Origin of the sequence: Pseudothermotoga sp. (assembly GCF_031962025.1) — a bacterium.
Taxonomy (GTDB): Bacteria; Thermotogota; Thermotogae; order Thermotogales; family DSM-5069; genus Pseudothermotoga_B.
Window position 1 is genome coordinate 130,099 of sequence record NZ_JAVRKW010000002.1, and the last position, 57,671, is coordinate 187,769.

The following is a 57,671-nucleotide window of genomic DNA, read 5'->3' on the forward strand; positions in this document are numbered from 1 at the left end:
GTTTCAATCGAATCTAAGAGGAATGGAAACCACAAACAGCAGATGGAACGGCATATATCTATACTTGTTTCAATCGAATCTAAGAGGAATGGAAACCGATGACCTCATGGTCATCAGTTTTCATTTTCATAAGTTTCAATCGAATCTAAGAGGAATGGAAACTACCTTTCGTATAAGACTACACAGTAGTACCCATGTTGGTTTCAATCGAATCTAAGAGGAATGGAAACATTGATACCACCTCTTGGACATAAATGGACTAACCTGGTTTCAATCGAATCTAAGAGGAATGGAAACAATACATTCTTCAAAGCTTTGATCATGTTTGTAAAACGTTTCAATCGAATCTAAGAGGAATGGAAACTCTTATGTCGGCATCTCATGCTGGTTTCCGCTCCTTGTTTCAATCGAATCTAAGAGGAATGGAAACAGGACGTTGCGGCTATATTCAATGAAACTGCTTTTCGTTTCAATCGAATCTAAGAGGAATGGGAACTCTTCGTTGCCATCTTCCTCACCTCCGGTTTCAATCGAATCTAATTGGATGTTTTAATACTCTAAATTGACAAAAAAGCGGGCTTTTGCCCGCTTTTTCTAAGTTAGCTTTTGATAATCATATTTACTTGTTTTTGTATGAAAAACCTTTTCTACAGAAAATGGAATGGAATCAAGTTCATAACTTCAAACAATGGATTGAAATCACTTTTCATATTTGCAGCGGTTGCAAATTTCATCTCAGCTCCTGCATTCTCAGTTGTGATTCCTTATATAATCAGAAAAGAGCTGAATTTTTCAGCGCAGTGGTTTGGAATGCTTGAAATGATGTTCATGGTTGGCGCTCTGCTTGGAAGCTTGTTGACCGGAACGGCATTAGCTACAACAAATTCCAAAAAGCTCATAACTGTAGGGATAGTTCTGGAAAGTTCCATAGGCTGTTTTATGGCTTTGACGCTCATGTATTTGAGTACTCAGAAGGGATTTGCTGTAACTCTTTCGTCGATATCTTTGTTTTTGACAGGAATTTTCAACATGTTTGTGAACGTCCCCATAGGTGCAAATCTTCAAGCTTTGATCCCTTCGCAGGTACGTTCAAGAGTTCTGTCTATCCTCACGATCTTTTCCTCGGGATTAACACCCGTTGGTTCTCTACTTGGTGGAATAATCGTCGATAGTATGAATGCGTTTGTTTTCTTTTTGATTCTGAACCTTTTAATGTTTGTCGTGTCTCTGGTATTCGTTTTGTTTGCACCAAAAGAAGCATTTCTGCAAGATACAAAAGCCAATTGAGCTATAATGAATTTAAGGATTATTTTTGAAACATTAGACCTATGCCAATTTACGGTTTAGTCCAGGATCCTGGTAGGCGCCTTCCATAATATATAATACGAAACTGTGAAAGGGCAAAAACAGCAAAAACCGTCTTTAAATCAGAGTTTGAGTAAAAAGTTGTAAATTTTATTGATCGGAAAATTAAAGCAGAACTTAGTTGGAGCTAACTTCAAAGACCATATTTTAAACGGAGGTATTGCCCATGAGAAAACTGGGAATTGTCGGTTTTGGCGCTTCTGCGATTGGTTTTATGTATGGTCTTATAGAAAGCGGCAGGGTGGATGACTACGAAATCACAGTTTTTGAGAAAGGAAAAGATCACACGCACAATACAATCTCTGGTGTGAGAATGGATGGAAAGATATTCATAAGCAGAGGAATGGGCGGAGAGCTCGATATTCCCATCGAAATACAGCAGAAAATGGTGATGTTCTACTTAACGCACTCTGGATACAAACCAACTTTGAAAGACAAAACCAATATGATTGAGTATCTCAAATCTTTCGAAAAAGACGGAAAAAGAATAGAATACGGTGAATCATTTTCAAATGAAGAAACATACAGAATTTTTTATGATCACGGTTTTGAACCTGTCAGAGCATATTTTTTTCACCTGGGGACTGATGTGCTAAAAGATACAAACAACAATCTTTTTGAGTACTTCTCTTCGTTTAAAAATATCCACTTTTCTTTCAACACGGTGGTTGAAGACATGGAGTTCGGTGACAAACACAGGGTCTTCACCAGCAATGGTGAATATCTTTTTGATGAAGTCGTGATCGCTGTTGGCAGAAGCGGGCACAAGCTCATGGATCGTCTTAAGGAAAAATATCCACATCTTGTGAAAGAAAATTATTATGTCGATATAGGTATCAGGTATGAATTGCCAAATCACATTATGGAAAGGTTTTTCGACATGTATGAAGTAAAGGTCAGATACAAGGCAAGGACGGGGTACATGTGCAGATTGTTCTGCCAGAATCCCGCCGGCAAGGTAACTTTAGAAAAATACGAAGATTTCACCACCGTGAACGGGTATTCAGACACAAATCAAAAAACTGAAAACACTAATTTTGCCGTACTTGTGACCACAAGATTCACAGAACCGTTCAAAGACCCAACAGGGTATGGGAAAAACCTTGCAAAACTTGCAAACATACTTGCGGGAGACCGCGAAAAGATAATTCTGCAGACATACGGAGATTTCAAAGAATACAGAAGAACAAAAAGATTGGGAAGGGTCTACCCTACTCTGAACAGCAGCAGTTTTATACTGGGAGACGCGAATCTGGTATTTCCATCCAAAATCAGAGAATCGCTGGTGGATTTCGTCGATAGACTTGACAATGTTATAAAAGGCGTCGCTTACTTTGACAATTTGCTTTATGCTGTTGAGGTCAAATTCTATTCCAACAAATTCAACAACGATCTTTTCAAAAATCTACATGTCATAGGCGACTGTTCTGGCTGGACAAGATCCATACAGTATGCCACTTCGATGGGATACATGAGAGCTCTTAAGGTATTATGATTTCAGGAGGTGAAGGGATGAAAACGGTGAAATTCAATCTCGTTGATCAGGATAACAGGAAAACAACGGATCTTGATCTATTTGGAAAATACACCGTACTGTATTTCTTTCCCAAGGCTGGCACAACCGGCTGTACAAAGCAGGCACAGGATCTTTCAAAAGCCATTGAATGGTTCAGGTCACACCAGATACAGGTCTACGGTGTATCCTGCGACAGTCCAGAGACTTTGAAAAATTTCAAAGAAAAATATCAGCTTGAAGTCAATTTCTTGTCTGATGAAAGATGCGAATTTGCCAGGTCTTTGAATGTGCAAAAAGACGGTAAAATCGTGCGTTCGACTTTCATTCTGGATCGGTGGAACAGAATAAGATGCAGTATGTTCAACGTCAAGGTTGATGGACATGTAGAAAAGGTGAAAGAGCAACTTTTGAAGATCATGCAGCAAGACAATTCAATCAACGAACTGATACAGATCAGAAGAGCCAGAAGGGCTTTGAGCCAGGAAAAGATCTCAGATGAACAGCTCAAAGTTCTTTTACAGGCTGCACACCTTGCACCTTCCTGTGCAAATAAACAGCCATGGAGATTCATCGCGGTCAGATCGCAAGATATTCTAACCAGGTTGCACGAGACGCTTTCGGGTGGCAATTACTGGATGAAAAAAGCACCTGCATTGATCGTTGTTCATTCAAAAAAAGAGATGGACTGCCAGCTTTCAGACAACAGGGACTATTTTCTCTTTGACCTTGGTCAGGCTGTTGCCTTTTTGCAGATTCAGGCAACTCAGATGGGACTGGTTGCTCATCCTGTAGCAGGTTTTGATCCGATCGGTGTCAAAAAAATTCTTCAAATACCACAGGAACACGTAATAATCACAATCATTGCCGTTGCATATCCAGAAAAAGACCTTTCAGGACTTTCTGAAAAGCACCAGAGCGCTGAACTGTCTGAGCGTGATAGACAGCCCATAGAAAGTGTGGTCGAATTCGCCTAAGTTCCAGTGATCAAATTTGATCAACTGGCTTGGTTGAGCTTCTTTCGATTATGTTCGCTGGCAGGATTATGTTTCTGACAATGTTTTTCTTGTAATAAGAGAATAACTTTGTTATCACCAGTTTTATTCACCGAAACTGATTATTTGTCAATCACAAATCAACAGGATTATTATCACCAAAGAGGAATATCTGTTCATTACACTCCCTCAAAGAAAGTCGCATGAAAACATTTTCACATCAAGTGTAAATTTGTACAAATGGCAGGAAAAAAATGAAAATACTACCAAAAAGCTTTTTGTTTCTTCTTAAATCTCTCAAAAGCTCAAAAATTCACAGAAGATTAACATTAGAGTGATGAAAATAAAAGTGGCTGACAAAAAGTCAGCCACTTTGTCATAGAGATACGATCAAACATTCAGGTATTTTCTTATTTCCCAGTCAGTTACAGATATACTGAAATCCCTGTACTCTCTTCTTTTGAGTTCGATAAATTTTTTGAAGATATGTTCGCCAAGAATTTCTTTGACAAGATCGGATTTTCTTGTTTCATCGAGTGCTTCTTTGAGTGAACCTGGTAGAGAATCTATCTTGAACTGAGTGCGTCTTTCTTCGGACATGGAATATATGTTTTCTTCGATGGGCAGTGGTGGCTCTATTTTGTTTTCAATTCCATCCAGACCGGCGCCAACCATTACGGCAAAAGCAAGATATGCGTTACAAGAAGGATCTGGCGCGCGATATTCAATTCTGGTTGACTTGCCACGTGCTGCAGGTACTCTTATCAAAGCAGATCTGTTTGCCTTTGACCAGGCGATGTTAACAGGTGCTTCGTAACCAGGCACGAGTCTTTTGTAGCTGTTAACAGTTGGATTTGTAATTGCCGTTATTTCACGTGCATGGAGCAAAATACCGCCAACAAAATACCTTAAAACCTTTGAAAGGTTATCAGGTGAGCTGGGATCATAGAAGGCATTTTCACCATTTAAAAACAAACTCAGATGTGTGTGCATGCCAGAACCATTTATGCCAAAAAACGGTTTGGGCATGAATGTAACATGTAAGTTGTGTTTTACCGCTATGGTTTTGAGAACCAGTTTCACAGTTTGAGTATTGTCTGCCGCCCTTAGAACGTCTGCATAACGAAAGTCCACTTCGTGCTGGGACGGTGCCGCTTCATGATGGGATGCTTCAACATCAATTCCCATGGTTCTCAGAGCCACAGCAACTTCACTTCTCAGAGACTCAACTTCATCAAGAGGCAAAAGATCAAAATAACTTCCAAAATCCAGCAACTCAGCCCTTGGAAAACCTTTCTCATCTTTTGGAAGGACAAAAAATTCGATCTCAGGACCTGCAAATGCTTCAAATCCCATTCTTTTTGCTTTTTCAACAACGAGCTTCAGCCGGTAGCGTGGATCTCCTTCAAAAGGTGTGCCGTCTGGTTTGTAAACATCGCAGATTATTCTGGCGCTTTTTGCTCCATTTGTTGACCAAGGAAGAATTGCAAAAGTAGAAAGATCCGGTTTCAGGTACATATCAGATTCTTCGATTCTGACAAAACCTTCAACGGATGATCCGTCAAACATGATACCTCTGCTGAATGCCCTTTCAAGTTCTGCGGATGGAATTTCGACGTTCTTCAGATTTCCGTTGATATCAGAGAACTGAAGGCGGATGAATTGAATTTGCTCTTTTCTCACAACCTCAAAGATCTGCTCCTGATCCATAAAATTCCCCCCTGCAAAAAAATTTATAGCAATATCATAAAGACAGATATTGAAACACTGATAATGAAAAGGTTAAGATCCAAAAAATTGAATATTTCGATTAATCTATCTATCGTGTGGTAGATAACTTTACACAATATATTGTGGGGGTGGTAGAAAACTTCAAAAATGCTCTTTAATAGCGAATAAAAAGGTGGTAGAAAACTCCAAATGCTCATCACAAAAATAAAATTTTGCGCTCATATAATACCGAGCTACTTACTCTGAAAATCATCTATCAACGTAAAGATCATACTTACACGTTTTCTACCACCTTTAAATTAGCTTGTAAAGAGCCTTTCGGAAGTTATCTACCACTTATCTACCACTTATCTACCAGGTTATCTACCACCCCCCTCACGAACAAAAACAGTGATTTAAAGCCAGTTTTCGATCGTAATGTTACAGAATCTACCACCCCTATATAATATATCTACTACTAAGGTATGATAAAAATATAATATCTATAGTAGAAAAAGGGGGCGAAAAAATATGTTTGCAAAAAACTGGATGAATACAGACTTTCCACAGGTAAAGGTGAGTGCAACTGTTCAGGAAGTTTTATCAACCATGAGAAAGTACAGAGTAGACTACTGCGTCGTAACAGACGAGGAAAACAAATTCGAAGGGCTGGTATACAAAAACACACTGGCAAATCTACAGCTTGACAATACCATAGGTGATTATGTGATCTTTCCGGATTTTTATGTGTTCGACGACAGCTACATCGAAGAAGCCGCACTGACTTTCAGAGAATCACATGAAGCGTGCTTGGCAGTTGTCGATAAAGATCTTGTCGTAAAAGGTGTAATAACTCTTACAGAGATACTCGAAGCCTTTGTTGCCATTACGGCGATGGACGAACCCGGCTCAAGGATCCTTCTGAAATTGGAGGACAAACCCGGACAGTTAAAGAAGGTTTTTGATGTCCTTGCACAGAACAAAATGAATGTCCTTTCCGTGAACACAGTTAAGGAAGATGGCTACAGAAGAGTTTCAATAAAGGTTGATGTTTTGGATCCGCAGGAAGTTGCAAAGGTTTTAGAGATGTACAGTATCAGGTATGAGAAGATAGCAAAGGAGGAAGGATTCTGAGCGGCTTATTCCTTGCGATTGTACAGGGATTGACTGAATTTTTGCCGATTTCAAGTTCTGGACACCTTGTGCTGTTTTCAAAAATACTGAATGTCAACACGGATATTGCCCTTGCGGCTTTGCTTCATCTTGGAACGCTGTTTGCCGTTTTCATATTTGCTTTAAAGCCACTGGTACGTTCATTCAGAAACTGGAGGATACTTTTTAATCTTGTCATCTCAACAGTTCCGGCAGTTGTCGTTGGATTTACTTTGAATAAAAAAATCGAGGCGACTTTCACTGATACGAGATTTTTACCTATCTTTTTTTGCACAACGAGTATCATGTTGCTTTTTGCCTCGATGAGAAATGGCAGGAAAAGTCTTGAAGAAATGTCATCTCTCGATGCTTTGATTATTGGACTTTTTCAGGCAATAGCCGTTTTTCCGGGTATATCGAGAAGCGGAGCAACCATATCTGCTGGTTTACTGCTTGGTTTTAAGAAAGAAGATTCTCTTTCTTATTCATTTCTTCTTGCCCTGCCAGTAATCGCTGGAGCTGGGATTTTGGAAGGTTCACAGATGAATTTTCACTGGTTTTATCTTGGTGTGATCTCTTTTTGTGTTGGAATTGTCGCACTGTTTTTGCTCAAAAAGGTTGTTTTGGCTAACAAATTGAAGATTTTTTCCGTTTACTGTCTTTTGGCCGGTTTTGTCTCGTTTTTTGTGAGGTGATCCCTGTTGAATATTGAAATACTGGTCATCGGTGGGGTTCTGCGCGCAATGCCTTACGTAATGGCACCGTATTCAACGGTATCTTTACTGTATGATGATGAAAAAAGGATAATCGTAGATGCCGGAAGCTTCGTAACCTGGGAGGCACTTGAAAAGTCACTGAAGGCAAGAAACATTTCGCCTGAAAAGATCACCGATATGATCTTTACACACGTGCACATGGACCATATTTTTTCATCGATATTTTTCAAGAATGCCTCTGTCTATGTCCATGAAAAGTACAGAACAAGGGATTATTCATCTTTTGGACCGATCGCCGGACAGCTGTACAGTATGGTTGTTCTGAGCTGGAAAGATGTGCACACGTTAAAAGGCGGAGAAAGGCTTTTTGGTTGCATCGATGTTTTTCACACACCTTATCATTCATCTGATCACATCTCTATGGTTGTTGAAACGCAAAATATGGGTAGAATATTCATACCGGGTGATATTTGTTATACAAAGGTAGAGTACTTTGAAGCAGTCAAAGGCTACAAAAATGATGAAGGTGCTGTGTTTGTGAGAGAAACTTCAAAAAAATGCGACTGGGTGATTTTCACCCATGATGAACCTTTAAAACTTTCGAGGTGATCAACTTGATAGAAGAATTCGTTGATTACAGGGCAAGGCTGAATAAGCTGATAAACGAGAAGGGTAATATTCACACCAAAAGGTTCATGAATCTTGATTCCCAGGTTTACGAAGAAGGTGCTCTGAGTACGAAAACCAAGGAAATGCTTGGTCTTGTTGCGTCGATGGTTTTAAGATGCAACGACTGCATCACATACCACATGATAAGGTTGTTCCAACTGGGTACAAAAGATGAAGAGTTCTTCGAAATTTTCAATGTTGCGCTCATTGTTGGAGGCTCGATAGTCATACCGCATCTGAGAAAGGCAGTCGAGGTTCTCGAGGAACTGAGGGAGCATGAAAAAAATGGCAAAATTATTTCTCTTTGATGGCACAGGTCTTGCTTACAGGGCATATTATGCGGTAGATCAAGCGCTTTCAACCAGCTCAGGTCTTCCAACAAATGCCACGTATGGCGTTTTAAGAATGTTGATAAAGTTTTTGAAAGAACACATCAGAATAGATGACTGCGTGGCATTTGCGATGGACAAAAAAACACGCACCTACAGACATGAATTACTGGAAGAATACAAAGCGCACCGTCCGCAGGCTCCCGATGCGATGATACAGCAAATACCATATATAAAGAAAGGCGTAGAAGCTCTCGGAGTGAAAGTGCTTGAGTATGAAGGTTGTGAAGCAGACGATGTCATAGCAACACTTGCCAAAAAAGGAGAAGGTGTCTTTGAAGAAATTTTCATAGTGACTGGTGATAAAGATATACTACAGCTGGTTAATGAAAAGATCAGGGTATGGCGTCCGGCAAAAGGTATAAGTGATCTTGAGCTTTACGATCCTTCAAAAGTGAGAGAAAAATTCCAGGTTGATCCATCGCAAATAGTCGATTTACTTTCACTGATGGGTGATGCCGTTGACAATGTACCTGGAGTTAAAGGTATAGGAATGAAAACTGCCGTTGAATTGATACAAAAATACGGTGATTTAGAAAATATATACCGCAAGATTGACCCAAACAGCCGAATAGGTAGATTGTTGATCGAGGGCAAAGAAGATGCTTTCAAGAGCAGACAACTTGTAACTCTGATGAAAGACCTCGATCTTGGAATAGAGTGGGAACAGCTGAAATACACAGGTTACAGAGAAAGTGAACTGGTTGAATTTCTAAAACAGATGGAATTTTCAAGCATAATGAAAGAACTCGGGCTTTATGCTCAGCAGAGTACGCAGAGTGCTTATATAACTGTAAAAGACGAAAAGACCTTTACAGAACTGCTGAACAGGATGAAAAAAAGCCAGTATATTGTGTTAGATCTTGAAACAGATTCTCTCTCTCCATTAGATGCAAAAGTAGTTGGTTTTTCAATTTCTCTGCCTGATAAGAGCAGTTATTATGTACCTTTGTCACACAGAAACGGTCCGAACATTGATATGAATCTGGCATTGAGCAGTTTGAAACAAATACTCCAGCAGGCCGGCACAAAGATCATCGGGCAGAATCTCAAATACGATTACAGTGTGTTGAAAATGCACGGGATTGATCCGGTTAGACCTGCTTTTGATACAATGATAGCCGCTTATCTGTTGAATCCGGATGAAAAGAGATTCAGTCTGGATGAACTTGCCATGAAATTTTTGAATTACAAGATGATCAGTTTCGAAGAGGTTGTCAAAAACAGTTCACCTTTGTTCAGTTCGCTGAGTTTTGCCGACGTATCTGTCGAGGAAGCCACCAAGTATTCTGCCGAGGATGCAGATATAACTCGCAGACTGTACGAAGTGTTGAACATCAAGTTGCACGAAGCTGACCTGCTTGATGTTCTTGAAAAAATCGAGATGCCTTTGATACCTGTCCTGGTGGACATGGAACTTGCCGGCGTATACATGAATATAGAATATCTAAAAGATCTTTCGATGAAATATGTAACCAGGATGGATGAACTTTCACGACAGATCTTTGAGCACGCAAAGGAAGTTTTCAATTTGAATTCACCAAAGCAAGTGGCATACGTGCTGTTTGAAAAACTCAAAATTCAGGGCTCTAAGAAAACTTCTACAGGTGATCTTTCAACCAGAGCCGATGTACTTGAGGAGTTAGTCGACGAGCATCCCATTGTTCAATTGATTCTCGAATACAGGAAATTTCAAAAACTGAAATCCACCTACCTGGATGTATTACCAAGGCTTGTACATCCCAAGACAGGGAGAATTCACACTTCATTTCATCAGACCGGTACAGCCACGGGAAGATTGAGCAGCAGCGATCCAAATCTTCAGAATTTGCCGACCAGACAGGAAGAAGGGAAAGAAATAAGAAGGGCAGTTGTTCCTCAAAAGAGCGGCTGGAAGATAATAAGTGCAGACTATTCACAGATAGAGCTCAGAGTTCTGGCACATTTGAGTGGCGATCAAAAGCTGATAGAGGCATTCCAGAAAGAAGAAGATATTCATTTATTCACAGCTTCCCGTATCTTTCAGGTCGAAAAAGACCAGGTTACACCGCAGATGAGAGCTGTTGGAAAGATGGTCAACTTTTCTGTGATTTACGGGGTGTCGCCGTACGGATTGTCCAAAAGAACGGGTCTTACTTATGAACAGGCTCAGCGTTTCATAAACGAATACTTTTCGCTGTATCCGTCGGTTAGAGAATATTTTGCAAAGGTTATCTCTTATGCTAAAACGTATGGTCATGTGAGAACGATGTTTGGAAGAAAAAGAGAGGTACCGCAATTAAGATCAAAGGATGCAGCAGTTAGGCAGGAAGGTGAAAGAATAGCTGTAAATACACCAATACAGGGTACTGCGGCAGATATCATGAAACTCGCAATGATAGATTTGCATAGTAAAATGAAACAGATGAAGATGAATTCGAAAATGATACTTCAGGTTCATGATGAACTTGTCTTTGAGGTTCCCGATGATGAAACTGAACAGATGTTGCAGATGATCAAACAATCGATGGAAGATGTGGTAAAATTATCAGTACCATTGAGAGTGGATATAACGGTATCTGAAAGCTGGGAATGAGGAGGTATTAACTTGGACGCAAGGATTTTGAATGCTTTGATTGCTGCGATCGTTAATACCATGGAAACTTTGATAGGCAAAAAACCATCTATAGGTAAACCCGGCGTATTGAAAGAAGTCAGACCGATGTATGATCTTGTGACGGTTATAGGATTTGCAGGAGGCGTTGAAGGCATATTGATATATTCTTTCAATCCTCAAACGGCGTTGCAGGTGGTCTCAAAAATGATGGGCATGCCTTATGAATCCTTGGACGATCTTGCCATGAGTGCAGTTGGAGAACTTGGAAACATGATCGCCGGTGCACTTGCAATGAACCTTGAGAAAATCAACTGTAAAATCAACATAACCCCGCCAACAGTTGTTACTGGACGTGATTTGAAGCTGACTGTTGATGGGCTTGTTCTGCAGTTACCCGTTGGTGTTGTAAATGAAGGAGACATCGAAACGATTCTTTCAGTGAAAGGGACGGTTAAGTGCGGCAAGGCTTGAGCAAATACAGTATCGTGCTCAATTTTGGTGTAACTGTTATTTCCAATATCGCCGTTGGAGCTTTTCTTGGTTATTACATCGACAGATGGACAACAAAAAATGGTGTGATTTTGATAATTTTTGTACTGCTTGGTGTTGCGTCAGGTCTGTACAATGGGTTTAAATATCTTTTAAAGGAAGCCGATAAATATGACAAACACGATAAAAAAGATGCTGAAAAACATAATGATTCTGGGAATAGCTGAGATGGCTGTGTTCTGGTTTCTTTTTGGTTATAAGGGAGTGCTGGGAGTATTGATCGGAACCTGTGGAGCATGTGTTAACATAATGGCTCTTTGGCGTGACGTTAAAAAGTGTGTTTCAAGACAAAAAAAGATGTCAGTGGCAGGTTATCTTTCGCGGTATACTTTAAGTGGAGCCATTATGGCTTTTTGTGCTGTTGCTTTATCTGTACAGGCTGTTTTTGGAGCTTTTTTTGGTCTTTTAAATGCCAAACTGGCAGCCTTTTTGTCCTGGAGGTGACCTGGTGAAGCTGAGTTTGGACAGAAAGACAAAGATACTTTTGGCTATATTTTTGATCATCTACATAGTTGTGGGGATTTTGAATGCAGTTTATCTTTCAAAACAGAGCATGGGTGAAGCCTTCAAAAATGTTGCAAATAGATGGGTTGTGAAGCTCCCATTTGGAAATGGAATCTTTTCACGGATAAATCCACTTACTATTTTCATGACCTGGATCATCATGCTCATAATAATACTGATTGCGTATGGTTTTAGAAAACCAAAACTGATACCAGATAGAAAACAATCTGCGCTGGAATCTCTCATGGAGTTTGTTTATCAAATGGTTGAAGATGCCATACCGGATCAGCGTTTTGTAAGACCAACTTTTTATATCGCATGTACCCTTTTCATATTCATCGTTTTTTCAAATATCCTTGGTGGTGCAATCCCTGGAATTTCAATTGAAGCAAATGCGCAGGGAAATATAGAAAAAATATACCTGTTTTCCGACACGTGGTTCTCGCCCACTGCCGACATAAACACAAATGCTTTTCTTGCAGTCTTTGTTTTTTTGATAAGCCAGGTCTTTGCGATCAAATCAAAAGGTTTTAAAGCGTGGGCAAAGTCCTGGTTTGAACCAATTCCGTTGATGTTTCCGATGAATGTCATAGGAGAACTCTCAAAGCCGATATCACATTCATTGAGGCTCTTTGGAAATATCGCCGGTGGAGCCTTGTTGACGTACCTGCTCGCATACATGGCAAAGTACCTGTTTTTACCTGTGATACTCTGGGGTTTCTTTGGCTTATTTGTGGGTGTGATTCAGGCGCTTGTTTTCACAGTGCTTGCAATTGCTTACATATCATCGGCTTTATCGTGAAAAGGAGGGATTTTTGTGGAGAATGGACCAACTCTTGCTCAAGCTTTGATCCAGATGGGAAAGTTTATAGGTGCAGGTATATGCATGGGTGCCGGAGCAATCGGTCCCGGTGTAGGTGAAGGACACGTCGGTGACGGCGCTATGCAGGCGATGGCTCGTCAGCCGGAACTCATAGGTGTTTTGACCACAAGGATGTTGCTGTCGCAGGCTGTTTGTGAGACAACAGGTCTTTACTCTCTATTGATCTCCATACTGATACTCTTTGTTCTCTGAGGAGGACAGAAGATGGGATTTGTTGAACTTAACCTCACGGGTATTGTGCAGCTTTTGAATTTCTTTATACTGTTATTCGCACTGTACAAACTTTTGTACAAACCATTTACCCAGATTATGGACAAAAGACGTGAAAAGGTTGAAGCTGAACTTGCTCAGGCAGAAAAAGAGCGCAAGGAAGCTCAGGAAATGAAAAAAGAAGCCGAACAGATTCTGGCAAATGCAAGGCAAACAGCAGAGAAAATCGTGTCCGATGCGAAACAAACAAGTGACGAGTTGATCAATCAGGCAAAAAATCAAGCCCGTGAGGAAGCAGATAGAATTATGAATTCAGCACGTGCCGAAATTGAAAGAGAAAAGCAGAGAGCTCTGGATGAAGTCGAAAAAAGAGCTGGAGAAATTGCCGTGGCTCTTGCCATGAAAATTCTCCAGGGAGTTCTCGATGAGAAAGCGAAAAGGGAATATCTTGTGAATGTGTTGAAAAAGGGGCAGAGTGAATGAGATATTCTCACATAGCATCCAAGTACGCCAGGGCTTTGCTCAATGTTGCAATTGAGCTGGGAAAACAGGAAGAGTACGGACAGGTACTGGCACTTGTTACTTTGCTTTATCAGAAGACAAAATTGTTCCTTGACGATCCCACGCAGAATTCTTTGAAACAGGTTGAGAGGATTGTCAAGTTTTTGAACCACGCAGGTATAACGGTCGATAAACCGTTCTGGAGTTTTCTGAAAATAGTTTTTGAAAAGAGAAGGCAGGCATCTTTACCGCTGATTCTGGAGTACTACAAAAACATGAAAATAGAATCTCAGATGAAAGTGCCCGTTGTTTTAACTGTTGCTTATGATTTGTCTGATGAAGAGACAAAGGCGATATCGGATTTCGTAAGGCGCTATACGAAAAAAGAACCTGTTTTTGACATAAGACTTGACCAGTCGCTCTTAGCCGGTGCTGTGATAGAGTACGAGGGTAGAACTTTTGATGTTTCTGTATCTGGAAGGATAAGAAACATAGCTCGTTCTGTTTTTCAAAAGGGGTGATGTAGTTGCGAATTAGCCCGGGTGAGATAACAAAGGTTTTAGAGGAAAGGATTAAGGAATTCACAGAGGAAATAGATCTTCAAGAGACGGGAAGGGTTGTACAAGTTGGTGATGGAATAGCGCGCGTCTATGGTTTGAACAACGTTATGGCAAATGAACTCGTAGAGTTTGTGGAAACAGGCATAAAGGGTCTTGCTTTCAACCTCGAAGAGGACAATGTGGGTGTGATCTTGCTCGGTCCATATTCTCAGATCAAGGAAGGACACATCGTTCGGAGATTGAAGAAAATCATAGAAGTTCCGGTTGGAGAAGAGTTACTTGGAAGGGTTGTCAGCCCGCTTGGAGATCCTCTTGACGGTCTTGGACCGGTGAATGCCAAGCACACACGAAGGGTAGAGATAAAAGCTCCGGGAGTTATATACAGAAAACCTGTGAACACACCGCTTCAAACGGGTATCAAGGCAATCGATGCGATGATTCCAATAGGTCGTGGTCAGCGCGAGTTGATAATAGGTGACAGACAGACCGGAAAGACCGCGATAGCGATTGATACGATCATCAACCAGAAGGGAAAAGACGTATACTGCATCTATGTTGCCATCGGACAGAAGATCGCTTCTGTTGCGCGCATTGTCGATAAACTGCGCGAATTCGGTGCGATGGATTACACAACAGTTGTCGTTGCATCGGCATCAGACCCGGCACCAATTCAATATCTTGCTCCGTATGCAGGTTGTGCCATGGGTGAATATTTCATGTACAGTTCGCGTGATGCCCTTGTAGTTTACGACGATCTGTCAAAGCACGCGGCTGCTTACAGGCAACTTTCTCTGCTTTTGAGAAGACCACCTGGAAGGGAAGCTTATCCTGGTGATATATTCTACCTTCACTCCAGACTCCTTGAAAGAGCGGCAAAACTCGATGAAAAAGCAGGAGGCGGTTCTTTAACAGCCCTTCCAATAGTTGAAACGCAAGCCAACGACGTTTCAGCGTACATTCCAACCAACGTCATATCCATAACAGATGGGCAGATATACCTTGAACCTGGACTTTTCTATTCCGGATTCAGACCTGCCATCAACGTTGGACTTTCTGTGTCGCGAGTGGGAGGTTCTGCGCAGATAAAAGCGATGAAACAGGTGGCTGGGATGTTGAGAATAGATCTTGCACAGTTCAGAGAATTGGAAACATTTGCGCAGTTTGCTTCAGAACTCGATCCAGCCACAAGAGCCCAGATAACTCGTGGACAGAGACTGCAGGAACTGCTCAAACAGGATCAGTACCATCCTATGCCGGTTGAAGAGCAGGTAGTTGTTCTTTATGCCGGAATCAAAGGGTATTTGGATGAACTCTCAGTTGAGTCTGTGAAAAAATTTGAAACAGAGTTTCTCAAGTATATGAGAAACACACACAGTTCTTTGCTCAAATCAATCGCACAGAAAAAAGAACTGACACAGGAGATCGAAGATGAATTAAAGCAAGCCATTCAGGAGTTTCTGAAGGGATGGCATGAATAATGAGCAGGAGAAAACTCAGGTCAGTTAAGGCGCGTATTCAGTCCACGGCATCGTTGATGAAAATAACGCGTGCAATGGAAATGGTTGCACGTGCCAGAGTGAGAAAACTGGAAGAGTCTTTTTCAAAGATAAAAAAATTCACAGATGCTGTTGAGCAAATAAAAGAACACGTTGATTTCTCATGGTGTGAACATCCTTTTGTGACCGGTAAGGGTAAACCGATTTTGATAGTTGTCAGTTCAGACATGGGATTGTGCGGAGCTTTCAACGCTGAGATAATCAGAGAAGCCGAGCACAGATTGAAAGACTTCGATGGTCTGATTACCATAGGTTCGAAGGCGACGGCATATTTTTCAAAAAACAGCAAGCTCATTAAATCTTACCAAAGAATGTACGATGTTCCGACGTTGAATTTTGCCGCAGCTCTGATGGAAGATGTTTTGAAGATAACGGGAAATGTCCATGTCATATACGCAAAATTCATCAACAAACTCGTTCAACGTCCTGTGTATTTGCAATTGACACCTGTGGCTGGTGGAAAGAAAATAGAAAGATACGAATATGAACCGCAGCCAGATGAACTCGCAGCCAATTTTGTCAGCTTTTATGTTGCGACAAAATTCTATTCGATGCTCTATGAGACAAAAGTTAGTGAAATGTACGCTCGCCAGAATGCTATGAGAAACGCTACGGAGAATGCCAAAGAAATGATAAGAACGCTCACTCTTGAGTACAACAAAGCAAGGCAGGCATCGATCACACAAGAGCTCATAGAGATTGTCACCGGCGCAGAGGCTTTGAAGGAACAATGAGGAGGCGATTTTCTTGGCAGGGAAAGGATATATAGTCAGGGTCATAGGACCTGTCGTTGATGTTAAATTCAATGAAAAAGAACTTCCGGATATATACAATGCCCTTGAGGTGGTTAATCCTCATACCGGTGAAAAACTCGTGCTTGAGGTGGAGCAGTTGATAGGTGACAACATCGTCCGCACCGTTGCACTTGATTCGACAGACGGTTTGACAAGGGGCTTAGAGGTCATCGATACCGGAAAGCCAATAGTTGCACCGGTAGGTAGAGGCGTTTTGGGTAGAATGCTGAATGTTGTTGGTAAACCAATAGACGAGAAAGGAGAAATAGAGGCGCAGGATTACTGGCCAATTCACAGGCCGGCGCCGACCATCACCGAGCAGAAAACTCAAATAGAAATTCTCGAAACGGGAATAAAGGTGATCGATTTGCTTGCTCCATTTCCAAAAGGTGGGAAGATAGGCTTTTTTGGTGGAGCAGGTGTTGGAAAAACAGTTCTTGTTATGGAATTGATAAGAAACATCGCCATTGAGCAGAAGGGCTTTTCGGTCTTTGCAGGTGTTGGTGAACGCACAAGAGAAGGAAACGACCTATGGATTGAAATGCAAGAAGCAGGCGTTTTGGAGAACACCGTTCTGGTTTTTGGACAGATGAACGAACCACCGGGAGCAAGGTTCAGGGTCGGTTTAACTGCGCTGACGATTGCAGAGTACTTCAGAGATGTCGAGGGAAGAGATGTTCTTTTGTTCATAGACAATATCTTCAGATTTGTTCAGGCTGGTAGCGAGGTTTCTGCCTTGCTTGGAAGGATGCCTTCCGCGGTGGGATATCAACCGACACTTGCAACTGATATGGGTGAATTGCAGGAAAGAATTACTTCAACTCAAAAAGGTTCTATAACATCGGTACAGGCGATATACGTTCCGGCAGACGACATAACGGACCCTGCCCCTGCAACTACTTTTGCACATCTGGATGCTTCTGTGGTTCTTTCCAGAAAGATTGCAGAGCTCGGGATTTACCCTGCTGTAGATCCTCTTGATTCAACCTCCAAGATCCTCGATCCGGCTGTAGTCGGTTGGGAACACTACCAGGTTGCAAGAGGTGTGCAGGAAGTGCTTCAGAGGTATAAAGACCTGCAGGACATAATAGCAATTCTGGGTATGGAAGAATTAACTGAAGAAGACAAGTTAATAGTTCAAAGGGCACGAAAAATACAGCGTTTCCTGAGCCAGCCATTCTTTGTGGCTGAGAGATTCACCGGCGCCTCTGGAAAATATGTACCGATCTCCGAAACAGTCCGTGGGTTCAAAGAAATACTCGAAGGCAAGCATGATTCCTTGCCAGAACAGGCATTTTTCATGGTTGGAACGATTGAAGAAGCTGTTAAAAAAGCCGAGAGACTGAGAGGGAGTGTTGCATGATAGAGGTTGAGATCCTTTCCCCTTCGACTGTTTGCTGGAGCGGCAAGGCAAAATTGTTATCCTGTAGAACTGTTGAAGGATCTATGGGAATACTTCCAAAAAGAGCACCGATAGTCGCTCAGCTTGCAATAGATTATGTTCGCGTTGTCACAGAGGACGGAGAAAAAACCTTTGCAACCTACGGTGGTTACATGCACTGTGATGGTCAGAAGATCACGATAGTTGCCAGTATTGTCGTGCCTTCTGAAGAACTGGATCCTCATGTCTTTAAAGATGCTCAGGAAAGAGCCAAAAAACTTTTGGAGTTTCAGGACAGGCTTTACAAGAACACGAAAGTTGAAGCAAACATAAAGGCGGGCAGATAGAGTGGCTTATGCGCTTTTGATAGCAGGACTTTCTCTGCTTGGATTTTCTGTCTTTGTATTTAGAAAATCGATCGGTGAGTTCTCAAAGACATCTTTCTTTTTGATCTTACTGTGTGTAATGCTATTTTTCCTGGCTTTTCTGTTATCATTTTTAAAGGGGGGATGATTATGGATAAGTATTTAACGCCGTTCTTTGACAGGACGAATTTACCGTCGAAAGATTTTTACTCGTACGGGCTGGTGGTGTTTTTTGTCGGAAGTGTTCTGGGATTGATAGCCTCCATAGTTGTGGTTGCGGCTAATTATCTTATAGCTTTATCCGCGCTGCGCTTTTTTGGTTTCACACAGGGTATGTGTTTTGTTTCCGGTCTTGTTTTGATTTTTGTACTGATAAGGTGGCACTCAATTATAAGGCAATTGCAGCGCAGAATGATCGAGGCATTTCCAAAATACACAGCGATCGTTTTGAAAATGGATGAATCACTGTTTTACATTGGAATTGCAATTGCTGTAGCAGGGTTAATCATCAACTTATTCGTTGCATTTGGTTTTGCCGTGATTGTTGTGGGACTTGCTCTTGCTTATTATTTTTTCTTCAAGTCAGTGGAAAATCTTGAACAGGAAGAGATTAAATTCTTTTCCACAACATTTGAAAAGAATGTAGAAAAATCCTTCAAATTTGCTTTGGATACAAATGTGCTTTTGTACACTATGATTACCCTGTTTGGTTATTTTGTGCTTCACCAGGAAGAGTATTTTTCTGCGATCAATGATTATGTAAAAAAGAGGATGAATTTACTTGAGGAGGTGAAGCAATGAATTACAAATTCACAACCAGGGGTTTTGATTCTTCACCTGCTGTAGAACAGTATCTGTCAAAGAGATTGGAGAAAGTCGACAGGGTTTTGAAGGACAACGACGTCGTCTCTGCAGAGATAAAAGCAGAGAAGGATGCTGTGAATTTCGTATTGAAGGCAAATATAAATTTAAGAGGAAACATAGTCGTTGTTCAGGAGAAAGATCCAGATTTGTACACCGCGATTGACAGAATGTCAGATGCGCTGGAAAAAAAGATAAAAAAGATCAAGTCCACAATTCGTGAAAAGCACCGTGTTCCGGCGGAAAAAGAACCACAAATATCAGCTTCTTCAGTGGAAGAAGAAACAGACATAGCCGAGACAAAGCGAATACCGCTGTCTTTGATGCCTTTAGAGGAAGCAATTTTGCAGTTCAAAACTATGAAAAGGCAGTTCTTTGTTTTTCGAAACTCTGAGACCAATGAAATAAACATGCTCTATGTTCGAAAAGATGGTAAGATGGGCTTATTTGAATTTGTTGATTAGCTGGTGAGAATTTTGTGAATCAGTTGGTAATAAATCTTCAGGAAAAAAGAGTGAACGGTGCCATACTCTCGGATGGTGTTTTGCAGGAACTTTTCACCGAGGAAAATGAGTTTATATCGGGAAATATCTATGTGGGTCGTGTCGAAAAGATAATATCCGGTCTGAACGCAGCTTTTGTGGACATAGGGGAAAGTAAAAATGCCTTTTTAAAATTGAGTGATTTTTCAAGACAGTATTTGAAGCAAATTTTGAACGCCGATGCACTTAAAGAAGGTATGAAAGTCCTTGTGCAGGTGAAACACGATGCGATAGGCTCCAAGGGTCCACAGGTTACAGGCAAGATATCACTTGCAGGCAGGTTCTTGGTTTATTTTCCGCTCTCCCGTGCAAAAGGTGTTTCAAAAAAGGTATCCGATCCAAAAGAGCGTGAGAGATTGAAAAAACTGCTGAAAAGTCTTGCAAAGAACGAAGGTATTGTGGTGAGAACTGCGGCTGAGTTTGTTCCTGAGGATGTGATTTTTGAAGAGTTTGAAGAACTCAAAGCAGAATGGGACAGGATAATCAAAGATTTCAAAAGAGCCAGAAAATCCAAACTCCTTCGCAGTGAACCCACAGTGGCAGATTACATCATCAGAGAACGTCTGAATAAAGAAATCGACGAAGTTTATGTCAACGATGAAGTTGTTTATGAAAAGGTGAAGGAAGCTTGTAAGAAGCTCCCTAAAAAGCCGTTGATCAATCTGATCAAAGACGATTTGTTTGATAAATTGGGTGTCTACAATCAACTGGGTCAGATGCAGGAAAGAATCATCGATTTGCCAAGCGGTGGTTACATCGCACTGGATACCACTGAAGCCTTGACGGTCTTTGATGTGAATTCGGCAAGCTTTGTAGCTGAAAAAAGTCATGCAGAACTGGCTTACAAGATAAACGTAGAAGCCGCCCACGAGATTGCAAGGCAGTTGCGCCTGAGAAATATTGGGGGAATTGTCATAATCGATTTCATAGACATGCCCTCAAAAGATTATTACGACAGGCTCATGAAAGAATTGCAGAGCGCGGTAAGGAAAGATTCTGCTCATATCGAGTTGATTGGTTTTACAAAACTCGGTTTGTTTGAAATGACCAGAAAGAGAAAATCTCCTTCCGTTGACCAGCTCTTGTTTACCTCCTGCCCTGTTTGCAAGGGAACGGGGAAGGTGATCTCGCCGCTTGTGGTGATCAGAAGAGTTGTGAATGAACTGTCCAGGATTGATGATGTAAATCAATACAGCGCAGTAAAAGTAGCGCTTCATCAAAGGCTTTCAGGTTATGTGGACAGAATCAAGCAATCTCTTCCAGAGTCAATTGCCAAAAAGGTCATTTTCAGCTTTGATGCCTCAAATCCCGGTGATTTCAGTTTGATTTTGAGTAAAAAGACCTCTTAAGAATTGCTATTTTTTGCTGTTAACTGTGACAGATAGGAGCCTGTGGCTTGCATTCTTGCAACAGCTTCCTCTAAGGCTGAGAATTTTGCCCACAGATCCTGCTCCTTTTTTTGTATTCTCTGGATCCAGTCTGCTAATTGCTGAGCAAGGACACGTTTTTCTCTGGCTATACTTCCATTCAGCCCCGCGACTGAGTCTATTTGTCCACCGTATTTTGTCACTTCTCTCATGTACTGCTGAATTTGTTGAGCCAGACCAAGTGAGCCTGTTTCAGTGTTACCAAAAAATGCCCAGACAGCCTCGGGATTTTCTTCTATCTTTTTTCTGAGCGTGTCTTGATCCAATTCGAGTTTTCCCACAGTCATATTTTCATAACCGTATGAACCAGTACTTATGCCAAGCTCCCACAGATAATTGATTTGTCCTGGTATCTTCTTTGTGATGTATTCTCTCATCTTGTTGAATATGGTTCTGACAAAAGAATCGTTCTTCAAAATCCCCTGCATTTTTTCTTCATCGGTCATCTGGCTCTCTTCTTTGTTTTTCACAGTGTCTTCTGTGAGTTTGGTGTAGATGTAGTTCATAAGATTGTTCCAGTTGTTGACAAATTCTTTCACCTGATCGATAATTGCGTCGGTGTTGTTTGTGACACTTACAGTTTGTGTTGAAGATGAAATGTCTTTGACTGTGATACTCAAGCCGCTGTAGTTGAAGGTATTTGAAGAAGAATAAAGATCTGTCCAGTTCACACCGTCACTGCTTATCTGTACATGTGCAGAGCTTCCAGCGTTAAAAACACCGATATCGAGTCCGAGCAACTGTCCAAGTCCTGTTGCATTATCGTCGATCGATATAGTGGTTGAACCCGTTGATTTGGATGTAAGAACGAGTTTATCTGAGCTTGCATCGTACCTTGCTGTGACGTTGGCATTACTGTTGTTTATTGCATCGATGAGCTGGGTCAAGGTGGTTGTGGTACTGAAAGATATACTCACATCGTTGATTTTTATTTCTCCATCGCTCAGGGTCAATCCGCGATAAGAAGCAAGATCAGACAGAGTTTTGTTTGCCGAGATGGATCCAACATGTGCTGTGCTCTGCATCGAGTAGGTCGAACCATTTTGAGTTATTGGTGCGTCTGATAGGTTGAAAACCTGCATAAATGTGCCCCTAACCTGTCTTATTGCAAATGATTCATTGCTCTGTATGTTCAGTTTTCCATCAGAGAATGTCACATTTCCAGAGCCAAAAACCGTCTGGAGCTTTGAGACTATATCATCGATAGTATCGGTGGTGCTTATCGAAATAGTGTATGTGCTTGAACCTTTCTGAATTTTTATTTCTGAATCGACCGGAGTATATCTGTAGACAAGACTTGAGAAAGTGGTTGAGCCGTCTGTGATCTGTGGACCAATAGTTCTGCCACTTGCCATGGAACTTTGCGTAGCTGTGGAGAGTACTTTGATGTAGTATGTTCCGTTTATCGCATTCGCATTGGCTGAAACTGTTAGAACCTGTGAGTCTGTCTGGACTTTTTTTGCTAAAAGTGAGGACTGGAGCTTGAAATTGCTTAAAAAGTTCATGAACTCTTCCAGCTTGTCATCCAGTTGCTGGTATGCTTTTTGCTTCAAATCTAACTGTTTGTATTTGGTATTCAGACTTTCTGCTTTCTGAACATCTGTGGACAATAGAGCATCTATGATAGAAGAAGTGTCAAGACCGGAAAATAATCCGCCAAACTGTATTTTGCTCGATGAGCTCTGGTATCTGTAGTTAATCGTGCTGGCAATTGAAGATAGATCCATATCTTCACGCCCTTTCGTCGAACAGGACACCTATCAACTCCTGAAGGTTCTTGGCTATCCTCACGGCAACCTCCGGGGGAATCTGCCTTATGATTTCACCTGTCTCGGTGTTTTTGATCTTTATTATGATCATGTTCAAATCTCTGTCTATGGTGAACTGGGCTTCCGATTTGAGAAAGTTTTTGATCTTTTCAAAAGATTTCTTAATATTATCCAGTGTATCTTCTACATTGACATTTGACTGGTCATTCTGTTCCTGGTTGACGTGGTTTTCAAGACGCACAATATTAGACCTCTGTACAGAGGTTTTTTGGGTATTTTCAACATTACTTAAGATCCGGTCCGTCGGATCGATTCTCATCCTGTCACCCCCGAACATCCTTTTTCTATATTATTAATCGTCCATACAGCTAAATCCTTTAACAGATAGGTAAAAACCTGATATAATCAAAGCATGAAGAAATTTGTGCTGATTCTGGTTGTTTTGCTGTTATCTACATACGCCTTTACAGCGGTGGGCTTGAAGATCTACATGACAGGTTCACAGGATAGCGGAAAACTCATTGACGATGTGGCAAAGTCATTGATTTCTCTGTTGCCTGCCGATGTGTATTTGCAATTGAGCATAGACGGTTCAATCACCTTTACATCACCAGTTGAAGTTGAAAAGGAACAGTGGTATGAACTTTTTTTCAGCGCAACTTATGATGCCACCCAGGAAAGATTCAATGCTGTATGGATTGAAAACGACCAGCAAGTTTATTCGTGCTCTTATTCGAAAAAGGAACAAAGATTGTATTCGGAATTCATCAGGGAATGTTCGCACTATCCACTTGAGAAAGCGTCGCTGTGGCTTTTAAAGAATAACAGATTTGGCAGTTATCTGAGAGTCACGTATCATCCCTCTGTTGATGAGTATGCGAGTTTCAGCCCGGATGGAAAATACCTTGCTTTCATAACAGACAGACTGTCTGGAAACAGAAATATCGCGTTGCTTGATTTGATAGACGGTAAGATCAGTATTTTACCTGTATCCGGTAGCAGCGAATATTTTCCAAGATTTTCTCCTGATGGTAAAAGAATAGCCTTTCAGGGATCTTTGCATGGTTTTTGGAATATATACGTCATGCCATTGGAAAACTATTCCAAGAACATCGTTTTGATTTCTGCCGGTACCAGTCCAGCTTACTGTCCAAACTGGTATGATGAAAACACCATTTTATACGTTCAGGACAGTGAAACTTCCAATGAACTTTATCTGGCAACTCTTGCAAAGAAAAGAACGAAAGTGAGTTTACCAGTCAGGTTTGACATGGTTTTTTCGCCAGTGGCTTATAAAGGCACAATTTACTTTGTGGGACTAACAGATTCTGATTTTGGGATATACGCACTCACACCACAGGGAACTGTTGTCACGGTGGAGAACAGTTTTTTCAACGAACACGACCCGGCTATTTCGCCGGATGGAAGATACCTTGCCTATTCGTGTAACTCAACGGGATACTATACGATATGGGTCAAAGATCTACTGACCCAAGAAAAATGGTGCGTCACAAAAGATATCCCGCACGATGCCTTTTATCCAGCTTTTTCGCCGGATGGAAAGTTGATCGCGTTCAGTGTCTATGAAGGCAGTTACGAGCCTGATATCTGGCTTGTCAGGTTCACGCCAGTTTCGTCAGACTCTCAAGCTGAATCTGCTCCTGGGCAGTGAGCAGTTCTTTTGCGTTGAGTATGATCAAAAGATCGTGATCGAGTTTGGCTATACCGAGCAGTATATTTGTCTTTGATTTGGTCACGTCTGTTGGTGGCTGCTCGATCTGTTTGTCTGTAATGGTGAGAACTTCGTGAACCTGATCGACCAGCAATCCAACTTTTCTATCCTCCAGGTTGATGACGATGATCTTCGATGAAGGCTTTCTCTCGGTGTCCTTCAATTTGAATTTTTTCTTCAGATTTATGACTGGTATCACACTTCCTCTTAAGTTCATGATACCTTCGACATAATCTGCAGATTCTGGTATTTTGACGATTTTGCCCATCTCAACAATGCTGTCAACGTTCATGATGTCAAGTGCGAACTTTTCTTCGGAGAGCAAAAAGCTGACAACTTTCAGCTCCATTTCAATCACCTCACTGTATTATCAAAAGTGTTTGTTGCGTTTCAACATTATCTCCTTCTTTTACAAGAATCTTTGCAACCTTTCCATCGTGTTCAGAGATAATATCATTTTCCATCTTCATCGCTTCAAGTACCAAGAGCTTCTGACCGCGGCTCACCTGTTGTCCTTCACTCACATGCAGTTTGATTATCAACCCGGACATCGGTGATTTCACTTCGATTCCACCCGCGGAAGTAGACGGTTTTGGTTGTTCTGGTTTTGGTTTTTCAACAGGTTTTTCTGCTGGTTTTTCAACGGGTTTCTCAACAGGTTTTTCAACAGGAGTATTCACCGGTTGAAGAACCTGAGGAGTTGTTGAGCCAAGTTCTTCAACTTCGACGAAATATTCTTTTCCATTGACTACCACCCTGAACTTGCGCGCCATCCTCTCGCTCCTTTCCAGCCACTTTTTCTCCATGTCACTGTTCTATCCTCACCGTAATTCCTGCCGGGGTAAATATTCTTCACTACAACAGGTTTTTGTAAAACCTCACTGATCACCGCACTTATGATTGCGATATGGCTTTCATCTTGAGGATTTATATCTTCAACTGGTTCTGATTTTTCTTTGACTGGTGGTACATCCTGTTTTTTCGGCTTTTTTTGACCAAAAGCAGCTCCCATCAGGATGAAGATCAGGTATAGAATCACAAAGATCAGAAACACTGCTACGATACCTGTTATAACGATCGAACCTATCGACATCAGATCACCTCACAGAGGTATGTTACCATGTTTTTTCTTTGGATTGGACTTGACCTTTGTTTTGCAAATGTCAAGTGCCATGGCGATCCATTCGCGGGTCTTTCTTGGGTCTATTACAGCATCTATGTAACCTCTCGATGCAGCAACGTATGGATTTGCAAAGGCATCCCGATACTGCTGTACCAGTTCTTTTCTTTTTTCTTCAGGATTAGGTGCACTTTCAATCTCTTTTCTGAAGATGATGTTCGCAGCACCTTCAGGTCCCATAACCGCTATTTCTGCTGTGGGCCAGGCGGCAACGAAATCAGCTTCCAGGTGCTTGCTACCCATGGCTATATAGGCTCCACCGTATGCCTTTCTCAGGATCACTGTTATCTTTGGTACAACCGCTTCACTGTATGCGTACAGAAGTTTCGCACCGTGCCTTATGATTCCTCCGTGTTCCTGCTGAACTCCGGGTAGGTAACCGGGTGTGTCAACAAAGGTTACGATCGGAATGTTGAAGGCATCGAGAAATCTTATAAATCTTGCGGCTTTGTCTGAAGAGTCTATGTCCAGAGAGCCAGCTAGAACAGATGGTTGATTTGCGATCACTCCGACGCTTCTGCCGGCGATTCTCGCAAAGCCAACAACGATGTTTCTCGCGTAATGCCTGTGCACCTCAAAGAAACTGTCCTGATCCACCACCATTTTTATCACATCTCTGACATCATACCCTTTATTGGGTTCAACGGGTACGATCGAAAGTATCTGATCGCTAACTGAAAGATCGTAATCTGCAGGTACATATTCTGGCTCTTCCAGATTGTTCTGGGGTATATATGAAAGGAGTGTTTTGATCAAAGATGCCGCATCCTGCTCGTTTGCAGCCAGAAAATGTGCATTACCGCTTTTTGTGTTGTGTACATAGGCGCCTCCAAGGTCTTCCTGGTTAATATCTTCGCCTGTAACTGCTTTTATCACATTGGGACCTGTTATGAACATCTTCGCACTTTTGTCTATCATGACAACAAAATCAGTTATGGCTGGTGAATAAACAGCACCACCCGCACAGGGTCCTGCGATGAGAGTTATCTGCGGTATCAAACCCGATGCGATTGTGTTTCTATAAAAAATGCCACCATAGCCGTACAGTGAATCCACACCTTCCTGAATTCTTGCGCCACCGGAATCGTTGATACCGATAAGCGGTATACCGAGTTCCATTGCAAGGTCCATTATCTTCATTATCTTTTTTGCGTGCATTTCACCCAAGGAACCACCCATGACGGTGAAATCCTGAGAAAAGATTGCAACCGGTCTTTTGTTGATCTTGCCTATACCTGTTACAACACCATCACATGGCAGATCTTCTTTGTCCATTCCAAGGAGTGTGGATCTGTGCTTGACGAACTTGTCTGTTTCGACAAAGGAACCTTCGTCAACCAAAAGATTTATCCTTTCGCGCGCGGTGAGTTTACCCTGAGCGTGTTGCTTTTCTATTTTCTCAGCTCCACCGCCTTGCTCTATCTTTTCGTTCATCTGCTGTAGTTTTTCTATCAATTCGTCCATCTTCATACCCCCTCAATGATTACCTTCAACAAGTTCGATTAAAACTCCACCGGTCGTTTTCGGGTGCAGGAACAGAACCTTTGTACCGCCAGCACCGGGTTTTGGAGAATCCGAGAGCGGCTGAAGACCATTTTTCCTGGCAAGCTCTACCGCTTGATCAATTCCTTCGACGTTGAAAGCCACATGGTGGATTCCTTCGCCTTTTGTTTCAAGAAACTTGTTTATCTCTGATTGTTCATTCATTGGCTCGAGCAATTCTATTCTGCTCTCGCCAACTTTTATCATGTAAACCCTTATTCCTCTTGATGGAAGTTCTTCCACATGAACATCCTTCAAACCAAGAAAATTCTGATACAGTGAAAGTTTTTCAGAAGCATTTTTCACCGCAATACCCACATGGTCGATTTTTTTTGTAAACACGTCGGCACCTCCCGGCTTGGAAAAAATCTGGGGCGTGAAGCCCCATGTTATGCCACTTTTTCTTTTTCAGATTCTGTTTTAGATTCGCTCGGTTTTGAGCCGTTTTTTCTGTTATCCGTACAGTAAAATCCGCTTCCTTTGAAAACAATTCCCACTCTTGAAATCGCGCGTTTCATTTCTCCACCACAAGAATCACACTTGACAACGGGATTCTCGTTGATCGAGTGAAGAATCGTCTTTTGTGATCCACAGTTGTCACACACATATCTGTAAAACGGCATCCTGTCACCTCCCATGTCCGCTGGTGCTTTTACAATTCATATCTTAACCTCAACAGGTTGCAAAACTGTTAAAAATGATCAAAATGCGCGTTTGATTATCTGGTACAGGTCCTGTTCGCTGAGTTTTTTTGGTGATTTTACAACAACGCCTTTCATCGTTCTGTATGCAACCTGTGCTATTTTTTCAAGCTGTGCCTGTTCAAAACCAAGCGTTGAAAGTTTTTGGTTGAGATTGAATCTGTTTTGAAATTCATAGAGTTTTTCGATGAAAAGTTTTGCAGCCTTTTTTACACTGTATTCTTCAACCCCAAAGATTTCCTTGGCAAGAACTGCAAGTCTTTCGTAGCAGTCATCGTACATGTACTCAAGTAGATGTGGACCTGTTATGCACAGCCCCAAGCCGTGTGGAAGCTGTGGATTGAACCCGCTCAATCCGTGTTCTATGGCGTGGTTTGCAATCACACCGGTGACAGTTTCAGTGATACCGGCTTCTGTGCTTGCCCATGCAAGATTTGTGCGTGCGTAGATATCATTGCCGTTCTCATAAGCACTCTGAAGGTTTGCAACGATCCTTTTCATGGAATCTACTGCCAGAGTGTCTGAATAGACATTTGCGTCTACATTGAGAAAAGCTTCCAGAGAGTGATAAAAAGCGTCCATAGATGTATAAGCTGTCTGGTCCTTTGGCAGAGTTGTCATCAGCGATGGATCAACTATCGAAATCTTCGGGAAGATGACGCTGTAACCTATACCAACCTTTTCACTGGTCTGCGGGTTGGTTATAACGGCAAATGGGTCTGCTTCGGTACCGGTTCCGTGTGTTGTTGGTATTGCTATCACAGGTAGTGCTTTATCCGGTTTTTTTGTTACATATTCCCAGAACTTTCCACCCATCATCGCTGTTATGGCTATTGCTTTGGCTGAATCTATGGCACTTCCTCCGCCAAGACCGACCACAAAATCTACTTTTTCTTTAATTGCGATCTGTGCAGCTTCATCGACATCGTCGCTCACCGGATTTGGTTGTACTCTGTCGAAAACAACTACGCCGATGTTTTTCTGTTCAAGCATTTTCACTACTCTATCCAGCAAACCGGTCTGTTTTGAGCTCTTTTTACCCGTGACGATCATTGCCTTTTTGCCAAGGTCTTTAACAGACGATGGGAGTTTTTCAAGAGCACCTTCACCAAAGAAGATCTTTGTTGGTAAAAAGATGTTGAACATACTATCACCCCCTATATCAGGATTAATCCTTTTTCGATATATGCCTTTGCAAGACAAAGCATCTGTCCCCAGCCAAAGGCACATCCAAAAGCTATGGAAAGTTCATTGATATCAGCTATCAGGACTTTATCCTGTATCTTCACCCAGGTCCCCTTATCTTTATTGGCTTGAAAATTCACAGTCACGTGTGATCTGAAACCGTCTTCATACTCATACCACCAGAATTCCCATGTTTTGTGCGGCTCAAGAATCATCGTGATGCCTCTGTCCTCTACTGTCTCGCCATCAGTCAATCGGATCCAGCGGAAAAATATCTTTCCACCCTCTTTGACCTCCATCTTCATCCCGTCTGTGAACCATGGATCCCAGCCGTTTGAATTGACAAAGACGTTCCATACAGCTTCAATTGGTGCGTTGAAATATTCTATGAACTCCATCTTTGGTATTTCGATCAACCCTCAATCACCTCAACTGTGTGATCTTCCAATATCAATTTTACATCACACAAATTGATTGTATATCTCTCAAAAATGTGGTATACTTAAAGAGAAATCTGGTATTTAAATATCCTCTTGACAAATTTTGTTTTTGTGGTATAATATAAATAAGCAGGGTTAAAACCCTGCTTTTTTGTTTATACTTGTTTTTAGAGAAAAGCCAACCGGGGGAGGTGTATTCAGTGGAAGGTACTGTGTGGTCGATACTGCCACCGCTTGTTGCCATCGTTTTATGTTTTATTACCAAAAACGTCCTGCTGTCTCTTTTCCTTGGCATTTTCACAGGCGGTCTGTTGCTGAACAACTTCAACCCCATCTCGGGAATTGGCTATTCTCTTGAAAAAATCATTGGTTCAATGGCAGACGAATGGGACGCAAAGTTGCTCTTGTTCAATTTATTCATGGGTGCTGGTATAGCTTTTATATGGCGACTTGGTGGAAGCAAGGCACTTGCAGACTGGGCAAGAACAAGGATAAAAACCAAGAGATCTGCAAGCGTCTGGGCATGGCTTTTGGGAATCATCGTCTTTTTTAACGATTACATAAATGCGGCAATAGTTGGAAATGTCACAAGGGATATTTTTGAGCAGCACAGGATTTCAAAAGAAAAGCTTTCTTATATTCTCGATTCTACTTCTGCTCCTGTGGCAACTTTTTTCATCTCTGACTGGATAGCTTATCAACTGGCGATGATTCAAAATGGTATGGATGGTGCAGGTATAACAAATATCTCACCGCTAAAGGCATTCCTGGGAAGTATTCCTTTCAATTTCTACTGTATTTTCACGGTGATTTTTGTTGGAATCATCGCGATTACGAACTGGGATTTTGGAAGTATGTTGAAAGCAGAGATAAGAGCTCAGAGAGAAGGCAAGACTTCCAGAGATGGTGCATCACCAATGTTGAACGTTGATTTCGAGCTTGGAAAACCAATAGAAAAAAAGCCGATGATCTTAACTTTTGTATTACCAATCCTGGCGCTGATAGTTGTGACAATAATTGGGTTCTACTATACCGGTGCAAAGGTTGGAGGAGAAAGTCTCATCGAAAAACTCGGTAATGCCGATGCGGCAACCGCTTTGCTCTGGGGTGCTTTTGCAATGACGCTTACCGGTATGGCGATTGCTCTTGGTTTTAGACTGATGACAGTTACAGAGACTGTGAAGACGGTTTTAGAGGGATTCAAATTGATGCTGCTTGCGTGTTCAATTCTCGTGCTTGCCTGGTCGATAGGGACTGTGACGAAAGATATGAACCTTGCAGGGTATGTTGTCTCGGCAGTGGGAAAGAATATTTCTTTTGTTTTCGTCCCGGCAGTTATTTTTGTGGTTGGTATGCTGATCTCCTTTGCTACGGGTACTTCCTGGGGGACTATGGCAATAATAACTCCCATCGCCATACCAATAGCTTACAACATCACCAACGACGCTTGGCTTTCTGTTACAGTGATGGCTGGTGCGGTTTTTGCCGGTGCAATCTTTGGAGATCATTGCTCACCTATTTCAGACACGACAGTTCTTGCTTCTATCTTTTCCGGGAGTGATCACATAGACCATGTGAACACACAGATACCCTATGCTCTCACCTGTGCTTTTGTGGCTCTGATCATGTATCTGATATACGGTGCTTTCAGAATATCTCCATTTGTGTTGGTTCCAGCCGGTATAATCATTTTGATATTCACAGCCAGATTGCTCAACAAAATATCCATGAAAAAATACGGATAAGGTGGGCAGCTGCCCACCTTATTTTTTCAAATCAAAGGACTTTTTGCAGTTCTGACAGTACAGAACTTCTTTCGATCGATTCTTCTTGTAATAAAGGGTTTGAGAACATTCGGGGCATTTTTCATCAGATGGTTCAAGCCAGCTTATGAAATCACAATTTTGATTTGTGCATTTGAAGAATACTCTTTTGTTCTTTGAGATCTTTTTTTCAACTACAGAAGAACATTTTGGACATTTACCCCTTGCAAAGCCTGTGTAAGTCCTGCCACAGTTTTTGCATTTCAAATATTTTCCAAATTTTCCGTCCATTTGCTGTAGCTCATTTCCACAAACAGGGCATGTTATTTTCGATGAGTCTATTTTCGATGATTCCTGTTCGAGCTGAAAATACATCTTCTCATCCAACACCGCCGGTGAATCAAGGGGAACGGAACTTGTTTTGGAACATTTCTGGCAGGCTAAGTACAGTCCGTACTTTCCAACCTTCAGATGATATTCTCCAGAGCAGTCGCATTTCAAATTGGTCGGGATGTCTATTGAAAGCCACTCTTTTTGAGCATCATCCAGATATTTGGAGAACTGTTCGTAGAACTCTTTGAGCAACTCTCTGTAATCTTTCTGCCCCTGTTCTACTTTATCCAGTGCTTCCTCCATGCGTGCCGTAAACTGTAGATCTACTATCTGGGGGAATTTCTTTTCCATGTAATGATTGACCACAAAACCCATCACCGTCGGAACAAGTTCCTGGGATTTTTTGACAACGTACTTTCTTTCGATTAGGGTTGAGATTATGGTAGCATAAGTGCTCGGTCTACCTATGCCCCTTGCTTCGAGTGCTCTAACCATTGTGGCTTCGGAGTATCTCGATGGGGGTTTTGTCTCATCTTCTTCTATCTGCCATTTGGTGACTGAAACTTCATCAGATGGAATTTCAAACTGCTGTTCTTTTTCTTTTTTCAACAGAACCTCAAAGCCGTCGAAGATTCTGTGCTCTATTTTTGCTTCAAATGTGTACCTGTTAGCTTCAAAGATGATTGTTGTCTCCTGGTAAATTGCTTCACTCATCTGCGATGCAACAAATCTTTCCCAGATGAGTCTGTAGAGCTTGGCGTGATCTTTTGACAGTTCTTTTTCAGCTTCTTTTGGGGTGAAATTCGCATCAACCGGTCTGATCGCTTCGTGTGCATCCTGAACATTCTGCCCCTTTTTTATGGGTGAACTTTGTGTTCCAAGGTATTTTTCACCGTAATTGTTCAGTATGTACTCTTTTGCCATTTGTTTTGCATATTCAGAAACTCTTGTGGAATCTGTTCTCATATAGGTTATGAAAGCCCTGTGCCCGCTTGGTGTGTCGATTCCTTCATACAGTTGCTGTGCAATCTGCATAGTTTTACTCACAGAAAAACCGAGCCTGTTTGCCGCTTCCTGTTGAAGTGTACTGGTTATGAAAGGCATAGGGGGTTTTTTTCGTACTTCTCTTTTTTTAACCTGTGTTACCTTCAACTTCTTTACGTTCTTTTCTATGTCCTGAGCTATTTGTTTTGTGACATCCTGCATTTCTATTCTTTTTTTGTCTATGTGCGTTAGATAAAATTTAATTGAACCCGCATAGCCCTGAACTTTCCAGAATTTTTTTGGGATAAACCTGTGTCTTTGGATCTCCCTTTCACAGATGATTTTCAGCGCAGCCGATTGAACCCTGCCGGCGCTCAAATTCGCTTTGAGCATTTTCCATAGCAATGGGCTTATTTTATATCCCACTATGCGATCGAGTATGCGTCTTGCCAATTGAGCTTGAACCTTGTTCATATCTATGTATCTTGGAGATTTTACTGCGCTTTTTATAGCCTGCGGCGTGATCTCGCTGAACACAATCCTGTTCTTTTTGCCTGAAATTCCAAGTATATCCGCAAGATGCCAGGCTATTGCCTCACCTTCTCTATCCATATCCGATGCCAGCAAAACTTCTTTATTTCTGGTTTTTGTGGAAAGCTCCTGTACAACCTTTTCCTTTCCGTCGATGATCTTGAACTCTGGTTCAAAGTCTTTCTGTATATTCACACCGAATTCCTTCTCGGGCAAATCGCGTACGTGCCCTTTTGAAGAAATCACGTCATATTCATCTTTGAGAATTTGCTGTATGGTCTTTGCTTTAGCAGGTGATTCAACTATTATGACCTTTTTCATCAACATTCAGCGCAAAAAACTCCATCTTCTATAAGATGGAGAATGTGCTGTACCCTCCTTTCTTATTTTCCCTTCCTATCTACTCATTTTGCGTACAGCTAAGAGTATTGATTGAAAAGTTTGAAGATCCTTTGCCTCAATGTACACTCTCACAACTGGTTCTGTTCCAGAAGCTCTTGCAAGTATCCAGGAACCGGGTCTGTCAAAGAAATACCTGGTTCCATCGATCGAATCCTGATCGACGATTTTGATACCAGTCAGGTAATCTTTTATGTTTCTGTATTTCGTCAAAAGTTCCTGTTTTTCCTTTTCATCGGTCAGCTCAAAGTCTATTCTCGTATTGAAGAATTCACCGTAGTTGCTACGGAAGTCTTTTCTTATTTGCGAAAGACTCTTTTTTTCGTACGCAATCATCTCAAGAACCAGCAGACACGCTAAGATTCCGTCTTTTTCCGGTGTATGTCCCTGTATGGTAAGACCACCGCTCTCTTCTCCCGCGATGACCGCGTTCTCTGAAAGAAGTACATTCGCAAGGAACTTAAACCCCACCGGTGTTTCAAGAACTTTTTGTTTGAAAAACTGTGCTACGGAATCAATCGCGTGGGATGTGGCAATTGTCCTTGCGACAGGTCCTTTCAAATTTCTGTGTGTATACAGATGATGAGCAAGCAGTGCGATTACCTCATTTGGTTTAACGTATTCACCGTTGTCATCGACTATTCCAAATCTATCCGCATCGCCATCGGTTGCCACAACGACATCCCAGCCTCGATTTTTAACCTTTTCTGAAAGATCCCTCAGTCTATCTTCATCCGGTTCGGGTCTCTCGCCCCCAAAATACGGGTTCCTGTAATTGTGATAGACTTCAACTTCTCCGCAGATCGATTTACACAGTTCGTCAAGATAACCTATTGAAGTCCCGTAAAGTAAATCTGCGATCACTTTCAAGCCTGCAGATCTGATCCTTTCAAGGTCGACTTTTTGTGCAATTGCTTTCATATAATCGGACTTTGGATCAAAGATTTCAAAAAGTTCCTTGGCACTTGCTTCGCGAATGCTGATCAATGGTACTTTACTTTCGTCTATTCTTTCGATTATAGCTTCTATTTCTTTTGTCACATCTGGTGGAGCAGGTGATCCATCAGCCGGGTTGAATTTTATACCGCAGTATTCAGGTGGATTGTGCGATGCGGTGATGTTTATTCCACCAGAAAGCTTGTAGTGTCTTATCGCAAATGAAACGACGGGTGTTGGAGTGGGATTTTCCGGCATCAGTACCTTTATACCATTTGCCGCTAAGACCTGTGCTACCAGCTGGGCATAGTGCTCCGTCATGAATCGAGTGTCGCGTGCGACTATCACGGTTTTTCCGCCAACTTTCTTGATGTACTCGGCAATTGCCTGACTCACTATCTTTACGTTGCTGAATGTAAATTGATCACTTATGATAGCCCTCCAGCCAGATGTACCGAATTTTATCTTCATTGTTCAATCCCTCCCAGCCAGAGACGTCTTTGAAGGTGTTTGTCGTATTCACTCCAGAGTTTTTCAGCGCCATTTTTCTTTTCCTTTTCACCTATTGCTCTGAATCGTGCGAGCTTTGAATCCATGTTTTCAAGTGTGTGGATCACGAAGGCTTCTGCTGTTTTTGGTACCACAGGTGATCCCCATTCAAGCTCTCCGTGGTGAGAAAGAATTATGTGCTCTAACTGCATCAACTTGTTCCTGCTCAGTGAGATTTTGGCTGCATATTCTCTGACCATCTGTGTGCCGAGCACGATGTGTCCGATCAATTCACCTTCATCGGTCATTTCAAAACCTTTTTGAGTTACTCTGTACTCCTTTACCTTTCCAATATCGTGCAAAATCGCACCGGCTATCAAAATGTCTTTGTTGAGAAACTGCTCGTACACAGTTGAAGCTCTTTTGCACAATGTTGCTACATCCACTGTATGCTCGAGCAGACCTCCAATGTAAGCATGATGAACGCTTATACCGGCTGGAATCTGGATGAATTCTTTGACAAACGATTCATCTTCTATGAATATATTTTGCAGCAATTTTCTCAGCTCGTCATCTCGAATTTCTTTGATGAAAACGGTCAGTTTTTCGTACATTTTGTCGATGTCCTGGCTTGTTACATCGACAAATCTTTGAAAGTCGTACTCTGAATCGTTCAGGTATCTTATGGAATCTGGCTCTTTATCCAGATTAATCTGGACATGATCTTCAAAATAAACAACTCTTCCCTTTGCCAGAACGACATCGCCTTCGTTGATCTTGGTGAAATTTTTATCGGCATTGTACCAGTCAACAGCTCTCACACTTCCAGTCTTATCCACCAGAGTCATTAAGAGAAATTTTTTCTGATCTTTTGCTTCTTGAAGTTTTTTACTTGAAACCTTGGCTATGATCTTGACACTCTCGTTCAATTTTTGACTGAGCTGTTGAATGAATGGAAGATCAGAAAAGGCACTGATTCCAAGTTCATCAAAAACATTCTTGGGGATCTTGTCACCAAGTTTCACAGTATTCCACTCCTCTCACATTACAGAACAATTTTATAACATATCCTCAAAATCGGACATTTTGGCATTCACACAGGTTGTTTTCTATGATACAATAAAAATGCAAAGTGAATATGTTTGCAGGGGAGCTTCTAATCCGGGGCTGAGAGGAGGACGGAAGTCCTCGACCCTTGAACCTGATCCGGGTAATGCCGGCGTAGGGAGCAAATTGAAAACCAAATTACCCCGCCGGTGGCGGGGTTTTAACTTAGGGGAGGTGGTGTATATGAGAAAGTTGTTACTTATTGTATCACTAATTTTGGCTGTGTCAATATTCTCTCAAGAACTGGTTGTGTACACCTACAGCAGTTTTGCATCGGGCATTGCGCAGAAGGTTTTGCCGGTTTTTGAAAAACAGAACAACGTCAAAGTAAAAGTACTGTCTTTTGGGGATGCTGGAAATGTGCTTGCAAGGTTGATTCTTGAGAAAGATCAGCCAAAGGCAGATGTCGTGATTGGACTGGATCAACCCCTGCTCAGGCGTGCTGTTTCTGAAGGACTTTTGATGCAGTTCACCCCGCAGAGCATATACAGAGTTAAAAATAAAGAGCTGCTTGACTTGCAGGGCTATGGCACGCCTTTCGATTATGGTGCAATTGCTCTGGTCTACAACACCGAGAAAATCAGCAACCCACCCAGATCTTTCAGAGAGCTTCTTGATGAGAGATTCAGAAAAAAGCTGGTAGTTCAGGACCCTCGAACATCGAGCACAGGACTTTCGTTCATGCTTTGGACGGTTGCGGCTTTTGGTGAAGATGGATTTTTGGAATACTGGAAAAATTTGAAAAACAACATTTTAACCATAACACCGGGATGGGATGAAGCTTTTAGCATGCTTGAAACCGGTGAAGCTGACATAATGGTGAGCTATGCAACTGATGGTGCCTACAGTTATCATGAGTATGGTAGCCTCAAGTACCTGCCGGTGATAATGGAAGAAGGTGCCTTTGTGCAGATTGAGTACGCGGCGATCGTGAAAGGTGCAAAAAATGTCGAGCTTGCAAAGAAATTCATCGAATTTGTTTTGAGCGAAGAATTTCAATCTCAGATACCGTTGAATCAATGGATGTACCCGGTTATAGAAATAGAACTTCCGCAGGCGTACAGATACGCACCCGATGTAGGCAAAATTCTACCGTTTGATTATGAAGTGTTTGATCAAAAAGGCAAAGAATGGCTTGAACAGTGGGCAAAGGTAATGATAGGTAAATGAAAAAGAAGATATTTCTGGTACTGGTGCCGGTGGTTTTTATCGGCACCTTTCTGATTTATCCACTGATCCTATTGTTTTTGAGATTTTCTGTTGACAATTTCTATCAGGCATTTTCAAAGAATACAGGCATCATAAAATTCACAGTTTTTCAAGCGCTGATTTCGGCTGTCTTGACGATGTTTCTTGGGATACCCGGCGCTTACTTGATTGCAAGAACAAAGCTTCCCGGGATTTTGAGAAGTCTTTTGAAATCTGCCAGCATGGTACCTTTTGTTCTTCCGGGAATATCTATGGCTATAGGTTTTTTACTGACCTTTGGTAACAATGGTTTGGTGAATTTGTTTTTGTCTGTGTTCAATCTGAAAATGAGAATACTGTATACGTTCACAGCGGTTTTGATGGGACACGTGTTTTACAATTTTCCTCTGTTCATAAGAATTGTCGGCGATGCACTTGAAAGAATAGACAAAAACCTTCTTGAAATGGCTAATCTCGAAGGAGCTTCAAGATTTGAAAGATTCTGGTACATCGAATTGCCTTTGATAGCTCCGGCTATCGGTTCAGCTTTTGCCCTTTCGTACCTTTACTGTTTTACCAGTTTTGCCGTTGTCTTAATCTTGGGGGGAGTCAGATTTTCCACAATTGAAGTGAGCATATACATGTATCTTAAAGTGCTTCTGGATTTTGAAAGCGCACTGTCTCTGACATTTTTTCAGATGATCTTTGTGGTACTTGCAAGTCTTATTTTTCTGATGCTTTCCAATAAATCGCAACAATACTTCGGTGAACCATTCAAAGAGAAAAAACCAGGATGGTCTTATTTTTATATCGCGATTGTTGGCTTTTTGGTCTTTTTACCGCTTACCATGGCTTCTGTTGGTGGATTTTTGAGATACGGTGGAACCTTCACAGTAGAAAATTTCAAAAGATTGTTCAGTCAGAGCGTTGAATGGATAATTGGTGCAAATGCTGAATCTGTGATTTTTTACAGCATATTTTTGAGTTTTTCAGTGAGCCTGATAGTCTGTCTTCTTGGGTTGATCAGTTCTTATGCTTCTGTCAGACTGAAGAGCCCTTTTTCGGTGCTGATGTATTTGCCGGTGGCTGTCTCTCCAGCCACTATGGCTTTTGGAATGATTCTTATGAACAAAATACCTCAGGCAGTAAAACTCGGATCTGTTTACGCTTTGATATCTTTACCTTTGGTTCACAGCTCACTTGAAAATGTCTGGAGAAGTCTTCAAAAAGAATTGGAAGAAGTGAGCAAACTTGACGGCTGTGGACCTGTGAAAAGGTTTTTCAAAATAACTCTGCCCATCTTTAGAAAAGAATTGCTTGGAGCCTTCGCGTTTTGCATGGCAATCTCACTTGGAGAGATCACAGCAACGATAATTCTCTCAGATGGTCAACTGACAACACTATCTGTCGCAACTTATAAACTTTTCAGCACCCGCCACATTGGCGAAGCTCAGGCACTGAACTCGATTTTGATGTGGATTGTGCTGATTCTGTTCTTTGTCAGTGAGCAAACATCGCACAAAACTTGAAAAAATAAGGTGAGCCACAACGGCTCACCTGTATTCACCATCCAAGCTTTACTACCCAAAAGTCATCGTTACCATGACTTCCACTCACATCACCATCGTTTGACCAAGTATACCCAGCTACTATGTATCCACCATCAGCAGTCTGTTGAATTGAATATGCTCCATCAGAAAAAGATCCACCAAGTGCTTTTTGCCAGACTATATTCCCATTTCTGTCAAGTTTTACTACCCAAAAATCATCATTACCATGATTTCCACTCACATCACCATCGTTTGACCAAGTATACCCAGCTACTATGTATCCACCATCAGTAGTCTGTTGAATTGAATATGCTTCATCATTCCCAGATCCACCAAGTGCTTTTTGCCATTGTTTATTCCCATTACTGTCAAGTTTTACTACCCAAAAGTCATAACCACCATGATATCCGCTTCCACTCACATCACCATCGTTTGACTCAGTATACCCAGCCACTATGTATCCACCATCAGTAGTCTGTTGAATTGAATATGCTTCATCATAAGAAGATCCACCAAGTGCTTTTTGCCAGACTATATTCCCATTACTGTCAAGTTTTACTACCCAAAAGTCACTGTTACCATGATTTCCACTCACATCACCATCGTTTGAGTTAGTATACCCAGCCACTATGTATCCACCATCAGTAGTCTGTTGAATTGAATGTGCTACATCCCAATCAGATCCACCGAGTGCTTTTTGCCATGCTATATTTCCACTATTGTCAAGTGTTACTACCCAAAAGTCATAGTCACCATCGTCTGACTCAGTATACCCAGCCACTATATATCCACCATCAGTAGTCTGTTGAACTGAATTTGCTTCATCATCATTAGATCCCCCAAGTACTTTTTGCCATTTTATATTCCCATCACTGTCAAGTTTTACTACCCAAAAGTCAGTTCCACCATGATATTCGCTTCCATTCACATCACCGTTGTTTGAAGCAGTATACCCAGCAACTATGTAACCACCATCAGCAGTCTGTTGAACTGAATTTGCTACATCAAAAGAAGATCCACCGAGTGCTTTTTGCCATTCTATATTTCCATTACTGTCAAGTTTTACTATCCAAAAATCATAACGACCATTATTTTCACTCACATCACCATCGTCTGACCAAGTATACCCAGCAACTATGTAACCACCATCAGCAGTCTGTTGAATTGAATTTGCTTCATCAAAAGAAGATCCACCGAGTGCTTTTTGCCAGATGATTCTAGGTGCTGTTTCTTGTTGACTGGGAACGGTTGCACAGTTTTCAAGGAAAATTGCAAGTAGGAAACTCAGAACAAACATTACCCAGGATTTTTTCATAACACTCCCCTCCTGCTTAAAGGTTTTGGTTTGTGTTATATCACATCATATCATAAAATTCAATATCAATCACAAAAATTTACAAAACCCAAAAATCACACAGGACAATCAAATATACAAAAGTAGCCAGTGAATTTGCAATAAAAAGTAGGTACACAGGAATACCCTGTGAAAATAAGGCGGCACAGGCTATCAAACTTTTCACAAAGCCTATACTTTGAATGGATGTTATTTAACCCTAACAACACTGGATCTTTCGATGAGCTTTACATCGAGTATGTTTTCTTCTACCTGATTTTCACCGATGACTGAAAGAAAAGCCTGCCGACCGAGTTCTTTTCTGTCTATGTGCACGGTGGTCAGCGGGGGGTTGATGATGCTTGAAAAGACCAGATCGTCTACGCCCACAACGCTCAGTTGATCTGGAATCTTTATTTTCATCTCTTTTGCGGCGTTGATGACTGCATAGGCAAATATGTCGTTATAACAGAAAACAGCCGTTATTTTCTTTGACAGTTCTGTTTGCAGGAACTCTTTAAATTTCCCATAAGAATTTTCAAACCCTTCTGAAGAATTTATAATGTGCTGTGACAGTCCTGCTTTTTTCATTGCCGTTGAATAGCCTTTCTGACGAAATTGAGATGTGAATTTTTCTGGCAATGAATTGAACATTAGGATATTCTCGTGACCCATCTGGATCAGATATTCTGTTGCGATGTAGCCAATTTTTTCGTCATCCGGTCTGACAGATTTTAGACCTCTAAAGTGTGATCCAACGATCACTATATTGGTCTTGTGATTCACGCCAAGCAAAAATTCCCAGTTGCGCTGGGTCGATGTGATGATTATTCCATCGACTCTTCTTTCGATCATTTTAATAACGGCTGTTCTTTCACGTTCTGGATCTCTGTAGGTATTGACGAGTATCGTTTCAAAGCCTTTTTCATAAGCCGCGTCCTCTATTCCGCTCAAGACATCCGCATAGAATGGGTTTGAGTTATCGACTATTACAACACCTATGATTCTGGTTTTTCTCTGTCTCAGTGAAAGAGCCGTTTTGTCTTTGTAGTATCCAATATTTCTCGCAATTTCTAAAATCTTTTGTTTTGCCTGCTGGCTCACATACCCCCTGCCGCTCAGAGCTCTTGAGACTGTGTTTATTGAATAACCACTGAGCTGAGCTATGTCTTTTATTGTCACCTGGCTTTTCTTCACCTTCACACCTCTTCAGCTTTCATGTAGTCTTTGTATGGAAGTACTTTTAAAATCTTCAGATCGAGCCAGTAGCTCAGTTCAAAGAGCTCTTCTTCCCAGTTTCCTTTCACGACGCAAAAATGGTGCTCCAGACCGTATGTCATAATGGTGTTTATCAGATCGAGCACACTCAGTTTTTGTTCACCCAAAGCCATGCTGTGTAACCAGCCGCGGCTGCCATCGAAAGACGGCTTGGAATCGCCGGTGAATTCACCTCTGAAGAAGAATATACCACGTCCATTGTCGGTCAATCTCATGACAGTTGCCGGCATTTTATCCAAAACCATGCTTGCAACCGGTGCCATCGTGAGCCAGCCTTTTTGCGGGTCAAACGGTCCGGGATTGAAGTGCTTTTCCATCCAGACATTTTGAGAGTAGCATTTACTGCCAATTCCACAATGCCAAAACAGAACGCTGTCGTCCTTCATGTCTATATGGGAAATGTCAAAAATCAGAGAAGGACATTTTGCTATGTATCTGAGTATGAGCATGCTCAGAGCTCCGTAAAGATCACCCTCGCACGAGACTGTGATACCCATGTCATTTAAAAATCCAAAACTGGCACATGGAACCATTGAAAGTTGCGATCTGAACTGAGGCCAGCAGGTTATTGCAAAAGCTTCATAACCTGATTGATAAAGCTCTTTAATCACATCGACCAGCAAAGCGGCTTTTGGTAGAGTCTGATTGGAAAGATTGTCTATACTGTTAAAATGTCTTTTCATCTGATCGATTGTGGTTTCAGCCTGTTTTTGAGAAGCCATCAATCTAACCAGTTCTTTGAAGCTGATTTTTTCAACGGTTATGCCAAAATGATTGTATATATCAGATGGTTCATAAGCCAAATTGTCAAATCCTGGAGCCCAGCCTTCCACCTGGAGTATTTTTTTGTTTTTCAAGTTCTTAATGACACTCAGGGTTTTGAGCGTCAAAGTGATGCGTTTTTTGAAAATTTCCTGATCTGGATATCCATAAAACCATTTGAACTTTCTGTGTGGTTTTTTCTTTCGAAGGATACTGGCATTCAAGTTCATCGCACACAGTGAGTTTAAAGGCAACGGTCCGTGGTCTCCTTCTTCAGGTATAGCCCACAAACCGAGAAAGGTCTCCAGCTCAGAAAAAACCTGTATCAGATAGCCAGATGCGAAAGAAGCGTTCAAAATTAACAGAAAATCTATGCCTTCAGCTTCAAGCTCTTTCACTGATCTTTGTGCATCTTCAACATTTGCAACGAGTTTTTTCACATGGTACAGATCAAAATCAAGTTGTTTGGAGAGCTCATGCAAACCTGTAAGACATCTGTTGAATACAGCTTCTTTATTTCCTCTGAAATTTGGTTGCATTAAACCTACCAGACCCACTTTCAATCTTTCCAAAGTTTCTCACCAGCCTTTCTTATGAAAAACGCAGGTTTTCCCAGCGGGGCAGGGACTTTGTGTTCTCCGCCGTGGTACTCTTTGCCAGTCCAGTAATGGATCCATTGATCATCTGGCAGATAAACTGTTAACTCCTGTACCCCCTGGTTTAACACTGGTGCCACCAGTATGTCCCTACCCAGCAAAAATTCGTATTGTTCTGTATAGCAACGCGGTTCATCATAGTGAAGGAAAAGAGGTCTTATAATTGGTAACCCGGTTTTGCAGTATTCATCGATGTATTTTAAAAAGACACTCTTGAGTTTTCTGTGGAGTTCTGTCATACTCACGAAGTGCTCAATTGTTTCTTCATCTGAATCAAATTGCCAGTTTTCATCTGGCCAGTTGCCTTCATGGGTTCTCATAACCGGTGTGAAAACAGAGAGTTCAGTCCATCTCAGAAACAGTTCTTTTGATCTCACCGTTCTCACCAGATCAGGGACGTTTTTCGCCAAAGTCGTGTAGCCGCCGATATCAGAATGAACCAGGGCAACCCCGCTCAGACCAAGAGAGAGTGTTGCCGGTATCACGCTGGCTAAACCGTCGTCTTTCGACCAGTTGACCAGTTGATCACCATTCCAGTAAAGAGGAGTGTATTTTGCACTGCCGGTGTAACCAGAACGCATGAAGTAGACAATATCGTCCCGTTTTGATTCTTTGACAGCTTCGTAATTCAATTGAGCCCATAGAGCTGGAAATTTGTTGTGCAAAAGTTCTCCAAACTCACCGCTGTAAACTACAGCATCTACAGGAAAGTATTCTCCATAATCTGCCATCCAGCCAGACAATCCTATGCCGATCATGTTCTGCTTGATCACATTTTTCAACCACTCTCTGGCGTATGGATTTGTCAAATCGACCATCGCCGCAGAGAAGGTAGTCACAACGATGTGATATTCCTCACCGTTTTGTTTTTTCACAAGAAAACCTCTGGCACTGGCTTCTTTGTAAAGATTGCCTTCGAGTGCCAGAAAAGGATTTATGTATCCCAGAACACGTATCTCTTCTTTTTTGAGTTTTTGAATAGTTTCAGGTAAATCAGGGTAGAGATTCTCTGAGTATTCCCAGTTCCACATCAACTGTTTTCCAAAAGTTGTAATTCTTTTTCCTTCCCAGTCCTGAATCCAGACACCTGCTATTTTTAGCCCTTTGCTTCTCATTTTATCTATTTTTTTGAGCATTATCTCGCTTCCACCCTGTATACCCAGAATCGCTCCGTCAAGAATCCAATCGGCGATCCTTGGCTGTCTGCCGAGCAATTCTGTCATCTTGCCAAAAAGATCCTGCCAGTCCTGAGCTGAGTATATCTTCACTGTTATCGGTAATTGCCAGACTTCTATCTGAGCATAGTCTTTGGTGAAATCAAATACCATGTAAGAGGAACCGCCGATGTGACAGAAATACAGCTCTGAAGAGACAAAAGTTGGTTGGGGAAAATAAGTGGTGTACCAGTCACCACCGGCATTGGAAGACAGGTCGGCAAAGAGAGTTATCAGGTCTTTTTTGTTTCGTCCGACACCCTGTTCGCTCACCCAGATAGGAAGTTTTTTTCCTCTCAGGTCAAAATATGAGTACTGTTCGCCGCATCCGTAGATATGTTCGTTGTTTTTTAAAGGCAGTCTGAACCAGATTCTGTTCAGAGTTTTGTCGATTGGTTCAAAGGTGATCTGAAGACAGCCGTCTGATTCTTCAAAAATTACAGTCAGCAATTCTTCAAAACTCACTTTGTTTTCGTGGATGGAAAATTTTCTCAAAGGCACTTTGAGAAACAGCTCATCTGTGATCTGAAAATTCCCATGGTGCATTTCAAAGTCTGCTTTTCCAATGCCGCAGAAAAACAGTGGATTATCTTCTTTGTGAGAGATTAAGAGATTTTTGTATCTAACTTCAAAACCACTGGTTGTTCTGTTGATTTTCATTTATATCACCTCATGGTATACTTCAGGAAATATCAAAAGCCACCGTTTTGATTTCTGTCATTTCTTCTATGGCAAACCTGATTCCCTCTCTTCCTATTCCACTGTCTTTGTAGCCACCGTACGGCATGAAATCTGCCCTGAATCTGGGACCTTCATTTATCATGACGCCGCCAAAATTGAGTTCTTTTATGGCTCTGAACGCTTGCTGAATATCCCTTGTGAATAAACCAACCTGAAGACCGTACTTTGTAGAGTTTGCTTCCTCAATAGCCTGGTCAAAGGTTTCAAAAGGATTTACGGCAACGGCAGGACCAAAGAGTTCATCTGTCATTATCTTGGTGTTTTTCGGCACCTGACATAGCACAGTGGGTTCTATCAGATTTCTGTCTCTGCTGCCGCCAGTTAGAAGTTTTCCACCTGCTTTGACTGCTTCATCGATCCATTCTGTGATTCTGTCTGCGTTTGATCTGTCTATGACCGGTCCCATCTGAGTTTCTTGTAGTTCTGGATCTCCAACCTTTAATTTGCTGACTTGATCGACAAGCATTTCCAGAAATTCCTTGTAAACTTTTTTGTGAACGTAAATTCGCTGAACCGATATACAAACCTGCCCGGCTATTGAGAAACCACCGCTGACTGCCGCTTTAACCGCTTTGGATAGATCGGCACTCTCACAAACTATCATCGGGGAATTGGAACCAAGTTCCAGACACAGTTTCTTGATTCCTGCATTCTTTGCAATGAGTTCACCCACGGGGACGCTCCCGGTGAAGCTGACTACTCTGACTCGTCTGTCCTGAACGAGCTTCAAGCCGACTTGATTTCCCGAACCGGTTATGATGCTCAGTGCTTCTTCAGGCATTCCGGCTTCAAGCAGTATCTCACCAAGAAGCAGTGTGTTCAGTGGAGTTTTTGATGCAGGTTTTATTATTACCGCATTACCTGCGGCAATTGCAGGTGCCACTTTGTGACCACACAGGGCTAAAGGCACGTTGAATGGAACGATGGCTAAAACAACGCCGGCAGGTTCGCGCACAAAGTAACCTATTTTTTCTTGCGAACTTTTTAAAGAATCAAAAGGAAGTGTTTCGCCGTGAATTCTTTTTGCCTCTTGTGCGGCATATTCAAAGATTTCCGCTGTTCTGATAACCTCTGCCATCGCTTCGTTGAAAGTTTTGCCGACTTCCTTTACCAATAACTTTGCCATCTGATCTTTTTTTTGAATGAGAATCTCTGATGTTTTTTGCAGAATCTCAGATCTCTTCCACGCCGGCATGTTTTTCATCTGCTGTGCACCTTTTACTGCGGCGCTTAAAGCGTTTTCAATATCTTCTTCAGTTGCTTTTGGTACGGTATCAACAACGGTTTCATCGTAAGGATAATAAACTTCGATTTTCTGGGGTTTGTCTATCCAGCGTCCGGCTATTAACATCTTCATTTTCAGCCACCACCTTCAAGCACTTCTGAAGAGTTTTGTTAGAACAAATTCGTTGTGCCTGAGTATCTCTGCTTTTACGAGCTGACCATTTGCCGTTCTGACAACTCTATCCCACAGTGAATCGGCAGCCTGATCCAGATTCACCTCTCCTCTGAGTAAAGATGAAACGTCGACATCTATGTGTTCGTTCATCGTCTGAGCAGTTTTGGGATTGGCAGTTATTTTGATAACCGGTATGATCGGATTTCCTATGGGATTTCCCTGACCTGTTGGGAACAGATGAATAACGGCACCGGCTGCTGCAAAAAGCGTTACAGCTTCGGCTGCGGCAGAGGACGTGTTCATGAAATAAAGCCCTTTGCCTGGTGCTGGGTCGGCAAAATCTAAAGCTCCGTCGATCATTGCGTTACCGATCTTTTGGATATTTCCCAGTGCTTTTTCTTCAATAGTACTCAGTCCACCGGCGATGTTTCCCTCGGTTGGTTGAGAGCCGAGTAGATCCACACCCTGAGATTTGACAAGTTCCTGGTATTCATTGAAAAATTTCATGAATTTTTCTCTCTCGGTCTGGCTTTTGAATCTAAGAGCGACTATGTGTTCTGCGCCTGTGAGTTCTGTGGTTTCTCCAAACAGCACCGTTCCACCGATTTGCAAAAATCTCTCTGTGAAACGTCCAACGACTTTGTTCGCTCCCAGACCGGAAGTTGTATCAGATTCACCGCATTTGAGACTTATAGTGAGCTCACTTATGTCGACCGGCTCTCTCTTCAAAGCGGTTGCATCTTCAACCAGTTTGACGGCTGCCCTTGTAACCTTTTCTATGGTTTTGATCTGTCCACTGCCTTCAACCCAGAACGCTTCAACTGGCTTGCCTGTTTTTGCTATCTCATCGGCTATTCTGTGTGTCCAGTTTGGTTCAATTCCAACAACGATGGCGGCGGCGACATTTGGATTTTTACCGGTTCCTATCATCGTCTTGAAAAATAATTTTAGATCATCTCCAAACTGCAGCCTTCCGTATGGATGCGGAATTGCAAGAGTACCTCTCACGATTTTCTCAACAGCTTCGACTACCGCATTGGATATGTCATCGACAGGAATTAAAAGGACGTAGTTTCGCACGCCAACTGTGCCGTCTTTTCTTCTATAGGCAATAATCTGTCTTTCCATACTCTCACCCCCATCTTAAACTCTTTATGTTGTGTACGTGAACGTGTTCACCTTTTTTGATGTCACTGGTAGCAATCCCGATTACTTCACCATATTCGATGACCTTTTCTCCCTTTTTTATTTCTCTGAGCGCTATCTTGTGACCGAGTGGTATATCCTGCAAAACTTCGATTTGGTATTCACAGTCTTTATCCACTGTGAACCCCTTTGCCTTTGATCCTTTTTTAAGGTCAACAGTGGCTACACCAACATAATCACCGTTTTTGTGCACCAGAAAATCAATCACTGAAATCCCTCCTTAACCATAGATTGAATCCCAGGATTGCGAGAATACCTTCAAGCCCATCTCCGTGTAAGGGCTCTCAAAGGCTTTTTTGTAAACATCAAAAGCGCAGGTTATTATGTCCGCTCCGCACAGAGCGGCATCCACGAAGTGCTTGACCGATCTTGTGGCAGCCACTAAGATCTTTGAATCGTAATTGTAATTTTTAATTGCTCTTACAATAGATGGTATAAAGTTGGGGTCTATATCACCTCTCTCTTCTTTCCAGCCGACGAAAGGACTTATGTAAAAGGCTCCGAGCCTTGCCGCCTGAAGTGCCTGCACAAGATTGAAAACAAGTGTCATGTTGACTTTGATCTGCATTTTTTTGAGCCTTGCAAGTGCCTCAAAGCCGGGTTCTGTAGCGGGAATCTTTATGACAAAATTTTCTCCAAGATTTGAGAGCCTAACAGCTTCGCGGACGATATCTTCGCAATCACTCAAATGGGGGTTTACCTCTAAACTCACCGTGAAATCAGCTGATGGAATCATATCTTTGACCTTTGAAGCGAATTCTTCAACCTTCATTCCTGCGCTCATCAAATGCCGGGGGTTGGTTGTCACGCCGTCGATTTTCCATTTTTTGATTGCATATTCGATCTCGTCCAGCTTTGCACTGTCAAGAAAAAACAACATCTTCATCACTCCTTTTAACCTTTTATTCCACCTGCAGATAAACCCTTTATTATGTACTTTTGAAGACTCAGAGTGATCGCGAAAACGGGTATAAGCATCACCGTTCCGGCTGAGGATAACTGTCCCCATAAAGGAGCGTACTGACCCAGAAAGCCGTTGACTATTATTGGTGCAGTTTTTGCCCTTGAGCCGGTTAACACCAGAGCGTATATGAACTCGTTCCACGACATCAAAAATGCAAAAACGGCAGCTACGACGATGCCGGCAGACGCAAGTGGTAGAAAAATTTTCCAGTAGATCATGAAACCCTTGCACCCATCTACTCTTGCGGCTTCTTCATATTCCTTTGGTATGGAAGCGAAAAACGGCAACAACAGTGCGACAACGTATGGCAGGTTAAAACTTATATGTGCCAGAGACAATCCAAAGATGGTATCGTGCAATCTAAGGAATCTGAAAAGCATGTAAAACGGCAGAGCCAAAGTTATCTGCGGTACCATTCGGAGCATCAGGATTATCATTACCAAGAAGTTGTTGAATTTGAAATTGAACCTGACAAGTCCGAAAGCCATCATCGATCCGAAGATCACAGAAACAACGGTTGAGATTCCCGCCACTGAAAAAGAATTTTTCAGAGATTTGAGAAATTCCACGTTTTGAAAGATGAGCTGATAGCTTTTTGTTGTCGGCTTGAAATAGAATGGATTTTTGCTCCATATATCGATGTCTTTTTTAAAACCATTGAAGATGATTACAAATATCGGAAAAAGCTGAATGACAACTATCAAAAGTGCGACAATAAAAAGCACCCAGTAGGTTATCTTTTTTTTCACGAGAATTCACCTCTAAAACTTCTTCTAACTGCAAAGTAAGAGATCACAAGAGAAACAACAAGTAGAAAGACGGCTATGGATGAGGCGTATGATATTCTGCCAAACTCAAAGGCTTGCTTTTGTATGTACAAGGACAGCAGCATTGTGGCATTTGATGGTCCGCCGTAGGTCATCACGTACACCTCAGAAAAGATCCTCAAGGCATCTATCAATCTCAGAAGAAATGCCATGGCTATGACTGGTGCCAAACACGGCAGGATCACGTAGTATATTCTCTGCCAGAACTTTGCTCCATCCATCTGAGCTGCTTCCAGATACTCATTTGGCAGTGATGAAAGACCCGCATAGATGATTATGAAGATGAAGGGCCACATTCGCCAGATATCCTGTAAAAGCACTGCGATGTAAGCATATCTGGTATCAGCCAGCCAGGCAGAAGGACCAAGAGAAATGGATTTGAAAAAAGTCGCAAGAACACCGTATCGGGGTTGCAACATTAATCTCCAGGTGAGACCGGAAAGCACTGGTAAGATGAAAACAGGTAACATCAAAAGAGATCTGAGTATTCTGTTGAATGCAAAATCTTTGTTGAAAAGCAGTGCAACGAAAAAACCAATTACAAGTTCTATGGGTAAGGCGATTGCTATAAAACCAAGCTGCAGAGCAAGAGAGTTCCAAAAACCTTTGTCTTTGATCATATCTATGTAATTTGAAAATCCAACGAAGTTAGTAGATCCCAGATAAACCAGTCGTCTGTCTGTAAAAGAAAGGATCAAAGCAAAAGACACAGGAAAGATCAATATCAAGATTACAATCAAAAGCCCGGGGAGGATAAAACTGAGGAAGGGGCGCATGCCCCTTCTTTTTTTAGTAACCGTACTTCTTGAGGAGAGCTTCAATCTCATTCACCATCCTGTCCACAGCAACCTCAGGCGATACTCTCGATGAAATTGCATCAAGCCAGTGTGTTCTGATTATCGTTGATACCTCTGGATACTGTTCAAATCTGGGTCTTTCAACGGCATACTGCATTGACCTGTATATGCCAAGGAACCACGGTCTGTCCTTCAAAAATTCTGGATCTTTCAATAGAGATTCTCTGGCTGGTGTCAAACCCTTTGGGATGAGTTTCTTTCCAGTTTCAACAGACATCCACCAATAAGCGAACTCTGCCGTTGCTTGTTTTTCCTTAGATGCGATCGGTATGCCGACGATCCACGCTCCCCTAACCGCTGCGCTCTTTGCAGGTCCCGCCGGTGGCTCGGTGTATTCGATTTTTCCATATACAAGTGACTTTTCAGGATTTTCAAGGTCGGGTATCAGTGCGGGCCAGTTGAACATTGAGAATACCTCTCCGCGTGCAAAGGCTGCAACACGTTCCGCATGACCATAATCAAGAGCTCCCTCTGGTGCGTATTTGAGAAGTTCTTTGTAGAAGTTGATAGCTTCGATTGCCTTCTTTTTGTCAAGCACAACTTTATAGCCGTCGTTGGTGGCTTCTAAGATCTTTGTTCCAAAACTTTCGAACATCCAGACAGCTTCTGCTGTGGCTCCTTCTGTGGGTTTTGTGAAAGGTGCCCAGCCGTAAATACCTTTTTTAGAAAGAAATTTGCTCATGTCCAAAAGTTCCTGCAAAGTCTTTGGCACTCTCATTTCATAGCCATATTCATTTTTGAACTCGTCTTTGTATTTCTCTATCAGGTCTTTTCTTGTCAACCAGACGTAGATATTTGCATTAACAGGAAGCCCTTTGAATTCCCCTTTCCATTGACCTGCTGCAAAGGCAAGAGGCATTATATCTGCCATGCTCGGTCTTGCATAAACTTGGGTCGTTGGCCAATCTGAGAATCCTGTGAGAAGCGGACCAACCATGGGTATGTTTGGTTCGTCCACCGCAACCAGATCGTAATCGGCGCTCTTTGCTGTTACGCTTATCAGTGTTTTCTGCAGTAGTGTGCCACTTGGTACGAGCTCCAGATCCACCTTGATACCTGTTGCCTTTTCAAAATCAGGTACACCGGCTTTCAAAGCCTGGGTAAGAGCATCGTCCCAGAGTAGAACCCTTATCCTTGTGTTGTACGGTGCGGCAAAGAGTGTGATGACAAAAGCGACAAACAAAATCGAGAAGATCTTCCTCATAAATACACCCCCTTATGTGGTAACGTTACCATATCGATTAAAAAACCTTCACAAAAATTTGTCAAGAATTAAAACACCGTAATTTCACGAAAAATTTGAAGAAAACCTGAGAAAAAAAGAGCATAACAGTACTGGATAAGGTTCATGTGAATTTATTAATGAATATTGCGTGAGAATTGAATTAGATCAACAGCAGGGTAATCACCTTAAATCAAGCTATACTATTATTGGGTGATATCTTGCCTGACTATCCGGTTCAGTACAACAACCCGGGTCCAGAGGTCGTTTTGAAGGTCAAAAGGGGTTATCCAAGGCTTGGAGCGACACCAGATGATACCGGTGTGAATTTTGGTATCTTTTCGAGAAATGGTCGCAGGGTTATACTGGAACTGTATCAAAATTACTACGATGAAAAACCATCCCACAGATTTGTACTCGATCCAATTCACAACAGAACGGGTGATATCTGGCACATATACGTTTATGGTGTTGGTCACGGTCAGTATTACGGATGGAGAATAGACGGAGAATACGATCCTTTGAATGGTAAAAGATTCAACGTTTACAAACTGCTGAGTGATCCATACGCAAAAGCTATATCCGGTTCCTACGAATGGGATGAAGACAGCGTATATGGCTATGATAGAAACTCTCCTCTTAAGGACCTCTCTTTTTCGACGATCGATTCTGCACAGAGTCCGACAAAATCCATAGTCATCGACGATTCTAAATACGACTGGACTGAAGATAGAAGACCCATGATTTCGTGGAAAGACACCGTTATATACGAAATGCATGTTAGGTTCTTCACCATAAGTCCCACATCCAATGTGAGATTCCACGGCACTTTTTTGGGAATACTCGAAAAGCTCGATCATCTAAAAGAACTTGGAGTTACAACGATTGAATTGATGCCGGTGTTTGAATTCTGTGCAACTGCCAATACGAATATCAACCCTTACACGGGTAGAAGGCTCAAAGACATGTGGGGTTACAATCCTTTGGGTTTTTTTGCCGTAACGGGTAACTATTCAGTTGGTATGAAACTCGGTGAACAGGTTTTTCTGTTCAAAGATTTTGTCAAGCAAATGCACAAAAATGGTTTTGAAGTGATTCTCGACGTTGTTTACAACCACACAGGTGAGGGCAATGAACTGGGACCAACTCTTTCTTTCAGAGGTATAGACAACGAAATATATTACATGTTAAATCCTTCGAATAAAAGGTTTTACATGAATTACTCCGGCTGCGGTAATACGCTCAACTGTAACCATCCCGTTGTAAAAGAAATGATAATAGACAGCCTCAGGTACTGGGCAACGGAAATGCATGTGGATGGCTTTCGTTTCGATCTTGCATCGATTCTCGGAAGAACGCCCGACGGCAGATGGATAGGAGATTTTTCACTGTTAAAGGATATATCGGAAGATGCCATACTGCATGATTTAAAACTCATTGCCGAGGGCTGGGACGCCGCAGGTGGTTATTTTATCGGTCAATTTCCCCATGGCTGGGCAGAATGGAATGGCAGGTACAGAGACACAGTCAGGAGATTTGTACGCGGTGATGAAGGAGTGATACAGGATCTTGCCATGAGAATATCTGGAAGTCAGGATCTTTACGGCTCAAGATCACCCCATGCAAGCATAAACTTTATCACATGTCACGATGGTTTCACTTTGAGGGATCTGGTCAGTTATCGTTACAAACACAATGAAGCAAATGGAGAAGATAACAGAGATGGTAGCGACGAAAATTTCAGTTGTAATTACGGAGTAGAAGGTGAAACGCAAGATCCTCAGATAAATCGTCTCAGAAAACAACAGGTGAAAAACTTCATAGCCATTCTGATGGTCTCTCATGGCACTCCAATGATCCTGATGGGTGATGAGATGTATCGGACTCAGAAAGGCAACAACAACGCCTACTGCCACGATGATGAAACCACATGGCTTGACTGGTCATTAAAAGAAAAACACGCAGATATTTTCAGATTCTTCAGCAAGATGATCCACTTTAGAAAATCTCATCCAGCACTGAGAAGACCGCACTTTTTCACAGGTCTACCGACACAGATGGGACTGCCAGATCTGACCTGGCACGGCATAAAACCATTTGAACCTGATTTTTCTTATCACTCACACTCCATAGCATTCATGATAAGCGGCGATACGGGTTTAGATGAAAAGGACAACGATATATACGTAATCCTGAACCAGTGGCGTGAACCTCTGAAATTCGTACTGCCGTACATTCACGGCAAAAGCTGGTACAGAGTCGTTGATACATCAAAAGACCCGGGCGAAGATTTCCTTGATGATCCACAGCCGGTTGGATATTTATATGTTGCTCAACCAAGGAGCACGGTGATTTTGCTTGGAATATAGTAATATTATATAATTTGTCAACAAATCCAAGGGAGGGATTTTCAATGAGAAGGATGTTCTTTTTGCTCATTGCTCTTTTATTCACTCAGATTTTTGCATACATACCTGCCACGGCTGATTATGTGATTTTCCTGAAGGATTTTGACATTCTCAATTCATTTTTACCGCCAACCAGCAGACTGAACGACCACACAGAAGGATTTGTGTGTTTCTTTGGAAAAATGACGTTAAATCTTTCGAGCTTGATAGGGTTGATTGAAACTGAAACACCCGCAAACGTTCAAAATCTGCTGGATGTTTCAATCGTCACTGACGATCCAGAATGGGTTAAGAAGAATTTCTCGGCACTCTTAGACGGTCACCAGATTATTCAGGCAGATGGTCTGTATTATTTTGTTTCTGCGATGATGCTTGAAGATGTCAAAGCCATGATAAAAGGTCAGGTATCGAGTATAAAACCAGATGAAAATTTAACGGTTTACGTGAAAATGCAAACAGTTCCCATAATTGGTATAGTTTTACACCTGCTCGGTCTCAATGAGGGTGTGCCAGTTGAGGATGAAATGAAAGTTGTTTTTGATTCAAATATCGCAAAGATCCTCGTAAAATCGAACAAATCTTCCAGATCTGATTGGGAAGCCAAGCGTGCACAGTCGCAGGTTTTGCCAAAGGGATTGAAAATACTCAAAGATGCCCAATTTTCTTTGATGATGCCGGTCTCAATTCTTAGCCAGATTCCCGCAGAACTCCTGGAAGAAATCGGTGTAGATCTAAGCAATTTTGAGCTCATCTTTTCTAAGGCAAAGAATATTTCTTTGAGTTTTTCACAGGATATGTCAAAATTTGCGATGTTTTTTGACTTCAAAGAAGATTCAATCGAAGAATTGAGTGAGTACTTCAGCGAGCTTGGAGCGTATATTAGAAGAACAGAGGATTTTATTTATCTTTATTCTGATGAATTTACCGGGGTACTTGCGGTAAAAGGCGGCATATCGGAGATTCTATCGAAAAACGTTGATGAAAAAGATCTCGTTGCTGTTGAAGATGGAGTACTGGGCAGGATCAGTTTTAAACAGGACAATCTTTTTGCAGACCTTTCTTTATACAGAGAAAATTGCTCGGTGATATTGAATTTAGAACTGTCAAAAGATTTGATTTCTGATCTTATCAGTGAAATTTTGTCTGAACTATTGCCAAAGCCAGAAGAATTGAATTTACTCAACGAAATGATCGATTCTATCGATTTTAGGTGTTATTTTATGTACTTGGATCCACCGGAAAATATCGAAGAACTAAAAACCATTCCAGAAAAGTTCATAGACAGAATCACTTACCAGAGAAAAGAAGAAGATGACGGGTGGTTTATAACGATTGGTGTTAAGACCGATCTGGCAGATACCCTGACAGAAAAAGATTTGATGAATATGCTCAGTGTTACAGTCGATAAGATCCAGATTGATAGAGAAAACAAAATCATATACATAGCCAAGCGGTATGAGAAAAGCCAGTTGCCATCCGCTCAAAATCTGATAACAGATTTTGTGAATGGTATCAGACAGTATTATCAAGATTTTCAATTGGTCCCGGAAGATCTGGGTCAGCTATTATCATGGTATGTTTTCTACCCGGAACAGGTACTCGATCAGATTGTTTACGAACCGCAGTCTGTGGGCGAAAAAACAACAGTCAAATTAACCATCACAATCGATGAAAAAGTCGATGAGTCAATGGTCGAAGAATTGCAGCTTAAAGATCTTTTTTACGAAGATGGCAAACTAATCGTGACCTTTGAACTTCCATAAGTGTTTTTAAAAAAGCGGCGGAGTCTATACTCCGCCATCTTACTGATGTAAGTAGATTTTCACATCCATTTTGAGCATAATTTCAGAAAGATCTGTTGGTGTTAACATTTCACAGAATGCTGTAATGGGATTTTGCTAAACTCTTTTTGGAGTGATTCTGTGTTCTTACCAATGACCATTGAAGAAGTAGAGAAACTTGGCTGGAAGGAACTTGATATCATACTGGTCACAGGTGACGCATACGTTGATCACCCGTCTTTCGGTGTTGCGCTGATAGGGCATTATCTTGTTTCAAAGGGATTCAGAGTTGGGATCATAGCACAGCCTGACTGGAACAGTGCAAAAGATATTACCAGACTTGGAAAGCCAAGGTTGTTTTTCGGTATCAGTGCGGGTAATGTTGACTCAATGGTGGCAAATTACACGGCTTCGATGAAAAAAAGGAAAACAGATGAGTATTCACCCAATGGTGTTTCAGGGAAAAGACCCGATCGTGCAACGATTGTTTATTCGAATCTTGTGCGAAGATTCTTTCCAGATGTTCCGATCGTTCTCGGAGGACTTGAAGCAAGTTTAAGACGCTTTGCTCATTACGACTGGTGGTCTGATAGAATCAGAAAATCTGTCCTGATAGATGCCAAAGCAGATCTTCTTGTATATGGTATGGCAGAAAAAGCCATACTTGAAATCGCACAGACTCTTGAAAAAACTGGTGATATGGAAAAGTGCAAATCAATTGCCGGGACAGTCTGGTGGACTACGAAAAAACCACAGAACTGTTTTGAACTACCTAGTTTTGATGAAATCCTTCAGGATAAATCAAAATACGCAGAATCGGTGAGATTACAGACACTAATGACAGATCCGTTCAAGGACATTTCACTGTGCCAGAGGCAGGATAACAGGTACGTGGTACAAAATCCACCGCAGATGCCACTTGAACAAAAAGAGCTCGATGAGCTTTATTTACTTCCCTTTCAGAGAAAGCCTCATCCTTTCTATGAAAAAATGGGTCATGTTCCTGCTCTGAAGATGATACAGTTTTCAATAACCTGTGTGAGAGGGTGTTTTGGTTCCTGTTCATTTTGTGCGCTGACACAGCATCAGACCACACACGTTGTTTCAAGAAGTGTTGATTCGATCATCGAAGAAGCCAGAATCCTGACCAAGCATCCAGATTTTCGTGGTGTCATAACAGATATCGGTGGACCAACTGCGAATATGTACGGTTCAGATTGTACGATCAGAGAAACAAAAGGTCAATGTGATAGATTCTGTCTGTTTCCTAAAAAATGTGCCGGTGTACGGCCAGATCATCGAAGGTATTTGGATTTGCTGTATAAAGTCAGGAAAGTTGAGAAAGTCAAGCACGTGTTTGTTTCATCCGGCATAAGACATGATCTTGTGCTTCAAGATCCAGATGGAGAATATTTTATAAAAAAACTGGTCGATTTCACACCGGGACAGCTCAAGCTCGCCCCTGAACATTCACATCCACGTGTTCTGGCTCTTATGAGAAAACCCCCGGTGGAACTTTTTTTAGAATTCAAAGAAAAGTTTGAAAAATACGCGGTAATTTCCGGTAAAGAACGTTATGTGATAGGTTATTTCATAGTTGCTCACCCTGGTGAAGGCAAGAAGGAAAATGATCATCTGCGAAAATTCATAGAGCAAAAACTCAATTATAGACCGCAGCAGATTCAGATTTTTACACCTTCACCGGGTACCATCAGTACGGCGATGTACTATTCACAAATAGACCCCTTCACAAAAGAAGAGGTCTATGTGGAAAAGTCTTTGAAAATGAGAAATTCAATGAAAAAATACCTTTCAAGAGATTAGCCTATTTTTTCCTGTATCTCACAACTTTGACAAGTTCGTACAGCGGAACGATCATTATTGCCGCTGTCAATGACACCAGAAGCTGTTTTCCCGTAAGGCTTGCCGTGCCAAAGACATCCTGAAGTCCGGGTA

56 protein-coding genes, 1 CRISPR repeat array and 1 riboswitch (1 of these 58 running past the window's edge) are annotated in these 57,671 nt (G+C 41.8%); of the genes, 30 read left to right on the forward strand and 26 right to left on the reverse strand.

The window, feature by feature from the left end:
- Window positions 1–496: direct repeats of the CRISPR family, unit length 30 nt; unit sequence GTTTCAATCGAATCTAAGAGGAATGGAAAC.
- A 137-nt stretch (window positions 497–633) separates the two neighbouring features.
- The 3 genes from AC4E92_RS02525 to AC4E92_RS02535 all read left to right on the forward strand — a co-directional run bounded on the left by AC4E92_RS02525 (window position 634) and on the right by AC4E92_RS02535 (window position 3,855).
- Window positions 634–1,287 carry an MFS transporter gene (locus tag AC4E92_RS02525; protein ID WP_490239014.1) on the forward strand — a complete coding sequence of 218 codons (654 nt, stop codon included), beginning with the start codon at window positions 634–636 and terminating at the stop codon, window positions 1,285–1,287.
- Between the two features lie 244 nt (window positions 1,288–1,531).
- Window positions 1,532–2,860 (forward strand): FAD-dependent protein, encoded by a 1,329-nt coding sequence (locus AC4E92_RS02530; RefSeq protein ID WP_490239015.1) that lies wholly within the window; start codon window positions 1,532–1,534, stop codon window positions 2,858–2,860.
- A gap of 17 nt (window positions 2,861–2,877) precedes the next feature.
- Window positions 2,878–3,855, forward strand: a complete 978-nt coding sequence (locus AC4E92_RS02535) for a redoxin domain-containing protein (RefSeq protein ID WP_490239016.1) — start codon at window positions 2,878–2,880, stop codon at window positions 3,853–3,855.
- A gap of 408 nt (window positions 3,856–4,263) precedes the next feature.
- Here AC4E92_RS02535 and AC4E92_RS02540 read toward each other — a convergent pair whose 3' ends face one another.
- On the reverse strand, window positions 4,264–5,583 hold the full coding sequence (locus AC4E92_RS02540) for a glutamine synthetase family protein (RefSeq protein ID WP_490239017.1): 1,320 nt from the start codon (window positions 5,581–5,583) through the stop codon (window positions 4,264–4,266).
- A 531-nt stretch (window positions 5,584–6,114) separates the two neighbouring features.
- Between AC4E92_RS02540 and AC4E92_RS02545 the strand changes: the two genes are divergently transcribed.
- From AC4E92_RS02545 to AC4E92_RS02640, 20 genes are read left to right on the forward strand one after another with little or no spacing between them, the layout of a single operon-like run.
- Window positions 6,115–6,717: a CBS domain-containing protein gene (locus tag AC4E92_RS02545; protein WP_490239018.1), complete on the forward strand. Its 603-nt coding sequence runs from the start codon at window positions 6,115–6,117 to the stop codon at window positions 6,715–6,717.
- Window positions 6,718–6,734: 17 nt separating this feature from the next.
- Window positions 6,735–7,430 (forward strand): undecaprenyl-diphosphate phosphatase, encoded by a 696-nt coding sequence (locus tag AC4E92_RS02550; protein WP_490239181.1) that lies wholly within the window; start codon window positions 6,735–6,737, stop codon window positions 7,428–7,430.
- Window positions 7,431–7,436: 6 nt separating this feature from the next.
- Window positions 7,437–8,060 carry an MBL fold metallo-hydrolase gene (locus AC4E92_RS02555; RefSeq protein WP_490239019.1) on the forward strand — a complete coding sequence of 208 codons (624 nt, stop codon included), beginning with the start codon at window positions 7,437–7,439 and terminating at the stop codon, window positions 8,058–8,060.
- Complete coding sequence (locus AC4E92_RS02560) at window positions 8,060–8,428, forward strand: carboxymuconolactone decarboxylase family protein (RefSeq protein WP_490239182.1); 369 nt, start codon at window positions 8,060–8,062, stop codon at window positions 8,426–8,428. Before AC4E92_RS02555 ends, AC4E92_RS02560 begins: the two co-directional genes overlap by 1 nt.
- A complete protein-coding gene (gene polA, locus AC4E92_RS02565) occupies window positions 8,406–11,084 on the forward strand; it encodes a DNA polymerase I (RefSeq protein ID WP_490239020.1) in 2,679 nt (892 codons plus the stop codon). The genes AC4E92_RS02560 and polA overlap by 23 nt, the downstream gene beginning before the upstream one ends.
- A gap of 12 nt (window positions 11,085–11,096) precedes the next feature.
- Window positions 11,097–11,576 (forward strand): chemotaxis protein CheX, encoded by a 480-nt coding sequence (locus AC4E92_RS02570; RefSeq protein ID WP_490239021.1) that lies wholly within the window; start codon window positions 11,097–11,099, stop codon window positions 11,574–11,576.
- On the forward strand, window positions 11,573–11,821 hold the full coding sequence (locus AC4E92_RS02575; protein ID WP_490239022.1) for an AtpZ/AtpI family protein: 249 nt from the start codon (window positions 11,573–11,575) through the stop codon (window positions 11,819–11,821). The genes AC4E92_RS02570 and AC4E92_RS02575 overlap by 4 nt, the downstream gene beginning before the upstream one ends.
- Complete coding sequence (locus AC4E92_RS02580) at window positions 11,766–12,098, forward strand: ATP synthase subunit I (protein ID WP_490239023.1); 333 nt, start codon at window positions 11,766–11,768, stop codon at window positions 12,096–12,098. Before AC4E92_RS02575 ends, AC4E92_RS02580 begins: the two co-directional genes overlap by 56 nt.
- A gap of 4 nt (window positions 12,099–12,102) precedes the next feature.
- Window positions 12,103–12,960 carry a F0F1 ATP synthase subunit A gene (atpB, locus tag AC4E92_RS02585; protein WP_490239024.1) on the forward strand — a complete coding sequence of 286 codons (858 nt, stop codon included), beginning with the start codon at window positions 12,103–12,105 and terminating at the stop codon, window positions 12,958–12,960.
- A gap of 15 nt (window positions 12,961–12,975) precedes the next feature.
- Entirely contained in the window at window positions 12,976–13,233 is a 258-nt protein-coding gene (locus AC4E92_RS02590) for a F0F1 ATP synthase subunit C (RefSeq protein WP_490239025.1), read from the forward strand.
- A gap of 12 nt (window positions 13,234–13,245) precedes the next feature.
- Window positions 13,246–13,734: a F0F1 ATP synthase subunit B gene (atpF, locus tag AC4E92_RS02595; RefSeq protein WP_490239026.1), complete on the forward strand. Its 489-nt coding sequence runs from the start codon at window positions 13,246–13,248 to the stop codon at window positions 13,732–13,734.
- Entirely contained in the window at window positions 13,731–14,273 is a 543-nt protein-coding gene (locus AC4E92_RS02600; RefSeq protein ID WP_490239027.1) for a F0F1 ATP synthase subunit delta, read from the forward strand. The genes atpF and AC4E92_RS02600 overlap by 4 nt, the downstream gene beginning before the upstream one ends.
- Before the next feature lie 5 nt (window positions 14,274–14,278).
- Window positions 14,279–15,790: a F0F1 ATP synthase subunit alpha gene (gene atpA / locus AC4E92_RS02605; RefSeq protein WP_490239028.1), complete on the forward strand. Its 1,512-nt coding sequence runs from the start codon at window positions 14,279–14,281 to the stop codon at window positions 15,788–15,790.
- Complete coding sequence (atpG, locus tag AC4E92_RS02610; RefSeq protein WP_490239029.1) at window positions 15,790–16,602, forward strand: ATP synthase F1 subunit gamma; 813 nt, start codon at window positions 15,790–15,792, stop codon at window positions 16,600–16,602. Before atpA ends, atpG begins: the two co-directional genes overlap by 1 nt.
- A gap of 13 nt (window positions 16,603–16,615) precedes the next feature.
- The gene (gene atpD / locus AC4E92_RS02615; protein ID WP_490239030.1) at window positions 16,616–18,025 is read left to right on the forward strand and encodes a F0F1 ATP synthase subunit beta; all 1,410 of its coding nucleotides are present in this window, start codon (window positions 16,616–16,618) and stop codon (window positions 18,023–18,025) included.
- Entirely contained in the window at window positions 18,022–18,390 is a 369-nt protein-coding gene (atpC, locus tag AC4E92_RS02620; RefSeq protein ID WP_490239031.1) for an ATP synthase F1 subunit epsilon, read from the forward strand. The genes atpD and atpC overlap by 4 nt, the downstream gene beginning before the upstream one ends.
- 1 nt (window position 18,391) lies before the next feature.
- Window positions 18,392–18,556: a hypothetical protein gene (locus AC4E92_RS02625; protein ID WP_490239032.1), complete on the forward strand. Its 165-nt coding sequence runs from the start codon at window positions 18,392–18,394 to the stop codon at window positions 18,554–18,556.
- Window positions 18,557–18,558: 2 nt separating this feature from the next.
- Window positions 18,559–19,209, forward strand: coding sequence for a hypothetical protein (locus AC4E92_RS02630; protein ID WP_490239033.1), 651 nt, complete (start codon window positions 18,559–18,561; stop codon window positions 19,207–19,209).
- Window positions 19,206–19,733 (forward strand): ribosome hibernation-promoting factor, HPF/YfiA family, encoded by a 528-nt coding sequence (hpf, locus tag AC4E92_RS02635; RefSeq protein WP_490239034.1) that lies wholly within the window; start codon window positions 19,206–19,208, stop codon window positions 19,731–19,733. The genes AC4E92_RS02630 and hpf overlap by 4 nt, the downstream gene beginning before the upstream one ends.
- 14 nt (window positions 19,734–19,747) lie before the next feature.
- Window positions 19,748–21,160, forward strand: a complete 1,413-nt coding sequence (locus tag AC4E92_RS02640; protein WP_490239035.1) for an Rne/Rng family ribonuclease — start codon at window positions 19,748–19,750, stop codon at window positions 21,158–21,160.
- On the opposite strand, the gene fliD is transcribed toward AC4E92_RS02640, so the two are convergent.
- Window positions 21,157–22,995, reverse strand: a complete 1,839-nt coding sequence (gene fliD / locus AC4E92_RS02645) for a flagellar filament capping protein FliD (RefSeq protein WP_490239036.1) — start codon at window positions 22,993–22,995, stop codon at window positions 21,157–21,159. The genes AC4E92_RS02640 and fliD overlap by 4 nt on opposite strands.
- Window positions 22,970–23,326: a flagellar protein FlaG gene (locus AC4E92_RS02650; RefSeq protein WP_490239037.1), complete on the reverse strand. Its 357-nt coding sequence runs from the start codon at window positions 23,324–23,326 to the stop codon at window positions 22,970–22,972. The genes fliD and AC4E92_RS02650 overlap by 26 nt, the downstream gene beginning before the upstream one ends.
- 93 nt (window positions 23,327–23,419) lie before the next feature.
- Between AC4E92_RS02650 and AC4E92_RS02655 the strand changes: the two genes are divergently transcribed.
- Complete coding sequence (locus tag AC4E92_RS02655) at window positions 23,420–24,679, forward strand: TolB family protein (protein ID WP_490239038.1); 1,260 nt, start codon at window positions 23,420–23,422, stop codon at window positions 24,677–24,679.
- On the opposite strand, the gene AC4E92_RS02660 is transcribed toward AC4E92_RS02655, so the two are convergent.
- From AC4E92_RS02660 to AC4E92_RS02695, 8 genes are all read right to left on the reverse strand, one after another.
- A complete protein-coding gene (locus AC4E92_RS02660) occupies window positions 24,630–25,088 on the reverse strand; it encodes a chemotaxis protein CheW (RefSeq protein ID WP_490239039.1) in 459 nt (152 codons plus the stop codon). The genes AC4E92_RS02655 and AC4E92_RS02660 overlap by 50 nt on opposite strands.
- Before the next feature lie 10 nt (window positions 25,089–25,098).
- Entirely contained in the window at window positions 25,099–25,512 is a 414-nt protein-coding gene (locus AC4E92_RS02665) for a biotin/lipoyl-containing protein (RefSeq protein WP_490239040.1), read from the reverse strand.
- Window positions 25,488–25,832, reverse strand: coding sequence for an OadG family protein (locus AC4E92_RS02670; RefSeq protein WP_490239041.1), 345 nt, complete (start codon window positions 25,830–25,832; stop codon window positions 25,488–25,490). Before AC4E92_RS02670 ends, AC4E92_RS02665 begins: the two co-directional genes overlap by 25 nt.
- Window positions 25,833–25,841: 9 nt before the next feature.
- Entirely contained in the window at window positions 25,842–27,383 is a 1,542-nt protein-coding gene (locus AC4E92_RS02675) for an acyl-CoA carboxylase subunit beta (protein WP_490239042.1), read from the reverse strand.
- 12 nt (window positions 27,384–27,395) lie between these two features.
- Window positions 27,396–27,803, reverse strand: coding sequence for a methylmalonyl-CoA epimerase (gene mce, locus AC4E92_RS02680; protein ID WP_490239043.1), 408 nt, complete (start codon window positions 27,801–27,803; stop codon window positions 27,396–27,398).
- Window positions 27,804–27,850: 47 nt separating this feature from the next.
- Complete coding sequence (locus AC4E92_RS02685) at window positions 27,851–28,084, reverse strand: FmdB family zinc ribbon protein (RefSeq protein ID WP_490239044.1); 234 nt, start codon at window positions 28,082–28,084, stop codon at window positions 27,851–27,853.
- Window positions 28,085–28,162: 78 nt separating this feature from the next.
- Entirely contained in the window at window positions 28,163–29,308 is a 1,146-nt protein-coding gene (locus tag AC4E92_RS02690) for an iron-containing alcohol dehydrogenase (RefSeq protein ID WP_490239045.1), read from the reverse strand.
- A gap of 11 nt (window positions 29,309–29,319) precedes the next feature.
- Complete coding sequence (locus tag AC4E92_RS02695; RefSeq protein ID WP_490239046.1) at window positions 29,320–29,763, reverse strand: SRPBCC family protein; 444 nt, start codon at window positions 29,761–29,763, stop codon at window positions 29,320–29,322.
- A 224-nt stretch (window positions 29,764–29,987) separates the two neighbouring features.
- Between AC4E92_RS02695 and AC4E92_RS02700 the strand changes: the two genes are divergently transcribed.
- Window positions 29,988–31,532, forward strand: a complete 1,545-nt coding sequence (locus AC4E92_RS02700; protein WP_490239047.1) for a Na+/H+ antiporter NhaC family protein — start codon at window positions 29,988–29,990, stop codon at window positions 31,530–31,532.
- Window positions 31,533–31,550: 18 nt separating this feature from the next.
- On the opposite strand, the gene topA is transcribed toward AC4E92_RS02700, so the two are convergent.
- From topA to AC4E92_RS02715, 3 genes are all read right to left on the reverse strand, one after another.
- The gene (gene topA / locus AC4E92_RS02705; protein WP_490239048.1) at window positions 31,551–33,725 is read right to left on the reverse strand and encodes a type I DNA topoisomerase; all 2,175 of its coding nucleotides are present in this window, start codon (window positions 33,723–33,725) and stop codon (window positions 31,551–31,553) included.
- Window positions 33,726–33,794: 69 nt separating this feature from the next.
- Complete coding sequence (locus AC4E92_RS02710) at window positions 33,795–35,204, reverse strand: phosphoglucomutase/phosphomannomutase family protein (RefSeq protein ID WP_490239049.1); 1,410 nt, start codon at window positions 35,202–35,204, stop codon at window positions 33,795–33,797.
- On the reverse strand, window positions 35,201–36,247 hold the full coding sequence (locus tag AC4E92_RS02715) for a 3'-5' exoribonuclease YhaM family protein (RefSeq protein WP_490239050.1): 1,047 nt from the start codon (window positions 36,245–36,247) through the stop codon (window positions 35,201–35,203). The genes AC4E92_RS02710 and AC4E92_RS02715 overlap by 4 nt, the downstream gene beginning before the upstream one ends.
- A gap of 111 nt (window positions 36,248–36,358) precedes the next feature.
- A riboswitch (TPP riboswitch) is annotated at window positions 36,359–36,467 on the forward strand.
- A 45-nt stretch (window positions 36,468–36,512) separates the two neighbouring features.
- Between AC4E92_RS02715 and AC4E92_RS02720 the strand changes: the two genes are divergently transcribed.
- Window positions 36,513–37,499, forward strand: coding sequence for a thiamine ABC transporter substrate-binding protein (locus tag AC4E92_RS02720; RefSeq protein WP_490239051.1), 987 nt, complete (start codon window positions 36,513–36,515; stop codon window positions 37,497–37,499).
- The gene (locus tag AC4E92_RS02725) at window positions 37,496–39,046 is read left to right on the forward strand and encodes an ABC transporter permease (protein ID WP_490239052.1); all 1,551 of its coding nucleotides are present in this window, start codon (window positions 37,496–37,498) and stop codon (window positions 39,044–39,046) included. Before AC4E92_RS02720 ends, AC4E92_RS02725 begins: the two co-directional genes overlap by 4 nt.
- A 34-nt stretch (window positions 39,047–39,080) precedes the next feature.
- Here the strand turns inward: AC4E92_RS02725 and AC4E92_RS02730 are convergent, their stop codons facing one another.
- From AC4E92_RS02730 to AC4E92_RS02780, 11 genes are all read right to left on the reverse strand, one after another.
- A complete protein-coding gene (locus AC4E92_RS02730) occupies window positions 39,081–40,382 on the reverse strand; it encodes an autotransporter outer membrane beta-barrel domain-containing protein (RefSeq protein WP_490239053.1) in 1,302 nt (433 codons plus the stop codon).
- Window positions 40,383–40,610: 228 nt separating this feature from the next.
- Window positions 40,611–41,597: a LacI family DNA-binding transcriptional regulator gene (locus AC4E92_RS02735; RefSeq protein WP_490239054.1), complete on the reverse strand. Its 987-nt coding sequence runs from the start codon at window positions 41,595–41,597 to the stop codon at window positions 40,611–40,613.
- 2 nt (window positions 41,598–41,599) lie between these two features.
- Window positions 41,600–43,012: a hypothetical protein gene (locus tag AC4E92_RS02740; RefSeq protein WP_490239055.1), complete on the reverse strand. Its 1,413-nt coding sequence runs from the start codon at window positions 43,010–43,012 to the stop codon at window positions 41,600–41,602.
- Window positions 43,000–44,970 carry an alpha-glucosidase gene (locus AC4E92_RS02745; protein WP_490239056.1) on the reverse strand — a complete coding sequence of 657 codons (1,971 nt, stop codon included), beginning with the start codon at window positions 44,968–44,970 and terminating at the stop codon, window positions 43,000–43,002. The genes AC4E92_RS02740 and AC4E92_RS02745 overlap by 13 nt, the downstream gene beginning before the upstream one ends.
- A gap of 22 nt (window positions 44,971–44,992) precedes the next feature.
- On the reverse strand, window positions 44,993–46,408 hold the full coding sequence (locus AC4E92_RS02750) for an aldehyde dehydrogenase family protein (protein ID WP_490239057.1): 1,416 nt from the start codon (window positions 46,406–46,408) through the stop codon (window positions 44,993–44,995).
- Window positions 46,409–46,423: 15 nt separating this feature from the next.
- Window positions 46,424–47,578 (reverse strand): UxaA family hydrolase, encoded by a 1,155-nt coding sequence (locus AC4E92_RS02755; RefSeq protein ID WP_490239058.1) that lies wholly within the window; start codon window positions 47,576–47,578, stop codon window positions 46,424–46,426.
- Between the two features lie 4 nt (window positions 47,579–47,582).
- Window positions 47,583–47,864 carry a UxaA family hydrolase gene (locus AC4E92_RS02760; protein WP_490239059.1) on the reverse strand — a complete coding sequence of 94 codons (282 nt, stop codon included), beginning with the start codon at window positions 47,862–47,864 and terminating at the stop codon, window positions 47,583–47,585.
- 12 nt (window positions 47,865–47,876) lie between these two features.
- On the reverse strand, window positions 47,877–48,536 hold the full coding sequence (locus AC4E92_RS02765; RefSeq protein ID WP_490239060.1) for a transaldolase family protein: 660 nt from the start codon (window positions 48,534–48,536) through the stop codon (window positions 47,877–47,879).
- A gap of 14 nt (window positions 48,537–48,550) precedes the next feature.
- Window positions 48,551–49,369, reverse strand: coding sequence for a carbohydrate ABC transporter permease (locus AC4E92_RS02770; protein ID WP_490239061.1), 819 nt, complete (start codon window positions 49,367–49,369; stop codon window positions 48,551–48,553).
- Window positions 49,366–50,175 (reverse strand): carbohydrate ABC transporter permease, encoded by an 810-nt coding sequence (locus AC4E92_RS02775; RefSeq protein WP_490239062.1) that lies wholly within the window; start codon window positions 50,173–50,175, stop codon window positions 49,366–49,368. The genes AC4E92_RS02770 and AC4E92_RS02775 overlap by 4 nt, the downstream gene beginning before the upstream one ends.
- A gap of 61 nt (window positions 50,176–50,236) precedes the next feature.
- Window positions 50,237–51,508: an extracellular solute-binding protein gene (locus tag AC4E92_RS02780; RefSeq protein WP_490239063.1), complete on the reverse strand. Its 1,272-nt coding sequence runs from the start codon at window positions 51,506–51,508 to the stop codon at window positions 50,237–50,239.
- Window positions 51,509–51,747: 239 nt separating this feature from the next.
- On the opposite strand from AC4E92_RS02780, the gene glgX reads away from it, so the two are divergent.
- The 3 genes from glgX to AC4E92_RS02795 all read left to right on the forward strand — a co-directional run bounded on the left by glgX (window position 51,748) and on the right by AC4E92_RS02795 (window position 57,539).
- Complete coding sequence (glgX, locus tag AC4E92_RS02785) at window positions 51,748–53,895, forward strand: glycogen debranching protein GlgX (RefSeq protein ID WP_490239064.1); 2,148 nt, start codon at window positions 51,748–51,750, stop codon at window positions 53,893–53,895.
- 44 nt (window positions 53,896–53,939) lie between these two features.
- The gene (locus tag AC4E92_RS02790; protein WP_490239065.1) at window positions 53,940–55,697 is read left to right on the forward strand and encodes a hypothetical protein; all 1,758 of its coding nucleotides are present in this window, start codon (window positions 53,940–53,942) and stop codon (window positions 55,695–55,697) included.
- Between the two features lie 159 nt (window positions 55,698–55,856).
- Window positions 55,857–57,539, forward strand: a complete 1,683-nt coding sequence (locus tag AC4E92_RS02795; protein WP_490239066.1) for a YgiQ family radical SAM protein — start codon at window positions 55,857–55,859, stop codon at window positions 57,537–57,539.
- Window position 57,540: 1 nt separating this feature from the next.
- On the opposite strand, the gene AC4E92_RS02800 is transcribed toward AC4E92_RS02795, so the two are convergent.
- A protein-coding gene (locus tag AC4E92_RS02800) for a calcium-transporting P-type ATPase, PMR1-type (protein WP_490239067.1) crosses the window boundary here: on the reverse strand, window positions 57,541–57,671 show its 3' portion. 2,503 nt of this gene lie beyond the right edge of the window; only the last 131 of its 2,634 coding nucleotides appear in the window; the start codon falls outside the window, past its right edge; it ends in the stop codon at window positions 57,541–57,543.

Excerpts from the sequence above, each read along its gene's own strand:
- AC4E92_RS02755 (WP_490239058.1), bottom strand. The coding sequence starts at position 47,578 with ATGGAAAGACAGATTATTGCCTATAGAAGAAAAGACGGCACAGTTGGC.
- AC4E92_RS02650 (WP_490239037.1), bottom strand. The coding sequence starts at position 23,326 with ATGAGAATCGATCCGACGGACCGGATCTTAAGTAATGTTGAAAATACC.
- AC4E92_RS02670 (WP_490239041.1), bottom strand. The coding sequence starts at position 25,832 with ATGTCGATAGGTTCGATCGTTATAACAGGTATCGTAGCAGTGTTTCTG.
- AC4E92_RS02790 (WP_490239065.1), top strand. The coding sequence starts at position 53,940 with ATGAGAAGGATGTTCTTTTTGCTCATTGCTCTTTTATTCACTCAGATT.
- topA (WP_490239048.1), bottom strand. The coding sequence starts at position 33,725 with ATGTTGATGAAAAAGGTCATAATAGTTGAATCACCTGCTAAAGCAAAG.
- AC4E92_RS02630 (WP_490239033.1), top strand. The coding sequence starts at position 18,559 with ATGGATAAGTATTTAACGCCGTTCTTTGACAGGACGAATTTACCGTCG.
- AC4E92_RS02685 (WP_490239044.1), bottom strand. The coding sequence starts at position 28,084 with ATGCCGTTTTACAGATATGTGTGTGACAACTGTGGATCACAAAAGACG.
- AC4E92_RS02535 (WP_490239016.1), top strand. The coding sequence starts at position 2,878 with ATGAAAACGGTGAAATTCAATCTCGTTGATCAGGATAACAGGAAAACA.
- AC4E92_RS02655 (WP_490239038.1), top strand. The coding sequence starts at position 23,420 with ATGAAGAAATTTGTGCTGATTCTGGTTGTTTTGCTGTTATCTACATAC.
- AC4E92_RS02660 (WP_490239039.1), bottom strand. The coding sequence starts at position 25,088 with ATGGAGCTGAAAGTTGTCAGCTTTTTGCTCTCCGAAGAAAAGTTCGCA.
- AC4E92_RS02580 (WP_490239023.1), top strand. The coding sequence starts at position 11,766 with ATGACAAACACGATAAAAAAGATGCTGAAAAACATAATGATTCTGGGA.
- AC4E92_RS02600 (WP_490239027.1), top strand. The coding sequence starts at position 13,731 with ATGAGATATTCTCACATAGCATCCAAGTACGCCAGGGCTTTGCTCAAT.
- AC4E92_RS02525 (WP_490239014.1), top strand. The coding sequence starts at position 634 with ATGAAAAACCTTTTCTACAGAAAATGGAATGGAATCAAGTTCATAACT.
- polA (WP_490239020.1), top strand. The coding sequence starts at position 8,406 with ATGGCAAAATTATTTCTCTTTGATGGCACAGGTCTTGCTTACAGGGCA.
- AC4E92_RS02665 (WP_490239040.1), bottom strand. The coding sequence starts at position 25,512 with ATGGCGCGCAAGTTCAGGGTGGTAGTCAATGGAAAAGAATATTTCGTC.
- AC4E92_RS02730 (WP_490239053.1), bottom strand. The coding sequence starts at position 40,382 with ATGAAAAAATCCTGGGTAATGTTTGTTCTGAGTTTCCTACTTGCAATT.
- AC4E92_RS02545 (WP_490239018.1), top strand. The coding sequence starts at position 6,115 with ATGTTTGCAAAAAACTGGATGAATACAGACTTTCCACAGGTAAAGGTG.
- hpf (WP_490239034.1), top strand. The coding sequence starts at position 19,206 with ATGAATTACAAATTCACAACCAGGGGTTTTGATTCTTCACCTGCTGTA.
- AC4E92_RS02765 (WP_490239060.1), bottom strand. The coding sequence starts at position 48,536 with ATGTTGTTTTTTCTTGACAGTGCAAAGCTGGACGAGATCGAATATGCA.
- AC4E92_RS02780 (WP_490239063.1), bottom strand. The coding sequence starts at position 51,508 with ATGAGGAAGATCTTCTCGATTTTGTTTGTCGCTTTTGTCATCACACTC.
- atpF (WP_490239026.1), top strand. The coding sequence starts at position 13,246 with ATGGGATTTGTTGAACTTAACCTCACGGGTATTGTGCAGCTTTTGAAT.
- AC4E92_RS02690 (WP_490239045.1), bottom strand. The coding sequence starts at position 29,308 with ATGTTCAACATCTTTTTACCAACAAAGATCTTCTTTGGTGAAGGTGCT.
- AC4E92_RS02675 (WP_490239042.1), bottom strand. The coding sequence starts at position 27,383 with ATGGACGAATTGATAGAAAAACTACAGCAGATGAACGAAAAGATAGAG.
- atpG (WP_490239029.1), top strand. The coding sequence starts at position 15,790 with ATGAGCAGGAGAAAACTCAGGTCAGTTAAGGCGCGTATTCAGTCCACG.
- AC4E92_RS02745 (WP_490239056.1), bottom strand. The coding sequence starts at position 44,970 with ATGAAAATCAACAGAACAACCAGTGGTTTTGAAGTTAGATACAAAAAT.
- AC4E92_RS02710 (WP_490239049.1), bottom strand. The coding sequence starts at position 35,204 with ATGAAGATAAAATTCGGTACATCTGGCTGGAGGGCTATCATAAGTGAT.
- AC4E92_RS02720 (WP_490239051.1), top strand. The coding sequence starts at position 36,513 with ATGAGAAAGTTGTTACTTATTGTATCACTAATTTTGGCTGTGTCAATA.
- AC4E92_RS02530 (WP_490239015.1), top strand. The coding sequence starts at position 1,532 with ATGAGAAAACTGGGAATTGTCGGTTTTGGCGCTTCTGCGATTGGTTTT.
- AC4E92_RS02725 (WP_490239052.1), top strand. The coding sequence starts at position 37,496 with ATGAAAAAGAAGATATTTCTGGTACTGGTGCCGGTGGTTTTTATCGGC.
- atpC (WP_490239031.1), top strand. The coding sequence starts at position 18,022 with ATGATAGAGGTTGAGATCCTTTCCCCTTCGACTGTTTGCTGGAGCGGC.
- AC4E92_RS02540 (WP_490239017.1), bottom strand. The coding sequence starts at position 5,583 with ATGGATCAGGAGCAGATCTTTGAGGTTGTGAGAAAAGAGCAAATTCAA.
- AC4E92_RS02750 (WP_490239057.1), bottom strand. The coding sequence starts at position 46,408 with ATGAAGATGTTAATAGCCGGACGCTGGATAGACAAACCCCAGAAAATC.